General features: G+C 64.9%; 50 protein-coding genes (1 of these 50 running past the window's edge). 27 read left to right on the forward strand and 23 right to left on the reverse strand.

Annotated features, from left to right (window positions below):
• Positions 1-115 precede the first annotated feature (115 nt).
• Entirely contained in the window at positions 116-1,063 is a 948-nt protein-coding gene (locus G5C50_RS02595) for an alpha/beta hydrolase (protein ID WP_240906928.1), read from the reverse strand.
• A 409-nt stretch (positions 1,064-1,472) separates the two neighbouring features.
• Here G5C50_RS02595 and groL (G5C50_RS02600) point away from each other — a divergent pair, with 409 nt between their 5' ends.
• The 7 genes from groL (G5C50_RS02600) to G5C50_RS02630 all read left to right on the forward strand — a co-directional run bounded on the left by groL (G5C50_RS02600) (position 1,473) and on the right by G5C50_RS02630 (position 7,741).
• Positions 1,473-3,152, forward strand: coding sequence for a chaperonin GroEL (gene groL / locus G5C50_RS02600; protein WP_165064512.1), 1,680 nt, complete (start codon positions 1,473-1,475; stop codon positions 3,150-3,152).
• 121 nt (positions 3,153-3,273) lie between these two features.
• Positions 3,274-3,573, forward strand: a complete 300-nt coding sequence (groES, locus tag G5C50_RS02605) for a co-chaperone GroES (protein ID WP_165064515.1) — start codon at positions 3,274-3,276, stop codon at positions 3,571-3,573.
• 53 nt (positions 3,574-3,626) lie between these two features.
• Positions 3,627-5,249 (forward strand): chaperonin GroEL, encoded by a 1,623-nt coding sequence (groL, locus tag G5C50_RS02610; protein ID WP_165064518.1) that lies wholly within the window; start codon positions 3,627-3,629, stop codon positions 5,247-5,249.
• A 211-nt stretch (positions 5,250-5,460) separates the two neighbouring features.
• A complete protein-coding gene (gene dnaJ, locus G5C50_RS02615) occupies positions 5,461-6,615 on the forward strand; it encodes a molecular chaperone DnaJ (RefSeq protein ID WP_240906929.1) in 1,155 nt (384 codons plus the stop codon).
• A gap of 48 nt (positions 6,616-6,663) precedes the next feature.
• Positions 6,664-7,176, forward strand: coding sequence for a nucleotide exchange factor GrpE (gene grpE / locus G5C50_RS02620; RefSeq protein ID WP_165064524.1), 513 nt, complete (start codon positions 6,664-6,666; stop codon positions 7,174-7,176).
• A gap of 26 nt (positions 7,177-7,202) precedes the next feature.
• Positions 7,203-7,520 carry an FmdB family zinc ribbon protein gene (locus G5C50_RS02625; RefSeq protein WP_165064527.1) on the forward strand — a complete coding sequence of 106 codons (318 nt, stop codon included), beginning with the start codon at positions 7,203-7,205 and terminating at the stop codon, positions 7,518-7,520.
• The gene (locus tag G5C50_RS02630) at positions 7,520-7,741 is read left to right on the forward strand and encodes a DNA gyrase inhibitor YacG (RefSeq protein WP_165064529.1); all 222 of its coding nucleotides are present in this window, start codon (positions 7,520-7,522) and stop codon (positions 7,739-7,741) included. Before G5C50_RS02625 ends, G5C50_RS02630 begins: the two co-directional genes overlap by 1 nt.
• 19 nt (positions 7,742-7,760) lie before the next feature.
• Here G5C50_RS02630 and G5C50_RS02635 read toward each other — a convergent pair whose 3' ends face one another.
• On the reverse strand, positions 7,761-8,807 hold the full coding sequence (locus tag G5C50_RS02635) for a DUF1559 domain-containing protein (RefSeq protein WP_315852298.1): 1,047 nt from the start codon (positions 8,805-8,807) through the stop codon (positions 7,761-7,763).
• Between the two features lie 626 nt (positions 8,808-9,433).
• Here G5C50_RS02635 and G5C50_RS02640 point away from each other — a divergent pair.
• Together G5C50_RS02640 and G5C50_RS02645 are read left to right on the forward strand one after the other, a co-directional pair.
• Positions 9,434-10,279: an RNA polymerase sigma factor gene (locus tag G5C50_RS02640; protein WP_165064532.1), complete on the forward strand. Its 846-nt coding sequence runs from the start codon at positions 9,434-9,436 to the stop codon at positions 10,277-10,279.
• Between the two features lie 178 nt (positions 10,280-10,457).
• The gene (locus G5C50_RS02645; RefSeq protein ID WP_206107563.1) at positions 10,458-11,168 is read left to right on the forward strand and encodes a ferritin-like domain-containing protein; all 711 of its coding nucleotides are present in this window, start codon (positions 10,458-10,460) and stop codon (positions 11,166-11,168) included.
• A gap of 308 nt (positions 11,169-11,476) precedes the next feature.
• Here the strand turns inward: G5C50_RS02645 and G5C50_RS02650 are convergent, their stop codons facing one another.
• The 5 genes from G5C50_RS02650 to pdhA form a co-directional block, all read right to left on the reverse strand.
• Positions 11,477-12,229: a class I SAM-dependent methyltransferase gene (locus G5C50_RS02650; protein ID WP_165064535.1), complete on the reverse strand. Its 753-nt coding sequence runs from the start codon at positions 12,227-12,229 to the stop codon at positions 11,477-11,479.
• A gap of 184 nt (positions 12,230-12,413) precedes the next feature.
• Positions 12,414-13,799 (reverse strand): dihydrolipoyl dehydrogenase, encoded by a 1,386-nt coding sequence (gene lpdA / locus G5C50_RS02655; protein WP_165064538.1) that lies wholly within the window; start codon positions 13,797-13,799, stop codon positions 12,414-12,416.
• A 169-nt stretch (positions 13,800-13,968) separates the two neighbouring features.
• Positions 13,969-15,291, reverse strand: a complete 1,323-nt coding sequence (locus G5C50_RS02660) for a dihydrolipoamide acetyltransferase family protein (RefSeq protein WP_165064540.1) — start codon at positions 15,289-15,291, stop codon at positions 13,969-13,971.
• A gap of 82 nt (positions 15,292-15,373) precedes the next feature.
• Positions 15,374-16,351, reverse strand: a complete 978-nt coding sequence (locus G5C50_RS02665) for a pyruvate dehydrogenase complex E1 component subunit beta (RefSeq protein WP_165064543.1) — start codon at positions 16,349-16,351, stop codon at positions 15,374-15,376.
• 2 nt (positions 16,352-16,353) lie between these two features.
• The gene (gene pdhA, locus G5C50_RS02670) at positions 16,354-17,367 is read right to left on the reverse strand and encodes a pyruvate dehydrogenase (acetyl-transferring) E1 component subunit alpha (protein WP_165064546.1); all 1,014 of its coding nucleotides are present in this window, start codon (positions 17,365-17,367) and stop codon (positions 16,354-16,356) included.
• A gap of 425 nt (positions 17,368-17,792) precedes the next feature.
• On the opposite strand from pdhA, the gene G5C50_RS02675 reads away from it, so the two are divergent.
• From G5C50_RS02675 to G5C50_RS02685, 3 genes are read left to right on the forward strand one after another with little or no spacing between them, the layout of a single operon-like run.
• Entirely contained in the window at positions 17,793-18,320 is a 528-nt protein-coding gene (locus G5C50_RS02675; RefSeq protein WP_165064549.1) for an RNA polymerase sigma factor, read from the forward strand.
• Complete coding sequence (locus G5C50_RS02680) at positions 18,317-18,865, forward strand: hypothetical protein (protein WP_165064552.1); 549 nt, start codon at positions 18,317-18,319, stop codon at positions 18,863-18,865. The genes G5C50_RS02675 and G5C50_RS02680 overlap by 4 nt, the downstream gene beginning before the upstream one ends.
• Positions 18,750-20,018, forward strand: a complete 1,269-nt coding sequence (locus tag G5C50_RS02685) for a hypothetical protein (RefSeq protein WP_165064555.1) — start codon at positions 18,750-18,752, stop codon at positions 20,016-20,018. The genes G5C50_RS02680 and G5C50_RS02685 overlap by 116 nt, the downstream gene beginning before the upstream one ends.
• Positions 20,019-20,042: 24 nt before the next feature.
• On the opposite strand, the gene G5C50_RS02690 is transcribed toward G5C50_RS02685, so the two are convergent.
• From G5C50_RS02690 to G5C50_RS02725, 8 genes are all read right to left on the reverse strand, one after another.
• Positions 20,043-21,473, reverse strand: a complete 1,431-nt coding sequence (locus G5C50_RS02690; protein ID WP_240906930.1) for a sulfatase family protein — start codon at positions 21,471-21,473, stop codon at positions 20,043-20,045.
• Between the two features lie 151 nt (positions 21,474-21,624).
• Complete coding sequence (locus G5C50_RS02695; RefSeq protein ID WP_165064561.1) at positions 21,625-23,844, reverse strand: sigma-70 family RNA polymerase sigma factor; 2,220 nt, start codon at positions 23,842-23,844, stop codon at positions 21,625-21,627.
• Between the two features lie 156 nt (positions 23,845-24,000).
• Complete coding sequence (acnA, locus tag G5C50_RS02700; RefSeq protein WP_165065661.1) at positions 24,001-26,715, reverse strand: aconitate hydratase AcnA; 2,715 nt, start codon at positions 26,713-26,715, stop codon at positions 24,001-24,003.
• A 136-nt stretch (positions 26,716-26,851) separates the two neighbouring features.
• Positions 26,852-27,700, reverse strand: a complete 849-nt coding sequence (locus G5C50_RS02705) for a menaquinone biosynthesis family protein (RefSeq protein WP_165064564.1) — start codon at positions 27,698-27,700, stop codon at positions 26,852-26,854.
• A gap of 141 nt (positions 27,701-27,841) precedes the next feature.
• On the reverse strand, positions 27,842-29,335 hold the full coding sequence (locus G5C50_RS02710; protein ID WP_165064567.1) for a hypothetical protein: 1,494 nt from the start codon (positions 29,333-29,335) through the stop codon (positions 27,842-27,844).
• Positions 29,332-31,776: a hypothetical protein gene (locus tag G5C50_RS02715; RefSeq protein WP_165064570.1), complete on the reverse strand. Its 2,445-nt coding sequence runs from the start codon at positions 31,774-31,776 to the stop codon at positions 29,332-29,334. The genes G5C50_RS02710 and G5C50_RS02715 overlap by 4 nt, the downstream gene beginning before the upstream one ends.
• Before the next feature lie 173 nt (positions 31,777-31,949).
• Positions 31,950-32,873 carry an ABC transporter ATP-binding protein gene (locus G5C50_RS02720; protein ID WP_165064573.1) on the reverse strand — a complete coding sequence of 308 codons (924 nt, stop codon included), beginning with the start codon at positions 32,871-32,873 and terminating at the stop codon, positions 31,950-31,952.
• Positions 32,874-33,328: 455 nt separating this feature from the next.
• Positions 33,329-33,871 carry a hypothetical protein gene (locus tag G5C50_RS02725; RefSeq protein ID WP_165064577.1) on the reverse strand — a complete coding sequence of 181 codons (543 nt, stop codon included), beginning with the start codon at positions 33,869-33,871 and terminating at the stop codon, positions 33,329-33,331.
• A 196-nt stretch (positions 33,872-34,067) separates the two neighbouring features.
• Between G5C50_RS02725 and G5C50_RS02730 the strand changes: the two genes are divergently transcribed.
• The 4 genes from G5C50_RS02730 to G5C50_RS02745 all read left to right on the forward strand — a co-directional run bounded on the left by G5C50_RS02730 (position 34,068) and on the right by G5C50_RS02745 (position 38,115).
• The gene (locus G5C50_RS02730; RefSeq protein ID WP_165064580.1) at positions 34,068-34,643 is read left to right on the forward strand and encodes an anthranilate synthase component II; all 576 of its coding nucleotides are present in this window, start codon (positions 34,068-34,070) and stop codon (positions 34,641-34,643) included.
• Positions 34,644-34,677: 34 nt separating this feature from the next.
• Entirely contained in the window at positions 34,678-35,901 is a 1,224-nt protein-coding gene (locus G5C50_RS02735; RefSeq protein WP_165064583.1) for a molybdopterin molybdotransferase MoeA, read from the forward strand.
• Between the two features lie 46 nt (positions 35,902-35,947).
• Positions 35,948-37,669: an apolipoprotein N-acyltransferase gene (lnt, locus tag G5C50_RS02740; protein WP_165064586.1), complete on the forward strand. Its 1,722-nt coding sequence runs from the start codon at positions 35,948-35,950 to the stop codon at positions 37,667-37,669.
• A 179-nt stretch (positions 37,670-37,848) separates the two neighbouring features.
• Entirely contained in the window at positions 37,849-38,115 is a 267-nt protein-coding gene (locus G5C50_RS02745) for a hypothetical protein (protein ID WP_165064589.1), read from the forward strand.
• 34 nt (positions 38,116-38,149) lie between these two features.
• Here G5C50_RS02745 and G5C50_RS02750 read toward each other — a convergent pair whose 3' ends face one another.
• From G5C50_RS02750 to G5C50_RS02770, 5 genes are all read right to left on the reverse strand, one after another.
• Positions 38,150-38,410 (reverse strand): DUF2442 domain-containing protein, encoded by a 261-nt coding sequence (locus G5C50_RS02750; RefSeq protein WP_165064592.1) that lies wholly within the window; start codon positions 38,408-38,410, stop codon positions 38,150-38,152.
• A 15-nt stretch (positions 38,411-38,425) separates the two neighbouring features.
• On the reverse strand, positions 38,426-38,686 hold the full coding sequence (locus G5C50_RS02755) for a DUF4160 domain-containing protein (RefSeq protein ID WP_165064595.1): 261 nt from the start codon (positions 38,684-38,686) through the stop codon (positions 38,426-38,428).
• Between the two features lie 217 nt (positions 38,687-38,903).
• Positions 38,904-39,245 (reverse strand): hypothetical protein, encoded by a 342-nt coding sequence (locus G5C50_RS02760; RefSeq protein ID WP_165064598.1) that lies wholly within the window; start codon positions 39,243-39,245, stop codon positions 38,904-38,906.
• A 165-nt stretch (positions 39,246-39,410) separates the two neighbouring features.
• Positions 39,411-39,935 (reverse strand): hypothetical protein, encoded by a 525-nt coding sequence (locus G5C50_RS02765; protein ID WP_165064600.1) that lies wholly within the window; start codon positions 39,933-39,935, stop codon positions 39,411-39,413.
• 56 nt (positions 39,936-39,991) lie between these two features.
• Positions 39,992-40,636, reverse strand: a complete 645-nt coding sequence (locus tag G5C50_RS02770) for a hypothetical protein (RefSeq protein ID WP_165064603.1) — start codon at positions 40,634-40,636, stop codon at positions 39,992-39,994.
• 550 nt (positions 40,637-41,186) lie between these two features.
• On the opposite strand from G5C50_RS02770, the gene G5C50_RS02775 reads away from it, so the two are divergent.
• From G5C50_RS02775 to G5C50_RS02820, 10 genes are all read left to right on the forward strand, one after another.
• Positions 41,187-42,542 (forward strand): hypothetical protein, encoded by a 1,356-nt coding sequence (locus G5C50_RS02775; RefSeq protein ID WP_165064606.1) that lies wholly within the window; start codon positions 41,187-41,189, stop codon positions 42,540-42,542.
• A gap of 404 nt (positions 42,543-42,946) precedes the next feature.
• Positions 42,947-43,804, forward strand: a complete 858-nt coding sequence (locus G5C50_RS02780) for a coiled-coil domain-containing protein (protein WP_165064609.1) — start codon at positions 42,947-42,949, stop codon at positions 43,802-43,804.
• Positions 43,773-44,066: a hypothetical protein gene (locus G5C50_RS02785; protein ID WP_165064612.1), complete on the forward strand. Its 294-nt coding sequence runs from the start codon at positions 43,773-43,775 to the stop codon at positions 44,064-44,066. The genes G5C50_RS02780 and G5C50_RS02785 overlap by 32 nt, the downstream gene beginning before the upstream one ends.
• Positions 44,067-44,299: 233 nt before the next feature.
• Complete coding sequence (locus G5C50_RS02790; protein ID WP_240906931.1) at positions 44,300-45,064, forward strand: Rad52/Rad22 family DNA repair protein; 765 nt, start codon at positions 44,300-44,302, stop codon at positions 45,062-45,064.
• A 181-nt stretch (positions 45,065-45,245) separates the two neighbouring features.
• Positions 45,246-46,757 (forward strand): glycogen synthase GlgA, encoded by a 1,512-nt coding sequence (gene glgA / locus G5C50_RS02795; RefSeq protein ID WP_165064618.1) that lies wholly within the window; start codon positions 45,246-45,248, stop codon positions 46,755-46,757.
• A gap of 106 nt (positions 46,758-46,863) precedes the next feature.
• A complete protein-coding gene (locus G5C50_RS02800) occupies positions 46,864-49,053 on the forward strand; it encodes an alpha-amylase/alpha-mannosidase (protein ID WP_165064621.1) in 2,190 nt (729 codons plus the stop codon).
• A 23-nt stretch (positions 49,054-49,076) separates the two neighbouring features.
• Positions 49,077-50,147, forward strand: a complete 1,071-nt coding sequence (locus G5C50_RS02805; protein ID WP_165064624.1) for a galactose-1-phosphate uridylyltransferase — start codon at positions 49,077-49,079, stop codon at positions 50,145-50,147.
• A gap of 178 nt (positions 50,148-50,325) precedes the next feature.
• Entirely contained in the window at positions 50,326-52,524 is a 2,199-nt protein-coding gene (locus tag G5C50_RS02810) for an alpha-amylase/4-alpha-glucanotransferase domain-containing protein (protein WP_165064627.1), read from the forward strand.
• Between the two features lie 4 nt (positions 52,525-52,528).
• Positions 52,529-53,464: a DUF58 domain-containing protein gene (locus tag G5C50_RS02815; protein WP_165064629.1), complete on the forward strand. Its 936-nt coding sequence runs from the start codon at positions 52,529-52,531 to the stop codon at positions 53,462-53,464.
• A 5-nt stretch (positions 53,465-53,469) separates the two neighbouring features.
• Positions 53,470-53,952, forward strand: coding sequence for a hypothetical protein (locus tag G5C50_RS02820; RefSeq protein WP_165064632.1), 483 nt, complete (start codon positions 53,470-53,472; stop codon positions 53,950-53,952).
• Positions 53,953-53,966: 14 nt separating this feature from the next.
• On the opposite strand, the gene G5C50_RS02825 is transcribed toward G5C50_RS02820, so the two are convergent.
• From G5C50_RS02825 to queF, 3 genes are read right to left on the reverse strand one after another with little or no spacing between them, the layout of a single operon-like run.
• Positions 53,967-54,962 carry a hypothetical protein gene (locus G5C50_RS02825; RefSeq protein ID WP_165064635.1) on the reverse strand — a complete coding sequence of 332 codons (996 nt, stop codon included), beginning with the start codon at positions 54,960-54,962 and terminating at the stop codon, positions 53,967-53,969.
• 39 nt (positions 54,963-55,001) lie between these two features.
• Positions 55,002-55,793: an SAM hydrolase/SAM-dependent halogenase family protein gene (locus G5C50_RS02830; protein WP_165064638.1), complete on the reverse strand. Its 792-nt coding sequence runs from the start codon at positions 55,791-55,793 to the stop codon at positions 55,002-55,004.
• Between the two features lie 32 nt (positions 55,794-55,825).
• Complete coding sequence (queF, locus tag G5C50_RS02835) at positions 55,826-56,176, reverse strand: preQ(1) synthase (protein WP_165064641.1); 351 nt, start codon at positions 56,174-56,176, stop codon at positions 55,826-55,828.
• A 431-nt stretch (positions 56,177-56,607) separates the two neighbouring features.
• On the opposite strand from queF, the gene G5C50_RS02840 reads away from it, so the two are divergent.
• Positions 56,608-56,963 carry the 5' portion of an STAS domain-containing protein gene (locus G5C50_RS02840; protein ID WP_165064645.1) on the forward strand. The gene runs 4 nt beyond the window's last position, so 356 of the gene's 360 nt are visible here — the first part of the coding sequence; the start codon lies at positions 56,608-56,610; the stop codon falls past the right edge of the window.

The following is a 56,963-nucleotide window of genomic DNA, read 5'->3' on the forward strand; positions in this document are numbered from 1 at the left end:
CTTCGGGCCACCTTCCTCCGCGAGGGGGGAAGCCGGTTGTGGTCCCTACTCCTGACAGAGTGTCGGATCGTCTATCGAGGTCGAGAGGGGACGCACTCGACGGCCGGCTTCTGGATCACTTCTTGTCGAGGAATCCCTGGCCCTTGAGCCAGACCTCGCAGAGCTTCGGCCAGGCCTGGAAAGCCGGCTCGGGGGAGATCTTGTGCTGCTTGGAGCCGGAGCCCAGCCCCAGGCCGTGCTGACCCTTCTCGAAGATGTGCATTTCCAGGGGGACCTTCGCCTTGCGCAGGGCCAGGGCGAAGAGGATGCTGTTCTCCGGGACGACGCCAGTGTCGCCGTTGGTGTGAGCAAGGAAGGTCGGGGGAGTCTCGGCGGTCACCTGCTGCTCATTGGAGTAGTACTTGAGCTTCTCCTCCGACGGGTTTTCGCCCAGGAGATTTCGGTTCGATCCCTTGTGGGTGTAGGGCGTCGCCATGGCGATGACCGGGTAGACGAGGACGAGACGGTCAGGTCGGCAGCTTACGCGCTCGACGGGATCCTCGGCGTCGGGCTTGCCGGCGTCGAAATGCGTGCCGCCCGTGGACGCCAGGTGGCCGCCCGCCGAGAAGCCCAGCAATCCGATCCGTCCCGCATCGATCTTCCACTTGGAGGCCCCCGCCCGCACGACGCGGATCGCTCGGTTGACGTCTTGCATCGGCGCTGGTTCATGGTAGGCCGGCGCGAGGCGGTACTTGAGCACGAAGGCCGCGACGCCGATCGAGTTCAGCCACTCGGCGACCTGCTTCCCCTCGTGGTCGATCGCCAGGCCGCCGTATCCGCCCCCGGGGCAGATCACGAAGGCCGAGCCCGTCGCGACCTCCGGCTTGGGGAGGAAGACAGACAGCGTCGGAACGTCCTTTGGGTCGGTCCCCTTGGCTCCGGGGGCGCCCTGCGGCCAGAGCTTGACGACCTCGGACGCCGCGGCCAGCGGGTCTTCCGGCTGGGCCTGGGCCAGCAGGCTGGGGGCCCCAAGCGTTCCAAACAGGACCACCGCCAGCCAACCGCGCGATGCACCTCGAATCACGGCGTCACCCCTTCTGTCATGACGAAAGGTCTATCAAAGGAGGCCATGCCTACGACACGCGTGGGCACGACACCCAGAAATCGCTCCTCCCCGGCGGGGAGATGTTTCGAACCCTCGCACCCGTCCCGATCCTAGACCATCGATCAGGGCCCCACAACCACCCGCCCTTCGCCGCTCGCCAATTCGGTCGAGCCCTGTCAAATCGGCAGTCGGTGACGATCGCTGAGCCGTGCATGTTTCTTGCAAAGCTTGATGATCGAACAAGTTGCGACTGAATTTAGGTCGCGGTACGGCACTTGCATTTACACGGGGTCGAATAACTCCGGGAGCCGTTTTTGGCACGGCTTCCGCGTCGCGCCGGGCCAGCGCCCACGGCCGGCAGGTACGAGTCGTCGATTGGAGGATGAACGTGGCGAAGATACTGGCATACGATGAAGAGGCTCGCCAGAAGCTGGCCAGCGGCGTCGGCAAGCTGGCGCGTGCGGTCCGCAGCACGCTCGGCCCGCGCGGGCGCAATGCCGTCATCGACAAGGGGTGGGGCGCTCCCACGGTGACCAAGGACGGCGTCTCGGTGGCCGAGGAGATCGAGCTGACCTGCCCTTATGAAAACATGGGCGCGCAGCTCGTGAAGGAAGCGGCCTCGAAGACCTCCGACGCCGCCGGCGACGGCACGACCACCGCCACGGTCCTGGCCGAAGCCATCTACAAGGAGGGCCTGAAGGCCCTGGCCGCCGGCGCCGACCCGATGGCCGTCAAGCGCGGCATCGACAAGGCGGTCGCCGCCATCGTCGAGAACGTCAAGTCGCAGGCGAAGAAGATCAACGGCAAGAAGGAGATCGCCGAGGTCGCCTCCATCGCCGCCAACAACGACAAGTCGATCGGCGAGAAGCTGGCCGACGCGTTCGAGAAGGTCGGCACCGACGGCGTCATCACCGTCGAGGAAGCCAAGGGCTTCGAGACGACCGTCGACGTCGTCGAGGGCATGCAGTTCGACCGCGGCTACCTCAGCCCCCACTTCGTCACCGATCAGGACCGGATGGAAGTCGTCCTCGAAGACGTCTACATCCTGATCCACGAAGAGAAGATCAGCTCGCCGACGAAGCTGATCCCGCTGCTCGAGAAGATCGCCAAGGCCAACAAGCCGCTGCTGATCCTCGCGGAGGACGTCGAGGGCGAGGCGCTGGCGACCCTGGTCGTCAACAAGCTCCGCGGCATCCTGAAGATCGCGGCCGTCAAGGCTCCGGGCTACGGCGACCGCCGCAAGGCCATGCTGGAGGACATCGCGATCCTGACCGGCGGCAAGGCCATCTTCAAGGACCTGGGCATCGACCTCGACGCCGTCCAGCTCACCGACCTGGGCCGGGCTCGCAAGGTGACGATCACCAGCGAAGAGACGACCATCGTTGAAGGCGTGGGCTCGTCCGACGCCATCAAGGGCAGGGCCGACGCCATCCGCCGCGAGATCGGCACGACCGACAGCGAGTACGACCGCGAGAAGCTCCAGGAACGGCTCGCCAAGCTCGCTGGCGGCATCGCCCAGATCAACGTCGGCGCCGCGACCGAGACCGAGATGAAGGAGCGCAAGGCGCTCGTCGAGGACGCCCTCCACGCCACCCGCGCGGCGATCGAGGAAGGCGTCGTCCCCGGCGGCGGCACGGCCCTCATTCGCGCCTCCAAGGCCATCGAAGGCCTCAAGGCTGACGGCGACGAGCAGTTCGGCGTCGACCTGATCCGTCGCGCCGCCGAGCAGCCGGCCCGCTACATCGCCGAGAACGCCGGCATCGACGGCGCGGTGGTCGTCAACCGGGTCAAGAAGTCCAACGATCCCAAGTTCGGCTACAACGCCGAGGACGGAACGTGGGGCGACCTGCTGGACGCCGGCGTCGTCGACCCGGCCAAGGTCACTCGCACGGCCCTTCAGAACGCCTCGTCGGTCGCCGGCCTGCTGCTGACCACCGAGTGCATGATCGCCGAGCCCCCGAAGAAGAAGGAAGCCGGCGGCGGCCATGACCACCACCACGGCGGCGGCATGGACCCGATGGGCGGCATGGGCGGCATGGGCGGCATGGGCGGCATGGGGATGATGTGAGCGACGCCCTCAGGCGTTTCGCTTCGGGCCCGTCGTCATTGGACGGGCCCGTCTCCCTCCCCTCCACGAAGATTCACGAACACCGATTCGATTCAATCGAGCAGACGAGAAGGATACGGAAATGGCCAAGTTGACGATTCGCCCCCTGGAAGACCGCGTCGTGATCCGCCAGATCGAGGCCGAGGCGAAGACGGCCGGCGGGATCGTGCTGCCGGACACCGCCAAGGAGAAGCCCCAGCGCGGCGAGGTCCTCGCCGTGGGCCCCGGCAAGCTGCTGGATTCGGGCGAGCGGAGCCCGATCGGCGTCGCGGTGGGTGACGAGGTCCTCTTCGGCAAGTACTCGGGGACCGAGATCAAGGTCGACGGCGAGGAGGTCAAGATCCTCCGCGAGTCCGACATCCTGGCCAAGGTCGTGAAGTGACGCGGACGCGCCGGACCATCTGAACTCAACCCTCGTTCGAGGAGCCTTTCTCCGTGGCTAAGCAATTGCTTTTCTCCGACGCCGCCCGCCGCAAGCTGCTGGAAGGCGTCGACGTTTTGGCCCAGGCCGTGGGTTCGACCCTCGGCCCCACGGGTCGGAACGTGATCCTCAGCAAGTCCTTCGGCGGTCCGCTCGTCACCAAGGACGGCGTCACCGTCTCGAAGGAGATCGAGCTGAAGGATCCGTTCGAGAACATGGGCGCCAAGCTGGTCAACGTCGTCGCGTCCAAGACGTCCGACGTCGCCGGCGACGGCACCACGACGGCGACCATCCTGGCTCGCGCCCTCTATCGCGAAGGCCTGAAGAACGTCACCGCCGGGGCCAACCCGACGGCCCTCCGTCGCGGCATCGAGAAGGCCGTCGAGGCGGCCGTCGCCGAGCTGCACGACAAGGTCTCGCGCCCGGTGTCGAAGAAGGAGGAGATCGCCCAGGTCGGCGCCGTCTCCGCCAACAACGACGCCGAGGTCGGCAAGATGCTGGCCGACGCCGTTGAGAAGGTCGGCCGCGACGGCGTGATCACCGTCGAGGAAGGCAAGACCGCCTCGACCGTGCTCGACTTCGTCGAGGGCATGCAGTTCGACAAGGGCTACCTCAGCCCCTACTTCGTCACCTCGCCGACCACCATGGAGGTGATCTTCGAGGACGCCCTGATCCTTCTCCACGAGAAGAAGATCAGCAGCCTCCGCGAGATGATCCCCCTGCTGGAGAAGGTCGCTCAGTCCGGCCGTCCCCTGCTGATCGTGGCGGAGGACGTCGAGGGCGAGGCCCTGGCGACCCTCGTCGTCAACAAGCTCCGCGGCATCCTGAACATCGCCGCCGTGAAGGCCCCCGGCTTCGGCGACCGTCGCAAGGCGATGCTCGGCGACATGGCCGTGCTGACCGGCGGCACCGTCATCAGCGAGGACCTCGGGCTGAAGCTGGAAAACCTCCAGCTCAACCAGCTCGGCCAGGCCAAGCAGGTGAAGGTCGACAAGGACAGCACCACGATCATCCAGGGCGCCGGCCAGCGCGAGGAGATCCAGCGCCGGATCGACCAGCTCCGTCGCCAGATCGATGAGACCGACAGCGAGTACGACAAGGAGAAGTTCCAGGAGCGGCTCGCGAAGCTCTCCGGGGGCGTCGCCCTGATCCGCGTCGGCGCTCCGACCGAAGCCGACATGAAGCAGACCAAGGCCCGCATCGAGGACGCCCTCCACGCCACCCGCGCGGCGGCCGAGGAAGGCATCGTCCCCGGCGGCGGCACGGCCCTGCTCCGGACGATCCCGGCCGTTGAGGCCCTGGTCAAGACGCTCGAAGGCGACGAGAAGCTCGGCGCTCAGATCGTCCTCCGCGGCCTGGAAGAGCCCGTCCGCTACATCGCCCAGAACGCCGGCCAGGACGGCGGGGTGATCGCCGACGAGGTCAAGGAAGCCGGCGGCTCCAAGGGCTACAACGCCGACAAGGGCGAAATCGTCGACATGTTCGAGGCCGGCATCATCGACCCGACCAAGGTCACCCGCACGGCCCTTCAGAACGCCGCCTCGATCGCCGGCCTGCTGCTGACGACCGAAGCCCTGATCACCAACATCAAGGAAGACGAGGAGAAGGCCGGCCGAGTCGAAGGCTCGGTCCGCTGATCCTGAGTTTCTCCTGACCTTCGAGCCGGGGCGAGGGCTTCCAGGAGCCTCGCCCCGGCTCCTTTTCAACCCCTTCGCCGCCCCTCGTTCCGGCTGGGACGGTGCGGCCCCTGCATGCTAAGATATTGATACACGACCAGGGACAGCGCGAGGCTCAGGGAGGGCCGTCGCGAGGCGTCCCGGCAAGCTCGACCGCCGAGGCTTCGTGACGATGGCGACCACCAAACGCGACCTATACGAAGTCCTCGAGATCAAACGCGATGCGTCCGGCGACGAGATCAAACGCGCCTACCGCCAGATGGCGCTGAAATTCCACCCCGACCGCAATCCCGGCGACAAGGAAGCCGAGCGGAAATTCCGCGAGGCCGCAGAGGCCTACGACGTCCTCTCCGACGCCCAGAAGCGCCAGCGATACGACCGCTACGGCCACGCCGGTCTCGACGGCTCGGCCTTCCACGACTTCCGATCGGCCGACGACATCATGTCGGCCTTCGGCGACGTCTTCGGCGGCGGTCTGCTCGGCGACCTCTTCGGAGGAGGCGGCGGTCGGCGCGGGCCTCGCCAGGGGCCCGACCTCCTGATGCGGTTGGAAATCAGCCTCAACGAGGCCGCCCGAGGGACGACCCGCACGATCGAGGTCGATCGGCAGGACTTCTGCGGCGAGTGCAAGGGCTCGGGAGCGCGCAAGGGGACCGTGGCGACGACCTGCAACTACTGCGGCGGTCGTGGTCAGGTCGTCCAGACCCGCGGCTTCTTCCAGGTCGCGACCGCCTGCCCCTCGTGCGGCGGCGAGGGAGTCAAGATCACCGACCCCTGCCCCAGCTGCCACGGCTCAGGCCGGGTGCCGCACCGGGCCAAACTTCAGGTCGACGTTCCGGCGGGAGTGGAGACCAACATGCGGCTCCAGCTCCGGCAGCAGGGAGAACTCGGCGATCCCGGCGCGCCTCGCGGCAACCTTCAGATTCAGATTCTCGTCCGCAAGCACGAGTTCTTCGAGCGCCGACGCAACGACCTGATCTGCCAGGTGCCGATCAGCTTCGCCCAGGCGGCTCTCGGGGCTGAGATCGAGGTTCCGACGCTGGACGGGCCCGACCACGTTCAGATCCCCCGAGGATCTCAGAGCGGGGACCAGATCCGGCTCAAGGGACGAGGAATGCCCGACATCAGCGGTCGCGGCAAGGGAGACGAGATTGTCGAGGTGATTCTGGAGACCCCCCGCCACCTGACGCCGCGCCAGGAGGAACTCCTCCGCGAATTCGCCGAGACCGAGCACGAGCAGGTCAGCCCTCGACGCAAGAGCTTCTTCGAAAAGCTCCGTGACTACTTCACCGAAGAGGCCGAACCTGAAGAACGCGAGCAAGCCTGACGGCTCGCCGGGCGTCGCCCGGAAGCCGTCTGCTGGGAGATCCGCAGCATGTCCGACGCCGTGAGAAACCCCGAGTCCGCCCCTGAAGCCCAAACCGCCGACGCCTCGCAAGGCGACTTCGCCGCCCTGGAAAAGGAACGCGACGAGGCTCGCGATCAGCTCTTGCGCAGCCGGGCCGAGTTCGTCAACTACCAGAAGCGCACCAAGCAGCAGGCCGAGGCCGACCGCCTGTACGCGATCGGGAACCTGGGCCGCGACCTGCTCGACGTCCTGGACAACATGCAGCGGGCCACGGACGCCCTCCGCGGCCAGTCGACGGAGGGGATCGCCTCCGGCCTGGACATGGTCCACAAGCAGTTTCTGACCGTGCTGGCCAAGTACGGCGTTGAGCCGATCGAGTCGCTTGGGCAGCCGTTCGACCCCAACTTCCACGAAGCCCTGATGCAGCAGCCGGCCGCCGACGTCCCGGAGGGAACCGTCGTCGCTGAGCTGGGCAAAGGTTACAAGATCCACGACCGCGTGCTGAGGCCCAGCAAGGTCGCCGTCTCGGTCAAGCCCTGACGTCCCGACCGGAGAATCCCCCTTCGATGCCCACCTACGACTACGTCTGCGACGCCTGCGGCCACGAATTCGAGGCGTTCGAATCCATCAAGGCCGACCCCCAGACCCTCTGCCCGGCCTGCGAGAAGCACACGCTGCGCCGGAAGATCGGTCCCGGCGCGGCGATCCTTTTCAAGGGCTCCGGCTTCTATCAGACCGACTACCGGAGCGACTCGTACAAGAAGGCAGCCAAGGCCGATACGACCAGCGGGTCGTCCAGTGGGTCTTCCTCGTCGGGCGGGGACTCTTCCAAGTCGTCGTCGGGCTCGTCGCCCTCGACCGGTTCCGCCGGCGGGGCCGGCTGATGATCAACGGCCGCTGTCCGATCTGCACGAAGTCTTTCCAGGTCGATCGGATCGACGATCTGCCGTCGTTCCCCTTCTGCTCTGATCGCTGCCGGCTCGTCGATCTCGGCCGCTGGATCGACGGGTCGTATTCGATTCCGGACTCTCCCGCGAGACCCGTCACCGGGGACTCTGACGCCGATCCTGCCGATTCCACGTCCGAGGTTGAGGCCGACGATTGAAGCGTCGGCCTCTCGCCCGTCAATAAGCCTCCGCCGCGACGATCTCACCGCCGCTCGAAGTGCTGATCGCACGCCAGACAGGTAGCGCGATACCATCGCGGAAAAATCGCACTCCACCGTCCGCAGTCGCCGCATTGACTCCCTTGGCAGAGTGGTGGCTTCGAGCCGCGTAATTGTCTGGCAGCGCCGTGGTCGAGCCCAGGCAGGGCGGGTTTGGCGGCCCATCCTGGCAATAGTAGGCGCTAAATAGTACGTCGGGAAAAGAACTATTCGGCGCGAGGTAGGTCTCGAAACACGCAGCGTCTCCCCACCAGGAGAAACCGCGAAGGTCCCGCCCTTGACCCACGATGACTTCAGAGACCATCAAGGTCGTGCTGAGGCCGTCGGTGAGCGATGGGAAACCGACCGTCGGCTTGCCTGGACGGCCGAGATCGGTCAGCGGGGAGCCGATATCGACGAACGGGGCTCCTCTGAACTGTACGTCCAGGAAATCGATCTGTAGTTGAATCGAATTCCCGAAATTCACCGCATAGTTTTGGGACGTGCAGGCGTAAGTCGTTCCGTTCATGGCCTCGGATATGGGCGCGTTCCGGCTGTCCGACGGGCAGAGGAAGACGTTCACCCACTGCGAGGTCGTGCTCCGATTGGCCGCCCCAAAGAACCGCAGATCCTGATCGAACGCCTCCGGCCAACCAACGGCGTTGCTGCCCGCGTTGTTCCAGGAGTTGTACAGCGCTTGCCGTTCGATCTGAGGAAGGATCGAGATCAGCCAGGTGCCCCAGCAGCACCCTTTCTTCCCGGGCGGCAAGGTCCCCTGCACGTCAACGTAGCCGTGCATCGCCAAGGCGAGCTGCTTCAAGTTATTCACGCATTGTGAACGCCGGGCCGCCTCGCGAGCGCTCTGCACCGCGGGTAGGAGCAGCGCGAGCAGGATGCCGACGATGGCGATCGAGACCAGCAACTCGATTAGAGTGAAACCAGCCTGCTCGGATCTCCCAGTCATCATTGGCTCCTCCGCATAGTCAAGGCGTTCTGTGCCTTCCACCTGGATCGAAAGACTCTCCAAGGGTCGAAGCGACGTCGAACTTCAGGTGGTTTGAGGAGTCGTCACGGATCTCGATGATACGCGTCGACCGAACATTCAGGTCGGCGGGGATTCTCTCGATCATTGGGCGTTTCGTTCGATCGCTGCCGCCTGGGGGAACCGGAGCCTGCTGGCGGCTAGCGGAGTAGATTCGAACGCGATACGACCCCGGCATGAGCCCCTGCGAGGCCGGGATGGCGAATCCTCCACCACGTATTCGAGCCCCTGTCGACATGGCAGGGCCGCTCGACGTCGCTTCGAACGAGATCGCCCCCGAATCAAGGGCCTGCCCGTCGACGCAGACCTCGCCGGTGATCGGCATCCTGCCTTCCTCATCGGGGTTTGCGCATCCCGCCAAGCCATAGACTCCAAGAACAAAACAGGCGAACGCCTTCGGATTTCTCATGTGAACTCAAATGCGTGTCGTAAATCGAAGATCTTGGATTGGAAGTTGCGTTACAAATTTGATCGAAGTCAAAAATGTTTCCCTTCAACGCATGGTCTTGGATGCAACTTTCATGCCTCGAAAAAGTTGAACCCGAAGACGGCGGCCTACGCACCAACTAGTGAGAGGCGCCATACCGTTCGAGCCATCGCGAGCCATTCCCATGGGCCACTACGACGATGATTCTCGCCTGCTGGCCGACTTCCTTGAGAAATCGGACCCTGAGGCTTTCGCCGCCCTCGTAGCTCGATTCGGCCCGCCAGTCCTTCGGATTTGCCGAACGATCCTTCCCGATCGGCATCTCGCCGAAGATGCGTTTCAATCGACGTTTTTGACCCTCTACCAGAAGGCCGGAAACATCCGAGATCCCTCGGCGCTCAGGGCATGGATCTGTGGGACCGCCTACAAGACCGCGGCCCGAATTCGAGCAGGGGCGATTCGCAGGGCTAAGCTTGAAAAAGGCTGCGATCTCGACCAGACGGAGGGGCAGGCGTCATTCGTCGACGTCTCCGACCATGATCTGTTCTTGGTCGTTCGGAAGGAACTCGACCGCCTCCCAGCCAAGTATCGAGCTCCGATCATTCTCTGCTATCTGGAAGGGTTGACCCACGAACAGGCCGCGGCCGAACTCGGTTGGGCGACCGGGACGGTTAAGGTACGCCTGGTACGGGGCCGCAAGCTTCTACGTGAGCGACTCGACCGCCGCAAAATAGCTTTGGCAGCCGGGTTGATCGGCCTCTGGAGCCGCGAGGCTGGGGCCGCCGATCCCTCTCTGATCACCACGACTCTGAATGCAGCTAAAAGGAGCGCTCGTATCAGCGCGCTTTGCGAGTCGCCTCGCGTCCTGGATCACCGCTCAGTAACCCGACTTGTGCTCGTCCTCGTCTTGGCCTGCGCCGCGGTATCGGCAGCCCGGGCCATGTCTGCTGTCGGAGCGCCGCCTGAAGACGCGGAATCAACCCTCCTGCCGACGAACTTGACCGATCTCCTCAACAGTGATTGCTCATAAAGCTGATCCGCCCTGGGGGCGGCGGCTTACCTGGGCGCTCCCACGGAACCGTGCCGGACGAGATGAGCGACGCGCAACAGGGGTCGCAAACCGCCGTCACGCCGGTTGATCCTCGAATTTATTGATTCCGTTATCAGCGTTAGTTGTTGATTTCATCCCAGCTTCAGGAGCCTACATGATGAACACCGAGGTGAACGCGTCAAGCGATGGGATCGATTCGGCTGCATCACATGGGACGATCACTCGTTCGCTTGGAGATAGGCGCTCGTTCCTCAAGTCAGCGCTCGTCGGCTCGGGTGCTTCTGCCATGGCAGCAGCGGCTTCGCACCCGGCTCACGCAGCCTCCACTCCGAACACTGTGCCGGCGCTCTACCCCGGCTGGAACGCCATGAATTTCAGCAACATTCGCAAGGATGAGAACGCCCACGTGGGATTCCTTGTGAATGCCCTAGGGCCGATGGCGCGGCCGAAGCCGACCTTTCGGAATCTCATTCAACCCACAGCCCGGGCGTTCGCGAACGTCTCGAGGGTTCTGGAGAATGTGGGGGTGGGGGCTTATCTGGGGGCGCTGCCCGCGATCCAGTCGAAGTCGTACATGGCTGCTGCGGCCTCAATCGCGCTCATCGAGGCTCGTCACGCTGGATATTTGAATACTCTTTTGAATATCCGCGTCTCAGAGAATATTCACAGCGACGAGCCCAGCCTTGAGGAGGCCCTGACGCCCGACGAGGTGGTTGAACTGGCGGGATCGTTTTTCGTGAGCCTCAACGGAGGTCCTCCGCTGCTGCCGCTGACTAGTGATATCGACATCCTCAACTTTGCACTGGCTCTCGAATTCCTCGAGGCCGAGTTCTACAACCTGAACGTGCCCAGATTCTTGCACGTCTGACACGGCGTGGAGGTGTTGAGATTCCAGGGCCTGCCGGATCCGAGTCGATGAACGCCCTCGATGCGGCGTTTCGTCCATAATCATCTCTGGCAAGGCCCCGGTTCGAACGGAACGTGGAGCGGAGCATCCAGACTCCGTAGTCCCTGGGAGTGAACGATCGAAGTCGTTCTCGGGGGTGATTTGGGAAATCTACGAAGCTCCGGCCATCGGTTCGCGACGGCCGGAGCGTTCTCGTAGACTTGGCTTGCGTCGCGCCAGACATTTCGTGGCTCATAACGGCTTCGTCGATCGCCGACGCTATTCCGAGATCATCGGCCTCGGCTGGCGTGCAGGGCGGCTCGGACGAGCCGCTTGAGGTGCCGGCGCCCGCGATCAAGACGCGAGGCGATTCGTCTCGGGGCATTGAAGACGACGACGACTCCCTCACTCACCCCAGGAGGGAAATGGGCCCCGTTGTCGCCGACCGGGCTGGTGGGAAGGATGCCGCCCAGTCCCGCGACCTCCCCCATCGGGATCACGGCGCACCCCTTGAGGTGATCGTGGATCGCGCGATCGACGCGGATGTCCAGTTCGTCCGCGGCCGTGCAACGCAGCCCGTAATCGTGGAAGCCGATGCTCAGAGGACGTTCCAGCCTGGAGTTCACGACGGCTCGAATGTCCCGAACCACCCCTCGATAGTGGTGGTCCCCGTCGATGAACACCATGATGCAACGGTTGCTCGGCCTCGGTTGGTCGAAAAACCCGTTCAGCGTCGTCTCGACGTAATGGACGCACGCCGGCGATCGCCCGAGCGCGGTCTCGACAGTCTGCCGAGCCGCATCGAGGTATTCGCGGTCGACGTCTACCACGTAGAACTGCTTGCCCCGCTCAACGGCGAAATGAGCGAGCTGGGCCGTCATGCCCCCGCGGTAACAGCCGACCTCGACCAGAAAGTCGCCTTGATCGGCGTTCATGTCCAGGTAGGACAATAATTGGTTCTGGAAGGCCGGCGAGCAGGCCGACAGGCAACCAATACGCTGAAGTTCCCCGCGGATGGCGGCGATCTTGCCGGAATCCATCATGTCCGACCTTCCTCGGTATCGAATCGCGAAATCCCACCTATCCCACTCATCGTCATCTTCGAATGACGAAGATGAGGACAAGTGAGATCGTTGGGAGAATATCGCTTCTATCGATATCCGTGGATCGGATGGAACCTTCCTCCCTCTCGTTGAGGAAAGGGAGGAAGCTCCGCCGAACGCCGGCTTAGATGTGAACCGACTCGCCGAGCCCCTGGCCGGCGGCTTCCATGATGGATTCGGAGAAGGTCGGGTGCGGGTGCATGGCGTGGAGGATTTCTTCCTCAGTGGCTTCCAGGCGCATGGCCATGACCATCTCGGAGATCATCTCGGTCGCGACGGCCCCAATGATGTGGGCGCCGAGCAATTCGCCGTACTTTTTGCCGAAGATCAGCTTAACGAAGCCCTCGCTCTCGCCGGCGGCCAGAGCGCGGCCGCTGAACGCGAACGGGAACTTGCCGATCCGGATGTCGTGACCCGCGGCGCGGGCGGCTTTCTCGGTGAGACCCACGCTCGCCACGCCCGGCTCGGTGTACGTGCAGCCGGGGATGATCGAGTAGTCGACGTTGTGCTTCGAGTGCCCGGCGATCCGCTCGACGCAGTAGACCGCCTCGTGGTGGGCGACGTGCGCCAGCCAGGGAGGGCCGATCACGTCGCCGACGGCGTAGATGCTGGGGATGTTGGTCACGAACCCGTTGTCGCGGGCCACCTTGATGTGGCCGCGGTCGATCTCAACCTTCACGTCGGGAGCGAACAGGCCCTCGACGTTGCCGGTCACGCCGATGGCGACCAGGGCCACGTCGGCCTCGATGGTCTTCTTGCCCTGGGGGGACTCGATCTCGGCCTTCACGCCGTTGGCGGTCTTCTCCAGCTTCGTGGTCTTCGAGCTGGTGAAGATTTCCAGGCCCTTGGCGGTGAGGCTTTTCTTGAGGGTGTCGGAGACCTCCTCATCCTCGATCGGCAGGACGTGGTCCTGCATCTCGACGACCGTGACCTTGGTCCCGATCGCGTTGTAAAAGTAGCCGAATTCCAGCCCGATGGCGCCCGCGCCGATGATGAGCATCGCCTTGGGCTGCTTCTCCAACGACATCGCCTCCTTGGAGGTGATGATCTTCTTGCCGTCGAATTCGACGCCGGGGAACGGCCGAGGCCGAGCGCCGGTGGCGATCACGATGGCGCCGGCGGTGAAGGTCTCATTGCCGACCTTCACCTTGTTGGGGCCGACGACCTGGGCGACGCCGATCTTCGACTTCACCTTGTACTTGCGGAACAGCCCTTCGATGCCCTTGTTGAGCTGGCCGGCGACGCCTCGGCTGCGGCCGATCATCTCGTCGAATTTCCACTCGCCCTGTCCGTGGAAACCGAACTTCTCGCCGTGGCGCTTCACCAACTCGACGAGGTGGGCGTTGGAGAGGAGAGCCTTGGTGGGGATGCATCCCCAGTTGAGGCAAACGCCGCCGAGCTTGTCGCGCTCGACGCAGAGGACGTTCTTGCCGAGTTGGGCGGCGCGGATCGCGCCGGCGTACCCGGCGGGGCCGCCGCCGATCACCACGATGTCGTAGTCGTAGGCCATGGTCGTGTGGGGTCTGTTCCGAGGTAGGATTGGGAATCGAGCATCGCCTTGCGACGCCCTGATACCCTCATTATGGGGGGCGATGGCAAGCGGCGGAAGCGCGACGGCCCCGACGCCGACCTGCGCGGAGACGCGAGATCGGGTCGGGGCCTGTAAGAAAGGGGCGGGATCAGAGGAGCATCCGCGCCGGTTCTTCGAGCAGGTTCTTGAGCGTCCGCATGTAGTCGGCCGCGGTGGCGCCGTCGACGGCGCGGTGGTCGGCGGTGAGCGTCAGGCTCATCACGTTGCCGACGACGATCGCGTCTCCATCGACGACCGGACGCTTCTCAGCGGCCGAGACGGCGAGGATGGCGACCTCAGGGAGGTTGATGATGGCGTCGAACTGCTTGACGCCGTACATGCCCAGGTTGCTGATCGTGAACGTCCCCCCGGCCAAGTGATCGCCGGTGAGCGTTCCTCCGCGGGCGGCGGCGGCGAGGGCCTCGCTCCCCTTGCGGATTTCGATCAGGCCCAGCTCGTCGGCCCGGTGCAGGACGGGGACGATGAGCCCCTCCTCAAGAGCCACGGCGATGCCGATGTTGACTTCGCCGCGAAGGACGATGGCGTCGGGCTCGAACGTGGCGTTGAGCGCGGGGTGACGGCGAAGGGCGACCGCGACGGCCTTGGTCACGAAGTCGCCGACCGAGAGCTTGACCTTCTCCGCGGCGAGTTCCTTGTTCAGGGTCTCGCGGAGGGCCAGCAGCTTGTCGACGCGGACGTCGACCGTCACGTGGATCTCGGGGGCGGTCTGCTTGGACTGCAGCATCCGCTGAGCGATCGTCTTCCGCATCCGCGAGTTCGGAATCCGCTTCTCCTGGAGCGGCCCGGTGGAGATCCGAGCGGCGGGAGCGGCCGGTGCCTTGGCGGCGGCGGGAGCGGCCGGCGCGGCGGGACGCGCCGTCGGGGCCGGGGCCGGAGCGGCGCCCTTGCCGGCGAGGAAGTCCTCAACGTCCTTGCGGACGATGCGACCGCCGGGGCCGGTTCCCCGGACGCGGGCGATGTCGACGCGGGCTTCGGCGGCGACCTTGCGAGCCAGCGGGCTGGAACGGACGCGACCGCCAGCGGCCGTCGTCACAAGCTCCTCAGCCTCGTCGGATTCGGCGGCCGGCTTCGAATCGGCGGCCTTCTTGCCGTTGTCGGACTCGGCGGGGGCGGCCTTCTTCGCGGCTCCTCCCGCCGATCCCATCTTGGCGGCGATATCCTTGGGGTCCTCGCCCTTCTTGGCGAGGACCATGACGCGGTCGCCCAGCGCGACCTCGTCGCCCGCCTTGTGGTCGATGATCGCGATGACGCCGTCCTCGTAGGACTTCATGGGCATCGTGGCCTTGTCGGTCTCGATGTCCGCGAGGACGTCGCCCTCCTTGATCGTGTCGCCCACCTTCACGAGCCACTGAGCAATGACCCCGCTCTCCATGGTGGGGCTGAGCTTGGGCATGGTCACTTCGATCGGCACGAGTCTACTCCTCGGGGCCGATGCGACGGCCCCCCGCCCTTGGGTGGAGAGGCGGTATGTTCGTGTGTCTCTCTCAGTCAGGTCAGCGGTAGGTCACTTCGTCGACGGCGGCCAGGATCCGCGGCACGGAGGGCAGCATCGAGGCTTCGAGCTGCTTGTTGTACGGGATCGGGGCGTCCGAGGAGGCGACGCGGAGAATCGGGGCGTCGAGTTCGTCGAAGACCTCGCGGTAGATCCGGTCGGAAATCCCGGCGCCAAGGCCGCAGTACGGCCAATCTTCTTCCACGATCACGGCGCGGTGAGTCTTCTTGACGGACTGGACGAGGGTCTCGAGGTCGAGCGGGCGGATGCTCCGCAGGTCGATCACCTCCGCGCTGACGCCCTTCGCGGCCAGTTCCTCGGCGGCGGCGAGCGTCGCCTTGAGGGACCGCGAGTAGGTGATCAGCGTCACGTCGTCGCCCGGCCGCTTGATGTCGGCCTTGCCGAAGGGGACGAGGTGTTCGCCGTCGGGGATCTCCCCCTTCTCGGGATAGAGAACCTCGTGCTCGATGAAGACGACCGGGTCGTCGGACCGGATCGCCGTCTTGAGCAGGCCCTTGGCGTCCGCCGGGGTGGCGGGCAGGATGACGGTCAGGCCGGGGATCTGGGCGTACCAGGCCTCCAGCCGGTGCGAGTGGGTGGCGCCGAGGCAGCCGGCCATGCCGGAGCTTCCCCGGAAGACCATCGGCACCGAGAACTGGCCGCCGCTCATGTAGCGCATGTTGGCGGCGTTGTTGACGATCTGGTCGATCGCCACGATGCTGAAGCTGAAGGTCATGAACTCGATGATCGGCCGCAGGCCGACCATCGCCGCGCCGATCCCGATGCCGGCGAACCCTTCTTCAGAAATCGGCGTGTCGATCACCCGACGGGGGCCGAACTTCTTGAGCATCCCCTGACTGACCTTGTAGGCGCCGTCGTACTCGGCGACCTCCTCACCCATGAGGAAGACGCGGTCGTCCCGCTCCATCTCCTCGGTCATCGCCTGGTTGAGGGCCTCTCGGAACGAAAAAACCGCCATGATCACTCCTGAGGGGAGAAGGGGCCTGCCGTGATGTCTTCGTAGACCGCTTCGAGGGGCGGGTTCTCGCTCTTCTCGGCGAACTCAATCGCCTCCTCGATCTCGGCCTTGACCTCCTCACGCATCGTTTCGACGGCCTCGTCGTCGATCCAGCCGCGCTTCTTGAGGATGCTCGCGTAGACCTCGATGGGGTCTTTCTTGATGTAGCTGTCCAGCTCGTCGCGCATCCGGTACTTGCCGGGGTCGCTGATCGAGTGGCCCTTGTAGCGGTAGGTCTGGGCCTCGATGAAGCTGGGACCTTCGCCGGCCCGAGCGTGCTCGACGCATTCCAGCGTCGTCTTCGCCATCAGCTCGATGTCGTTGCCGTTGATCTGGTGCCCGGGGATGCCGTAGGGGGTGGCGCACCGGATGGTGAGATCCTGGTGGGCGCTGGAGCGGGTCAGCGAGGTGCCCATCGCGTAGAGGTTGTTCTCGACGATGTAGATGACGGGCAGCTTCCAGAGGGCGGCCATGTTGAGGGCCTCGTGGACGCCCCCCTGGTTGATGGCGCCGTCGCCCAGGTAGCAGAGGGCGACCCGATCCTCGCCGCGGTACTTGCTGGCGAAGGCGAAGCCGGCGGCCAGCGGGATGTGGCTGCCGACGATGGCGTGGCCCCCCATCATGCCCTTCTCCACGTCGAAGAAGTGCATCGAGCCCCCCTTCCCCTTGGAGCAGCCCGTCGCCTTGCCGAGCAGCTCGGCCATGCCGGCTCGGGCGGTCATCCCCAGGGCCAGGGCGTGGCCGTGGTCGCGGTAGGCGGTGATGACCCAGTCGTCCGGGCGGAGCACGCCGATCGAGCCGACCGCGACCGGTTCCTGGCCGCTGTACTGGTGGAAGAACCCGCCGATCTTGTTGCCCTTCTGGTAGAGCATCTCCGCCCGCTCCTCGAAGCGGCGGATCAGCATCATCTGGCGGAGCCAGTCCAGAGCCTTGGACTCGTCGACGATCGGTTTCGCTTCCGTTTGCACTGAGGCCATATCAACCTGACTCCTGAGTGAACGGCGGTCGGAGCGGGTGCCGGGGCGCGCCGGCGACGGCGTGTTTTTTCGCGGGTGGTTACGTCGAGCCATGTCGAGACGACGAAGGCGGGGACGTCGGGCGGGTCGCCCCAGCAGGGCGAAACTTCCTTAATCTTATCGGCCGAGAACGGACGCGGCTAGATACGGAGGGGCGCCGCGGCCCGGCCGGACTCCTGGTCCACCGACCGCCGATCGTTTCTGATCGCCTCATCTTATACAAAAAACCCAGGGCCTGACCAGGAAGCTTGGCAAGAATCGAGTCCTCCGACGGCCCATTCGGAAAGGTTCAAGGATTTTTGCGCAAATCCTCGCGTCGACAGGGTCTCTTCCATCGACCGCGTCGTTTACTGGACTCGCCGGCCGCCTTCGTCTCTGGAGCGTCCATGGATGGGTTGCCCGATCGGCTGGCTGATGGGGACGCCGGCGCCTTCGTCGAGCTTTACGACAAACTCGCCGATCGATTGCATCATTATCTCACAGCTCGACTTGGGACACGAGCAGACGCCGACGACGTCCTCCAGGAAACCTTCGTCCGGCTGGCTCGCGACCGTAAACGCCTTGGAGAGGTGGAAAACTTGACCGCCTTCGCCTTCGTCGTCGCCCGCAACGAGGCCAACCGCTGGCTCGACGGTCGTCGCCGACACGGTGAGACGATCGCCGCCTCGGCTGCTGCGCTTTTTCATGAGGCCCACGCCGACGATCGCGACGCCCGCGAGGCGGCCGAGGACGTCGTCCAGGCAATGGCGTGCCTCGGGCCCGAGGATCGTGAGATCGTCGAGATGAGAACCTATGCCGGCCTGACCTTCCGTGAGATCGGCGAAGTTTTGGGACGACCCCTGGGAACAGTCGCCGCGAGGTACAGGGCGGCGCTCGACCGGATGCGGGGCTGGTTGGTGAGGGAGCGACCATGAGCGATGAGGTCGAAAACACGCTGGCGAACCTGACGCCCCGAGGGGCTCCGCCCGAGCTTCGCGCCCGGATCTTGGCTGCCGTGGGCGATGAACTGGCCGCGACCGAGGAGCCGCCGAAGTCGTACCGCCGGTTCCCGATCGGCCTGGCGACGGCCGCCGCGCTGCTCCTCAGCGTGACGGCCGACCGGCTCGCCACGTGGGTCGACGAGGAACGCGTCGAGCGTGCGTTCGGGCCTCGACCGGTCTCGCCCGCGGTGCTGGAGTTAGTCCAGGACATCGCCAAGGTCGCCGGACCCGAAACAGGCCGTTTGGCCCTTGAGCGCCTTTCGGCCCCACCTCCACCTCCCACCGACGCCGAGTTGATTCGTCAGGCCGCGGAGGTCGCGCGGATGATCCAAGAACTGGCCCACGATTCCCCGGAGAACGCCCGTGAAACCGCGACTCAAAAGATACCTCAAGCGGACCGCGATCGGGATCGGCGTCGCGCTGGTCGCGTTCTTCTTGTGGAGCGCCTGCTACACACTGATCACAGGCCGTCGGCTTGAGGCCCGGCTGGATGCACTCCGTAAGGCCGGCGTGCCGCTCTCGATCGCCGACTACGCCGGCAAGCCGATCCCCCCCGAGTCCAACGCCGACGTGCCGCTGCGGCGCGTGGCCTCGGACCTGGCGTCCGTTCAGAAGGAACTGGCCGCGATCTTCCCCAAGGATCATTCGGCGAGGGGGCCCCTGACGCCGGACGAACGCTCGAAGTTGGAGGCCCTGTTCGCGAGCTATCCTCGGGTGATCCCCGGCCTGCTGGAAGCGGCCGATCGGCCGGGCTACGACCCCGGCCTCGATGTCTCGGGGCCGACGACGACTTTTCTCAATCAGGTTATGACGAAATCGATCGCTGAGGAGCGGGCCGCGATGCGTGTTCTGGAGAGCTGGTCGACCTTGCTCGTCGCCCAGGGCCGTCGCGATGAGGCGCTCGCCGTCCAGACGTCGGCCCTTGCCCTGTGCCGTCACTGGGCGCGGCAGCCGACGATGATCGCCTATCTGACATCGATCGCGTGCGTAAGGACCGCCGCCTGGAGCGCCTCGCGAATCCTGCTGGATGGGCCGGTCACGGAAGAGAGCCGTAAAGCGCTCGACGCGGAACTGGCCCGCCTCAATCAATTGGACGACGCCCGCCAGGCGCTGGAGAACGAGCGGGCTTATTCGCTCTCCTCGGCAACGGAGATGTCGAACAACATCTTCTGGATCCGCGGCTGGATTCGCAACAACATGATGATGATGTTCATCGATTTTTACGAGGAACAGATCCAAAGGTTAACCACGCCTTACCCCGACCTCCCCCAGGTTCCGGCCGTTGGTGGATATCGTTCCTCATGGAGTCCCTTCAAGGTTCTTGTCACGCTTCTTGAACCCTCCATGAATGCGCTTCGAAAGTCCGCCGAGCAACAGCGGGCGGCCGTTCGGTCGCTTCGGGTGCTGAACGCCCTCCAGGCGCGAGGCGTCGTCGACGATCCTCCCAACCTGGCCGCCCTGGGGCTTCCCCCCGAAGCGTTGATCGATCCCATCACCGGAAAGGCGTTGATCGTCAAGAAGAAGCCGGGCGGCTGGCTCGTGTACTCGGTCGGCGCGAACGGGGTCGACGACGGCGGTAAGCTCGACAAGGGCGAGGACGTTGGGTTTGGACCGCCTGAACCCGCCCATTGACGGCTGAACCATGGAATCGACGCGTCAGCGAACCGGCAGTGGTAGGAAGTCCCAGTCGAGAATCATCTTCTCCGTGAGAGCCGCCTTGAGCTTGTTCTCGGCTTCAGCGACTTCGGGCTTGCCTGCGAGATTGTTCATCTCGTCGGGGTCGCTCTGGAGGTCGTACAACTCGTAGGTCGGCCGAGGGTTCGTGAAGTAGGCCCGCTCGAACTTGGGCGCGAGCTTTCCCTCGCGATGGGCTTGCAGGATGGCTTGCCAGGCAGGGCCCTTCTGGCTGTCGACGGGGCCGTAGGGCTGATGGGGCGTGCAGTTGTAGATGAGCTTGTAACGATCGGACCGAACACAGCGGGCCAGGTCGAAGGTCGCCGCCGAAACGTCGGGTTTCATGCCGCCGTCGCCGCCGTGGGGGCCGCGCTCGGCGAAGATATGGGCTCGCTTCTCATAGGGCTCGCCGCGCAGGAGCTTCAAGTAACTGCGACCGCTCATCGACTTCGGCGGCGCGACGCCGACGGCTTCGAGCAGGGTCGGAGCGAAGTCCTCGCCAGAAACCAGGTCGCCGGTCGCGGTCCCCGGTGCCACGACGCCGGGCCAGCGGACGAGGAGCGGGACGCGGATGCCTCGGTCGTGAAGCGCCCCTTTGCCGAGAGGGAAGGCCATGCCGTTATCGCCCATGAAGACGACGAGCGTGTCATCGGCGAGCCCTCGGGCCTGGAGGACGTCGAGCACGCTCTGCACGTCGTCGTCCAAATGTTCGACCTCGCCCGCGTACTTCGCCAGGTCTTCGCGGACGCCGGGGAGGTCGGGCATGTCGCCCGGGACCTCCACCTTGGCCGGGTCGACGGCTCCTTGTTTGCCAACCGTGTTCCACGGGTGGTGCGGGTCGTTGTAGCCGAGCCAGAAGAACCAGGGCTTCTCCTTGGGGGCGGCGTCGAGGAAGGCCGTGAGGTGGTCTCCGTAGGTCTTCCACCGCGCGGGGCCCCCTTTCTCCATGTAGTCGACGCGGTTCTTGAAGTCGCGAAGGTTGTATCGCTCGATGACGTCGTTCGTGACGGGAGCGCCCCGATCCCCCTGGGCCGGCGGCCCGTCGAGGTGGTACGTCCGACCGCCGACGCCCGTGAAATACCCCGCCTCCTTGCGAAGCAGGTCGGGCAAGCCGACGACGTCCGCCGGCAGCGGCGAGGTGAACCGGACCATCCGGACCGACACCGGCGATCGCCCCGTCATCAGCGACGCCCGCGACGGGACGCATTGCGGGCAGGTGACGAACATCGAGTCGAACCGCATCCCCTGCCCCGCCAGCCGGTCGAGGTTCGGCGTTCGGACCGACTTCGACCCATACGCTCCGAGGTAGGGGTAACTCTGGTCGTCGGAGAGGAGGAACAGAATGTTCGGCTTCCCCTTCGCCGCCTCGCCGCGGGCGGATCCGATCGCCGCCGCCGCGAGTGCTGCAAGCATCAGGATTTGACTCGCCGTTCTCCCTCGTTTGATCATCGCTGCGCCGCTCCCTGCACGAACCCTCGAACGCCCGGCGACGTCCCGACGGCGTCGCCCCTGGCGCGGGCTATGCTATCGCGGCCGCGGCGACGCCTCAACGGGCGGCCACTCCTCAATCCTTCGCCTTCGCTTCGGCCTCGGCGACAAGGTCTTCGAGGAGTTTCGGATTGACGCCCGTAGCATAAATGGACCTCCCTCGAATGATCCCTTCCTGATCGATGATGAAGAGCCTGATTAGAGAATCCTCAATGTGGAAGCGTTCGGCGATCTTTCGTCCTTCGCCGACGATGTTCGGCCAGTTCATCGACTGGACCTGGGCAACCTTCTTCGCTTCCTCGACATTCTCGTCGTCGCAGACCCCCAGAACGTCGAACGGCCTCCCTTTCATCTTCTCGGCCAGCTTGACCAGGTCGGGAATCCCACGAACGGCGTTGGGATCCCAGAAAGCGAGGGCGACGACCCGGCCGCGATGGTCGGAGAGATTGATCGGACGCCCGTCCATGTCCACGCCTGATACGTCGGGGGCGAGTTTCCCGATCGACAGATTTCGCCAGTCGTCAAGCAGGTCGGCCGCCTTCTCGCCAAGCGTGGGAACCGGCCTGGCTAGCCGACGCTCGATGGCCTGGATACCCTTCTCCTCAAGCCGTCCGTTGATCGTGATCGCCGGACGTTCGCGCAGTTGCCGCTCGAGTTCTCGATGCCAGGACGTGACATAAGGGATGTCGCCGTACTCCGCTGCAACCTCTCCAAGGAGTCGTTCGCTTTCGCCTCGCAGCGCTGCGGGTTCAAGCATCCGTAGGTGTACGTCGTATCCGCGCCGTTCTGGAGTGAGATCGAAGTTGAGGGCCGTGCTGGTCCCCTGAGCGTCGAAGTTGTGGGCGAGGCCCGAGCGTCGGGGCTCCGGATGAGTTCGAAGGTATTCCGCATGTTCGGCCTTGGCGTGGAGATAGCGGGCCATGCCGAATCGGATCAGCCCGCGGGCTTCCCGGTTCTCTGCAACGGCGTAGACGCCTTCCATGAAAACGTCGCGCGGACGTGCGACGGCTTGATACATGTCCAAGCCCGAACGCGCGACCTCGGGGTCATTGGCATAATCTCTGACAAGAAGATAGGCGGCTCGGTTGAAGGCCTGGCCGAAGTCGCCGACTGAGGCCGAATTCCTGTGATTCACCACCCACAGCAGGCCGTCGCGACCTCCCGGATCCCCGGGATGAGCAGCAACCAGGTTGATCAGTCGATCGGCAAATGCCGCGACGGCTTCCGGCTGTCCGGCCTGCTGAAGCCGTTGCTTGGCCTCTTCCTTACTCAGGCCCTTGAGCATCTCCCGACTCAGGCCCTTGAGCATCTCCCTTCGTTGATCCATGTTGGAGAGCCATTCTCTGATAAGCCGTTGAATTTCGTCGGCGAGCGATGGTGCTTTGGCCTTTTCGGCCTCGGAGGCCGGCACCTGGGAGATCGCGGGACCGTTTGACGGGCCCTGACTAGTGGCCAGGGCCATAAGCCCCACGGTCAGGCCTCCACTGATGAGGGTGCCCGTGAGTAAGACGGCGACTTTTCTCAGGGCGATGGATGCTTGTTCGATCGCGGCCAGGGCGAGGATCGCGGGCGGAATCACCGCCGTCGACGGCCCGGCGAAAGCCAATGTTGATTCCATCAGCCCGCGCGGAACGGCGGCGGAAGCCGTTGGCGAGCCGATCCAGGCGGCGACGGCTGTCGGTGCCAGGCCGCGGCGGATCAGGCGGGGGCGGAGGATGTCGCGGGCGCGGGAGAGGCGGCTGCGGATCGTTCCCACGGGGACGCCCAACGCCTCGGCGGCCTGTTCGTGGGAGAGTCCGTCCAGGTGACAGAGCGCGGCGGCCTCGCGATACTTGCGGGGCAGCAGCGCAACTTCGCGGTCGACGATCCGCTGGATTTCCTCGCGAATGACGACTGAGGCCGGATTGTCGGGCGTTCGATCGGTCGATGAGATCGTCGGGGCCTGACGTGCCGCAAGCCTCCGCGCCCGGCTGGCGACTTTCCGGGCGACGCCAAAGAGCCAGCGGCCCAGGGAATCCTCGGCGCGCACGCTCGCCGCTTTCCGGGCGAGCACCAGGAATACGGCCTGGAAGGCATCCTCGGCCGCGTGCTCGTTGCGCAGGATGCGGCGGCAGACGCCGAGGACCATCGGCCCGTGGCGGTCGATCAAGGTGGCGAAGGCGGCTTCGGCGATCTCCTTTTCACGGGTGGCGACCATGCGGAGCAGGTCTGCGTCGGATCGCGGGCCGATTGCGCCTTCGTTGAAAAGGACTCCCAGCGCCCGGCGATCGACCTTGCTCTTCGACGAGTCGCCCATGACCGCCTCCCGGATTGAAGACCGAGCGGGCCGCCCGACGGCCTCCGCTCCATCTTGTTCATGCCGCGAGCCCAGGATCCAATCCCCCAATTCGAAAAAGAAACGCCCCCGCGCGGGCGGGGGCGTTGTGGGTTGTCTGTTCGTGAAGGCTGGTCGTCAGGCTTCGGACGTGCCCGTCAGGAGCTGACGGAGGACGTATTGAAGGATCCCGCCGTTCTCGTAGTAGTGGACTTCCTGGGGCGTGTCGATTCGGACGCGGGCCGGGAAGCGGACGACGGTTCCGTCGGCCTTCTCGGCGGCGACGGTCACGGTCCTGGCGGTGGCGACGCGATCGGCGAGCTTGCCGTCGGCCCCCTCGATCCGGTAGACCTCCTCGCCGTTCAGGCCCAGCGATTCGGCGTTCTGGCCGGGCTCGAACTGGAGCGGGACGATCCCCATGCCGACGAGGTTCGAGCGGTGGATTCGCTCATAGCTCTCGGCGATCACGGCGGAGATGCCCAGCAGCTTCGGCCCCTTGGCCGCCCAGTCGCGCGAGGAGCCTGAGCCGTATTCCTTGCCGGCGAGGATGATCAGCGGCGTCCCCTCGGCCTGGTACTTCTCCGAGGCGTCGAAGATGCTCATGACCTCGCCGTCCGGGAGGTGCCGCGTCCAGCCGCCTTCGGTGCCGGGAGCCAGCTTGTTCCGCAGGCGGATGTTGGCGAACGTCCCGCGGACCATGACCTCGTGGTTCCCCCGGCGCGAGCCGTAGGAGTTGAAGTCGACCGGCTTGACTCCGTGGCCGATCAGGTAGCGGCCGGCCGGCGAGTCGGCCTTGATCGAACCGGCGGGCGAGATGTGGTCGGTCGTGATGCTGTCGCCCAGTACGGCCAGCACGCGAGCCCCTTCGATCGGCTTCGGCGGGGTCGGCTGGAGCTTCATGCCCTCGAAGTACGGCGGGTTCTTCACGTAGGTCGACGAATCTTCCCAGGCGAAGGAGTCGCCTTCGGGAGTGGGGAGCTGTCGCCAGGCCGGGTCGCCCTGGTAGACCTCGCTGTACTCCTTGTGGAACTGCTCGGACTTCACCGAGGTCCGCACGGCGTCGTCGACTTCCTTCTGGGTCGGCCAGACGTCCTTGAGGAAGACGGCCTTGCCGGTCTTGTCGTGGCCGAGCGGCTCCGACGCCAGGTCCACGTCCATCGTGCCGGCCAGGGCGTAGGCGACGACCAGCGGCGGCGAGGCCAGGTAGTTGGCCCGAACGTCCGCGTTGATGCGGCCCTCGAAGTTGCGGTTGCCGCTCAGCACGGCCACGGCGACGAGGTCCTTCTTCTGGATCGTCTCCGAGATCTCGTGCGGCAGCGGTCCCGAGTTGCCGATGCACGTCGTGCAACCGTAGCCGACGGTATTGAACCGAAGCTGGTCCAGGTACGTGTCCAGCCCCGCGCTCTTCAGGTACTCGGTGACGACCTTCGACCCGGGGGCGAGGCTCGCCTTGACCCACGGCTTGACGTCGAGCCCATGCTCGACGGCCTTCTTGGCGACGAGGCCGGCGGCCAGCATGACCGAGGGGTTCGACGTGTTGGTGCAGCTCGTGATGGCGGCGATCACGACCGAGCCGTGCTTGAGGTCCGAATCCGAGGCCGAGTCGACCTGGGCCTGATCGGCGGGCTTGGCCTTGGACGGACGCGCGGCGAGGAGTTCCTTGAGGGACGTCTCGAAGGCCGTCTTGGATTCCTTGAGAAGGACGCGGTCCTGAGGACGACGCGGGCCGGCAAGGCTGGGCTCGACGGTCGAGAGGTCGAGCGACAGGGTGTCGCTGAAGACGGCTTCAGGCGTGTTCTCGTCGTGGAACATCCCCTGGGCCTTGTAGTATTCCTCGACGAGGCGGATCGTCGCCTCGGGCCGATTCGAGAGGCGGAGGTAGCGGAGCGTCTCGGCGTCGACGGGGAAGATGCCGCAGGTCGCGCCGTATTCGGGGGCCATGTTGGCGATCGTCGCACGGTCGGCCAGCGGCAACTGGGCCAGGCCGGGGCCGTAGAACTCGACGAACTTGCCGACGACGCCCTTCTTGCGGAGCATCTGGGTGACGGTGAGGACCAGGTCGGTCGCCGTGGCGCCTTCGGGGAGCTTGCCCGAAAGCTTGAAGCCGACGACCTGCGGAACCAGCATGGAGACCGGCTGGCCGAGCATCGCCGCCTCGGCCTCGATGCCGCCGACGCCCCAGCCCAGGACGCCCAGGCCGTTGATCATCGTCGTGTGCGAGTCGGTGCCGACGAGGGTGTCGGGGTAGGCGAGCGAGCCTTCGGCCGCCTTGTCGTCGACGAAGACCACCCGGGCGAGGTATTCCAGGTTCACCTGGTGGACGATCCCCGTATCCGGCGGGACGACCTTGAAGTTGTCGAAGGCGTTCTGGCCCCACCGCAGGAAGGCGTAGCGCTCGCGGTTGCGCTCGAACTCCAGCTCGGCGTTGACCAGCAGCGCTCGAGGCGTCCCGGCCTCGTCGACCTGGACGGAGTGGTCGATGACCAGCTCAACGGGTTGGAGCGGGTTGATCTTCTTGGGGTCGCCGCCGAGCGCCTTGACGGCGTCGCGCATGGCGGCCAGGTCGACCACCGCGGGGACGCCCGTGAAGTCCTGAAGCAGCACGCGGCTGGGCCGGAAGGCGATCTCGCGGTCGGGCTCCGCCTTCGGATCCCACTGCGCCAGGCCGCGAACGTCGTCGGCCGTCACGGTCGATCCGTCCTCGAACCGCAGGAGGTTCTCCAGCAAGACCTTTAGCGAGAAAGGCAGCTTCGAGACGTCGAGGCCGTGATCGGCCAGGGCGCCGAGACGGAAGTATTGGTAGGTCCGACCATCGACCGACAGCGGCGTTAGGGCGCCGTACGACTTGGGCATCGCCCGTCCCTTCGAATGCATTCAGGAGGCTCCGGTCTGATCCAGGACGGAGCCTCGCGTCCAATCGGCACTGAGGCGAGAGATCCGAAGCCCGCCGGGCGCGACAAGTCGCCCGGCTGAGGCGTCGACCTCGGGATCATCCCACGAATTGTATGGGAAGCGGGCCCGGGACCAAACCCATTTCCGCTCCCTCGTCCAGGAAGAGTTTGACGGCCTTGCGACCTTCCGGACCGTAGTCGACCGTCCGCTGGTTCACGTACATGCCGACGAACTCGTCGGCGAGGGCCGGGTCGAGGTCTCGCGCGTAGGTCAGGGCGTACTCAAGGGCCTCCTGGCGATGGTCCAGGGCGTACTGGATGCTCTCCTTGAGGAGCCGGGCGATCTTGTCGATCATCTCAGCCCCAAGGTCCTTCCGGACGACGTTGCCGCCCAGCGGGAGCGGGAGTCCGCCCGTCTTTTCGTTCCACCAGACGCCGAGGTCGAGGACCTGATGCAGGCCCTTGTCCTGGTAGTAGAGCTGGCCTTCGTGAATGATGACGCCGGCTTCGACCTCGCCCGACTGCACGGCGGGAAGCACGGCGTCGAAGGCCATCTGCACCACCGGCGTCTCCTTGCCGAGGGCCAGTTGAAGGGCCAGGAAGGCGGAGGTCATCTTGCCGGGGACGGCGATCGTCTTCCCCTTGAGATCCTCGACGGTCATCGGGGTGCGGGTGACGATCTTGGGGCCGTAGCCCTCGCCCATGCTCGCGCCCGAGGCCAGCAGGGCGTACTTCTCGGCAACGTAGGCAAAGGCGTGGATGCTGATCGCGGAGACTTCCAGCTCGCCGCGGAGAGCCCGACCATTGAGCGTCTGGATGTCTTCAAGCTGGTGGACGAACCGGAGACCTTCGGTGTCGATCCGGTCGTGGGTCAGGGCGTAGAACATGAAGGCGTCGTCGGAGTCGGGGCTGTGGCCGACCCGGATGATCGTCTCTCCGGTGCTCATATCTGCGAGGCCTTTCTCGGACGGGGACGCCGATCGGTCGGCGCCCAGGAAAACACGCCGGCCCCGGGAGTCCCGCGAAGGACTCCGGAGCCGGGTGGGAGATCGGTCAGGGTTTCAACCAGGTCGGTGCGCGTCGATCGCTCACTGTCCAGCCTTGGGCGTGGGGGCAGGAGCGGTCGAGGCGGGGGCGGCGGGAGCTCGCCCCGTGGCGGGAGGAGGCGTCGACGAGGGGCCGCCCGCCGTCGCGCCGGCGACGCCCAGCATTTCGATGGCGTCGAACGGGTCGACCGTCGTATCGGCTTCGGCCGCGGCCAGCAGGTCCTTGAACGGCAGGGTGTCGGGGACCGGCTCGCCAAGCTGACGGAGCACGCGAACGTACCGCTTGACGACCAGGCCGGTGTCCTTCTTGTTCAGGTCGTCGTTGCGATAGATCGGGAAGCCCTTGAGGTTGTCGTTCCAGATCGTCAGGCCGTCCTTGAACTTGGAGGCGGCAAGCTGGAAGTCGCCCGTCTTGTAGGCCTTGGTTCCCTCGTAGAAGAGCTGGCGGGCGGTCACGCCCTCCTGCGTCATCTCAGCCTGGGAACGCTCCTTCCAGTACCGGTAGTTCATCTGGCTCGCCCAGCGATCGGTCCAGTACTTGGCGTTCTCGTTCAACTGGGCGTAGCGATCCGGCAGCGTGGCGTCGTCGAGGCGGACGTCGTCGTGCTCGTATACGCCGTTGCGCTCGATGACGTTGTGCGACTGGAAGACGTGCGAGCCGAACTGGACCCACTCCTTCAGGGCCTTGGCCCATTCGCTCCGCGCGACCTCGCCGAACGTGGCTTCGATGCCCGCGACGCTCATCTTCTCAAGCCCGGCCGCATAGTGCGTCTGGGCGTGGGAGGGCATCGACCGGAAGGCGATGTCGTCGGCGCGTCCCTTGCGCTGAGGGGTCGGGTCGATGTACTGGACGTTTTCGGCCGTGCCGCCGGAAAGTCGCGCGCCGCCCTCGTCGACGAGCTTCACGGCGCGGCTGAACCAGCCGTAGCCGAGCTTGAAGTTGTCGTTCCCGACCAGTTCCTGGCCGGACTCGGGGTCGCGGTAGGTCTTGAAGCCCTCGTCCTCGTCGTCGCGGAAGAGGCGGCGGAGGATGATCGACTCGTCGGAGAAGCCCAGCTTGTGGTAGTAGAACCAGGCCGTGTCCCAGATCAGGTCGGGAGATCGCTGATTGTTGCGCACCCCTTCCTGAACGAACTTGATCCCCTGCTTGATCCACTCGTACTTGTCTTCAGGAGCGTCCCACTCCACGGAGACGTTGTAGGCGAGGTTCCAGCCCTGGAACGTCCAGATCGAGAGGAAGTGGGGCTGAAGCTTGGTGATCAGGTCGACCGTGGCCTTCAAGCGGTCCCAGTCGTGGTTCTTCTTGTAGTCTTCGGCCTGAATCCACAGGTAGTTGGCGACGATCCCGCGGAAACCACCGAGCAGGAACAGCTTCATCATGAAGCTGCCGCTGTCGATCTGGCCGATGGCGGCCTCGCCCAGGTCTTTCTCCACCTTGATCTGGTTGAGCTGCTTGGTCGCGGGGACCAGCGTGCCCAGGAGGGCGACGATGATCAACCCGTAGATCATCTTCTTGGTCTGATTGTTCGGCCTCATGCGGCCACCTCGCGATTCTTAAGGATGAAGTATCCGGCGATGGAGAACGGCAAGGCGTAAGCGAGGGCCAGGAGTGTGTTGGCCAGCATCGTCCGCCAGTCGACGGCGAAGCCGTCGGCGACCATGTTGGTCACGTCCAGGACCTGGAAGTTCGGGACGACGTAGACCAGCATCGACATGACGGGCATCACCAGCGAGTCGAGCGTCTTGGCGACCACGACGCCGGCCGTCGGGGCCAGTTCGGTCATCTGATTGTCGTGGGTGACCAGACGGATCAGCGACTCGAACGGACCGCCGCCCAGGACGGCCTGGCGGGTGAAGTCGATGAGGAACCCGAAGGCGAGCTGGCCGGCGATGAAGAAGGCGATCGTCGTCAGCAGCGCCACGGGCCAGCTCAGGAAGGTCCCCGCGAAGACGCCGATGGCGGTGAGCACCATCGCCTGGAGCCAGATCCCGAACAGGCCCTTCATGTAGTTGAGGCCGAAGTTCCCCTTGCTGGAGAGCAGGTAGAGGTCGCTCTCCGCCATACCCAGGTACTGAGTCGGGCTGATGCAGCGGATCTCGATCTTGAGCGAGCCGAGCGAACCGACGAGCAACTGGGCCGGGATGGTCCGGCGGTTGGTGTAGTATTCCTTGACCGGGAAGACGTCGGCGAACTTGGCGCCGGTCGCTTCGTTGGTCACGTCGATCTCCGCGAACACCGGCTTACCGACCTCGCCCTTGGTCGTTCGGTAGATGTTGAAGGTCATCTCCAACGTGACCGGTTCGGCGTGAAGCTCCTTGGCCTCGTCGGGCTTGCCGGCGGCTTCGAGTTCGTCGGCCTTCGTGGAGAGCGACTCGAATTCCGCCTTGGCGCGATCGTAGTCGGCCTTGTGGCGGGCGATGGCGGAGTCGAGACGAGTGACGGCGGCCGGATCGGCGCCGGCCTGGCCCTTGTCACGTTCGGCTGCGGCGATCTGAGCTTGCAGCTCGAGCATCCGATTTTCGAGGCCTTCGATCTTGCCGGACGGCAGGAAGGAATCGACGTCGATCCGACGATCGAGGAGGACCGGCCGGGTCGGCGGCGAGAACGGGTCGGGGACGACTCCGTAGCGCCAGATCGCCGTGGCGGGCGTCGCCCCTTCGATGTGGCTGCGGGGCTCCTTCATCGACTGTTCCTGGCCGACGTCGATCCCCATCGCGTGGGGGTTGCCCTTCGAGTCCAGGAAGGAGAGAGAGCCTCTCACCGGCACGCGGGCCGCCATGCGGGACGCGAGCTGTTCGGCCTGCTCGAAGTACTGGTTGGCGTCGCGTTCGCGGCCCTCGGACTGAGCCTTCTCAGCCAGGGCGGCGGTGCGAGTGATCTGGCCCTGCACGGTTCGCCAGAGGTAGGCGAGGCTCACCCCGCCGAAGATCGCGACCAGGACGGTCACGAGCGCCATGTAGCCCAGCATCCGGCCCCAGATGATTTCCAGCCGTCGAACCGGCTTGGTGACGACCGTGTAGATCGTCTGCTGCTGGATGTCGGTGGGGAGGCTGATGGGGGTGAGGATCGTCACCATCGCCGTCAGCAGCAGCGAGCACAGCAGCGTCAGCGTGCCGACGTACAGCCGGCCCATCTCAGCGGCTCGCGGCGGCTGGAGGAACCAGTGGGTGAACGCCAGGACCATGCCGAAGACGATCACCACGACCCACGGGGCCCACATCTTGCGGTTGGCTTCGTACAGGGTCACGCGGCCGATCGAGTAGAGCCGGCGGGCGCGGATGGCGGCGAATTCACCCAGCAACAGCGCCAGGACTCGCAGCAGGACGACGAAACCCATGTAGGTCACGCCGAGACGGACGCCGTAGGCGAACCCGTCCTGCCAGGTCGTCACCGGGAAGCCCAGGATTTGCTGGAACAGGCCGTAGTGGTTCCAGGCGAGACCGACGGTCATTCCCACGAACGCCGCCAGGAAGATCCCGACCAGCACGAAGTAGTCGATCGTTTTGCCGACTCGACCGATCGCCTTCCAGACGGCGGTGAACACCCAGGCGGCCATGAAGATGATCGCCGCCATGCCCAGGGCCCATGTCAGCGTCACCGGGCCGACGGCGACGGCCTTGATCCACTTCTGGTCCTGCATGACCTGCACGAAGACCGTCAGCGGGACCAGGATCACCCCGATCAGGCCGAGGTAGTCGAACCACTTGCCGTCGCCGACCTGACGGTCCTTGAAGGCCGTGACGATCCAGTATCCCAGCCAGCCGATCAGGGCGATCAGCCCCATGGCCTTGGCCCACGTGAGGAGGCCGCCGAGGATGCCGGGGATGCTGATCGTGGTGTCGCCGGCGAGGAAGAACCAGATCAGGGCGTTGCGCAGCGCGGGGGCGATCGCCGGCGGCGTCGGCAACGGTGCGGAGGCGGCTGCGTCTGTCGCCGCCTGGGCCCAGAGCAAGGGCCAACTCAGAAACGCGGGCATCGGTGGGATGACTCCTCGGTGCCGGACGGTCGACGCCCGGGGCCCGGTTTCGTCGCCGGGCTCTGCGATGACGGATATGGAAGGATCAGGAGTTCATGTGTTCACGAAGGAGACGGCCCGACGCGCGTCCAGACCGGTCGGCGGCCTGGACGCGACGACTGGGGACGACGAGGTCACGAGGACTTGGCGGTCGTCTCGGCCGGTTCCTGAGGAGCGGCGGTCGCCACCTTGCGGCGGCCCGGGTGCAGCTCGCTCTCGCGGACGATTCGCAGGAACAGCTCCTCCAGCGTCGTCGTCGGGTGGTCGACGGTGATCTGCTCTGCGCCGTGTCGGGCGATGACGTCGCGGATCTCGTTGATCGCCGCGTCAGGCAGGTTGCGGGCGCGGATCTGGGTGACGTCCTGCACCGTGAGGAGGTCGGTGACCTTCCCCAACTCCTTCAGTTCGCCGCGGTGAAGGATGGCGATCCGGTCGCAGATGTCCTGCATGTCGGCCAGCAAGTGGCCCGAGAGGACGACCGTCTTGCCCTGTTCACGAAGGTCGCGGATCAACTCCTTGATCTCGGCGGTGCCGATCGGGTCCAGGCCCGAGGTCGGTTCGTCGAGAAGGATCAGTTCCGGGTTGTTGATCAGCGCCTGGGCCAGACCGATGCGGCGCTGCATGCCCTTGGAATATTCGCGAAGCTGGCGGTGCTTGGCCGCGCTGAGGCCGACCATGTCGATGAGCTGGCCGACTCGCTTGTTCCGCTCCGAGGCCGGCATCTTGAACAGCCGGCCGTAGAACTGAAGGGTCTCTTCAGCGTTCAGGAACTTGTAAAGGTACGTCTCTTCGGGGAGATACCCGATCCGCTCGTTCTTGGAGACGTTGGAGGTGGGCTCGTTGAAGATGCGGGCCTCGCCCTCGGTGGGAAAGAGGAGGCCGAGAAGCAGCTTGATCGTCGTGGTCTTCCCTGAGCCGTTAGGGCCCAGGAGTCCGAAGATCTCCCCGCGCTGAACCTGGAGGTCGAGGGCCTTGAGGGCCTGGACCTTGGGGCGTCCCCAGAAGTCGCGATAAACCTTGGTCAGATTCCGCGTCTCGATGATGACTTCGGAACTCATGGAAGAAGGAGCCTCAACTGAAGTGGAACTCGGGAGGGGCGGGCCGACGCCTCTGGGGGGTCGGCCGGTCCGAGGCCGGGTATGGGACGATTTTCAAAAATACTCGACGGATGAGGGCGAAAGTCCCAGTGCGGCGGACGTGCTCGCGCGCGAAGAACGAGCGGCGGCTATGATCGTCCCTCCGCCCGAAACGGCGACGACGCCGGCCTTTGCGGCTGACGCATCGCCGACCTCGGCGCCCCGGCGCGTGATCGCTTGGGGGTGCTACGCGTCCGGAAGGGAAAAGGTTCGCGCCGATTCACGAAGACGAACCCGAGGCGACGCGGGCCCCACGCCCTCCCAGACCGCTCGATCCTATAAAACAGCCTATCCCCTTGGCAAGCGTCCACAAGGGGTTGGAAAGCCGCCCCGCTTCCGGTTGCGCCGGCGCGGGCGGGGCGGCTCATGCCGTCGACTCAGGGAGTCAGACCGGTTCCACCCGAGGCCGGCAGGGGCGGAGCGTCGACCCGGCCGCGCAACGTCGGGACCGTGGTCGTCGGTCGGGAGCCGTCCATCGACGTGTAAGGCTGAACAGGCGTAATAGCCGAGTCGAGCGGCACGCCGCCGGCAGGATGGTCTCCCCCGGCCCCAGCAAAGGGAAGGTAGCGCTGGCCGCGGTCGACGTACGGATTATAGTACGTTCCAGGGAACATCTGTTCCGGGGGAACGGTGAAATAACGCGGGAAGTAGTAGTCGGCCGTCCGGTTGGCACCGAGCGGAAGGTAGACTCCCGGGGAATACCATCCGGCGTTGTTGGGGTCGCCGTTCGGGAACCCCCAGCCGTCGCCGGGGCCGTCGGGGAGGACCCAGCCGGCCGACCGGTGGCCGCCGCCGTGTCCGTGGCCGACGACGCCGTGATGATGATGGCCTTGCTGGTAGGCGCAGCCCTCGCAGGCGACGCTCTGCCCCACGCCGCCGACGGCGAGCGCCAACCCCAACGTGATGATCGCGGCGGTCATCCTCGAACCTCCTTGTCGGATTCCCTGTCTGCGCGCAAACCCCCGCCTCCGGGCGAGAGGCCAACGCGACTCTATCACGCGAAGAGCGGCGCGGATGGGAATCCGAGTGGGTTCTCTTCCCGGCTCCCCTTGCGATCGCTACGATCATCTCGTCGCCTGCGACCGAGAGGGTTTGCGCCGCGGAAGGTTACGTTCCATGATCTTGCTGATCGACAATTACGACTCCTTCACCTACAACCTCGTCCAGCGCCTGGGAGAGATCGACCCGGGAGTCGACCTGGAAGTGGTTCGCAACGACCAGATCACGGTGGAAGACGTCGAGGCCAAGGCTCCTTCCCATCTGATTATCTCTCCCGGCCCGTGCACCCCTCGCGAGGCCGGCGTCTCGAACGACATGATCCGGGCGTTCGCTCCTCGGATCCCGGTCCTGGGCGTCTGCCTCGGTCATCAGTGCATGGGCCACACGTTTGGGGCCAAGGTCGTCCGCGCGGATCGGATCATGCATGGTAAGACCTCCATGATCCACCATGACGGCAAGGGCCTTTACCGGGGCCTCTCGAACCCCTTCCAGGCCACGCGCTACCACAGCCTGGTGATCCAACCGGGGACGCTTCCCGACGAGTTGGAAGTCGTCGCTCAGACGGAAGAGGGGGAGATCATGGGAGTTCGTCACAAGACGTACCCCATGGAAGGGGTTCAATATCATCCCGAGAGTTTCCTGACGCTCGAAGGGATCAAGCTTCTGCGCAACTTTCTGGAGATGAAGCCCTGAGCCGGCCTGGAGCCGCTCGCGGCGAGGCGTCGCCATGTTGAAAGTCTCTGAGGCCCTCGCCCGCGTGCTGGAGGCTGCTTCGCCTTTGCCGGTGGTGGAACGACCACTGGAAGACTGCCTCGGCCGTTGGCTCGCCGACGACGTCTGGGCCGACGCCGACCAACCGCCCTTCGACAAGGCGCTCGTCGACGGCTTCGCCGTTCGCAGCGATGATTTACGGGTTCTTCCCTGTCGGCTGACCCTGGGCGAGACGATCCTGGCTGGTCAGTCGCCGACGCGTCCCCTAGCTCACGGCGAGGCTGCGGCGATCACGACGGGCGCCCCCCTCCCCTCCAACGCCGACGTCGTGGTGATGCACGAGCGGACGACCTTCGACAACGCCAGCGTCGAGATCCACAAGCAACCTATTCAGCCCGGGATGAATCGCCTTCCTCGCGGTCGGGTCTACCGCGCCGGCGATCGACTTCTGGCCGGCGGGGTCGAACTTACGCCTCCGCGCATGGGCCTGCTGGCGGCGGCCGGAGCGGCGAGAGTCCGGGTCATCGACCAGGCCCGGGTCGCCGTCGTTCCCACGGGCGACGAACTGGTCGATTTTCGCGAGGCGCCCGGTCCGAACCAGATCCGCAACTCGAACTCGGTGATGCTCTCCGCCCTCCTGGCTCAGAAGGACGCGCGCGTCGAGGTCTCGCCGATTCTGCCGGACGACCTTGAGGCGCTTCGCGAAGGTTTGCGGAAGGCCCTCGAATCCGACGTCGTGCTGGTCATCGGCGGAGTCTCGGCCGGACGTAAGGACCTGGTTCCGGGTGTCTTGCAGGAACTCGGCGTCCGAGAGGTCTTCCACAAGGTCAGAATCAAGCCGGGGAAGCCTCTGTGGTTCGGCGTGGGGCCTGCTCGCCAGGAGCGACCGCCGGCCCTGGTCTTCGGTCTGCCGGGCAACCCGATGAGCGGGTTGGTGAACTTCCTGGTTTTCGTCGCTCCCGTCCTCAACGTTCTTCACGGAAGGCCCGCGCGAGGGCCCGGAATCATTCCCGTGCGGTCGGCCGGGGCGATCGATCATCGGAGCGATCTGGAAACCTATGTCCCGGCCAGGCTCGTCGGTCAGCATCACGCGCCGAGTATTCCCACCGCCGAACGCCTGGAATGGGGGGGCTCGGCCGACATGGCGACGATCGTCGGCGCCGACGGCTTTCTGGTTCTTCCCGATTCTGAGACCTCGATAGCCCCGGGTGAAATTGTCGGTTTTCTTCCATTGAGGTAAGGTGCGTCTTCCACTCCGCACGTGAACCGACCGGAAGGACGCACAGATGGAACCCGGGACCGCCGTCACCGAGAGCCGCGAATCCGACGGCCGCCTCAGTCTGAGCGAACGAGTTTCGCGGCATCCGATCGCAGCCGGGATCATCTCCGGCCTGGCTCTCTGGGCCGCCTTCCCGCCGATGGAGTTCTCGGCGCTGGCCTGGGTCGCCCTGGTCCCGCTGTTTCGGCTGGCCGTCGAACCCGGAGCCCGCTGGCGGGTTTACCTTGGGGCGTGGGCGGGCGGTCTGGTCTTCTGGGGGGCCAGCCTGCAATGGATCCGTCTGACCGATCCCTCCGCCTGGACGGCCTGGGTGGTGATGGCGGCCATCCTCTCGGTCTGGTGGCCGGCTTTCCTCGGGTTGACGCGTTACGCCGTCTTCGGCCTGAAAATCCCTCTGCTCGTCGCCGCGCCGATTTTCTGGGTCGGGCTGGAACATTCCCGCATCTACATTCTCTCCGGCTTCCCCTGGTACTACTTGGCGCATAGCCAGTATCAAGCGATCCCCGTGATCCAGATCGCCGACATCACCGGGGCGCTCGGCGTCAGTTTCCTGATCGCGACCGTGAACGCCCTGCTCGTGGATCTCCTGAGGCTTCCTCTGTTCTATCGCTCGGAAGGACGCTCGCGGCTGAGGCCGAAGCAACGGCTGCGACTGGCGATCGTCGGCCTGGGGATTCTCGGGACGCTCATCTACGGGGCTTATCGACTCTCGCGGCCGGAGTTCCTCGACGGTCCCCGGCTGGCGATGATCCAGACGAACTTCGAGCAGCATTACAAGTCCGGGGCCGACTGGCAGGGGATCCTGAACAAGGTTGAGTCCCTCGTCATTAAAGCGGCCGGTTACGACCCGAAGCCCGATCTGATCGTCTGGCCTGAGACCTCCTATCCCTGGGGGACCATCTCGATCGATCCGGCCACGCCGTCGGACGTTTTCGCGGGCCATATGCGACAGATTTCGGACGGGCTGACCCCCGATCAATGGCGCGAGAATGAGCGGGAGTCCGGCAAATACCTTCACGGCTTCACGGACGCGCTGAAGATCCCGATGATGATCGGCGGCCTTCGCTACGAGCACCGGCCCGAGGGACTTCGCAAATACAACGCGGCGGTGCTTCTCACGCCGGGGTCGCCCGCGGTGCAGGTTTATCGCAAGATCCAGCTCGTGCCGTTCGGCGAGTACATCCCCCTGATCGACCTTCTTCCCTGGCTGACCGTCTTCACTCCCTACCGCGACGGCTATCTGCCGACGCTCACCTTCGGCCGCGAGGCCAATTCGCTCGACCTGGGGCCTTACAAGGTCGCGGTCGGGATCTGCTTCGAGGACACCGTCCCCCACCTCATCCGGCGCTTCTTCAATGAAACCCCCGACGGCCGGCAGCCCGACGTGCTGATCGATATGTCCAACGACGGCTGGTTTCGAGGATCCGCCGAGCTGGACATGCACCTGGCCGTGAGCGTCTTCCGATGCATCGAAAACCGTGTTCCGCTCGCCCGCGCGGTGAACACCGGATTGTCGGCCCTCATCGACGGCGACGGCCGAATCCTTCAGGTGCTCTCTCGCGACACCGAGGGCGTTCTCCAGGTCCGCGCCCCGCTCGATCCCCGGACCAGCCTCTACTCGATGTGGGGCGACTGGCTCGGGCTTTCCTGCCTGGCGGTCTGCATCGGAATCTGGCCGACGGGGATGATCTACAAGAGGCTCCGGTCATCCCTCATCGGGCGGCCGTGAGAGTTCATCCTGGGATCGGTCGTCCCAATCATCGCTCTGGCAGTCGGAGTGAGGGAGGCGGAATCGAACCGACCCTAAGGGCTAATGGCGGGCCCGCCCGACTCGGCTTCCAAACCCTATAATCGCCTACGATAAGCGAATTACGTGGGTTAGCGACCTTTTGCCATTGGAGTGCCGCCATGCGTCGGAACGCCCTGCTCGCCCTCGCCGTCTTCGTTCTGGTTGCCGGGTTCGCCACCTTCCTCCCTGCTCAGGCGCCGAAGCTAGCGGTCACTCCCACTTGGGAATACCGGGTGATCTCACTCAACGAAGTCATCTACTCGCATAAGGATGCAAGCGACGTGTGCATCGCGCTCGAAGCGAAGTTTAACCTGCTCGGGAAGGAAGGCTTCGACATCTACGAGAACATGGACAACTACATCGTCTTCAAGCGGCAGAAACGTTGATTCGGGGCGGTCATGAAAGCGCCAGGAGCGTCCGTCAGGCCGCCGATTCGGAGTTGGTCTCGGTCTTCAATTCGAGGAGGGCCTCGGGGGCGAAGTCCGCGCCGTTGGGCCAGACGACCGTGCCGCAGGTCGGGTCCAGCGTCGCTTGGGCGAAGTACGCGGGATCTCGAAGGGGTTCGAAGATTGGGCCTACGAGCAACGGGCGGACGTCGACCCGCTTCGTTGCTCCATCGCTGAAGGTCAGCCGCAGGGAATGGGGGCCACAGACCTGAGCTTCACGAATGCGAAGGATCATGTCCAACTCCTGGGCTCAGTCAAGTCCCTCGATTGTCGGCAAGGGTTGACCCGTGCGAGCCAACTCCCAATTCCGCGTCAGTTCGTCGCGGTGGGCCGCGACCCACTCGCGAACGAGGGCCCGAGCCCGCCGAGGCAGCCTCCCGTCCAGAACCTCCGCCGTCTCGATCGCCACGACCGCCTCGTCATCCCCGTAGATCGCGTGAAAGTGAGGCGGCGCGTGGTCACGATAGTACATGTAGATCGCGATGCCATAGAATACGGAGATCCGGGGCATGGGCGACTCCATCAGACATCGACTGCCCAGATCCGACACTTCCCGATTCTAAATCGAGAGGCCATAATCCGGATAGTCGACGGCCGGGACATCTCAAACGTTCCATGTCACCATATTCCAAATTGCCTAATCTTCCAAAACATTTAGCAGCGACCCCTTTTCGCCGGCCCTTTTCGCCGGCCCCTTTTCGCCGGCCCTTTTCGCCGGCCCAAAACATTTAGCAGCGACCCCTTTTCGCCGGCCCCTTTTCGCCGGCCCGGACGGCCGCGGCCACCCCTTCGACGAGCCCGAGAAAGACCGCCAGGCGGATGCGACGTCGAGCCTGGCAGTAGGCGGAGTCGCTGAACTCCTGACCGCCGAGCCGCTCGACATGCCGGCACGAGGCGTTCCTCAGCAAGACCTGCAGGAGGAACAGGGAGATCGTCTCCACGGGCCCGAGCTTGCGAGCCCTCCAACGATATCCCGCCTTCTCGCAAGCCGCCTCGATCGTCCTCGGCGAGATCGCGGCGGCGGCGTCTTGGCGCAGGCGGCCGAGGATGGTGAAGATGCGAGTCGGCATGGGGGGGCTCCGTGCGGCGTCTCGGTGCGTCCTCGAGAAACCGCCAGGATGCCCTCGGGCCCCCTCAGCCTTCAAGACGCGACAAGTCGTTCACGCCGAAGGTTTTGTGCACTATCTTCGTGGCATTCAGCAGTGCCCCCTTTTCCGCTCCCCTTTTCCGCTCCTCTAGCACGGAAAAGGACCGAAGACAGATGCGACGTTCGAATAGCCCTCGTATTCACGTTTGGCGTTCAACGCATCGGCCTGAGAATTGTAACGATAGGGATTTGATTGAGTGCCATTTTTGTAATTAATGGTGATGCAGTACTGCTGTGTAAATTCGGGCGACGGTTGTTCACCAGCGGACCTCATCGCATTAGCCAGCGAGACCACCAGCTTCGCCAGACCTCCACCGGGGGCGTCCTGCTTGAGCACTATGTTGCCCTCAAACATCACTCCGATCGGTTCGCCCGATCCGCCGCCGTGGCAGGGGAGAGGTTGATGTGGGTTGTTTATTTGCAAGGACTCAATCAAGCCTTTGGGGATGGGATGCTGTGGGCACGTTGTGTGATTAGTCAGGGGGCCGAAGTAGATCACGTCCGGGACGGCCGCATCGTACCGAATGAAACCGTACAGGGTCCGGCCCGCCAACTCTGCCTGCTTGGCGAAGTCGTCCACGGAAAGGGTCTTCAGGTCGTGGTCGGTGTGCATGGGAATATCCAGTCAGAGGGGAGCGGGGCGTTCTCGACTTGGGTCAGTTTCGGGCTTCAAAAGGTTGGGTTGGGGATGATTTGGCCCGCACGAAAGTAGTCGATCGTCCATGAGTATTTGGAGGTATCATAAGTGCCAACAATAGCAATGCACTGTTGGTATGTATGCGGGCCATCGTACCGAAATGCTCCGGTATGCTTGTAGGTGTACGTTATGTAATATCCTGGCTGAGTAACTACGCTGAGGGGACGAACCGAGGCCACGACCGACGGCTGTTCGCCTGTGTCTAAGGCCGCACTAGAAACCACCTGAGAACAGCAGCAACCCTCTTGTTTTCCGGAACTTCTAGGGTCCGAAATGGGGTTTTCGGATAGCTTGTTAGCCAGCGAGACTACCAGCTTCGCCAGCCCCCCGCCGGGGGCGTCCTGCTTGAGCACGATCCGGGCGTAGAACATCACTCCCACCGGCTCGCCCGATCCGCTGCCGTGGCACGGGGTTCCTTCACCGCTGACCTGCAAGGTCTCGATGGAGCCTTTCGGGACAGGGTGTTGCGGGCAGGTGATGGGGCTGATGCCGTAGTAGATCACGTCCGAGGCCGTCGCATCATACCGTATCCAACCGACCAGACTCCGTCCCGCCAACTCTGCCTGCTTGGCGAAGTCGTCCACGGAGAGTGTCTTCATATCGTGGATGGCGTGCATGGGCCTTCTCCGTCACTTCCAACACCTAAACCGTGTTTATTTTCATCACCTCCGCTGAAATTTCTTATACTTTGGAATCACCAAAGGCGTCAAGGGGTTTATTAAAAAAACTCAATCATCGGCCAATCGACCCGACCAATCGACCAGGCATTGGCCAGGCACCTAAAGGGCTCGGAAAGGGGCTCGGAAAGGGGACGTTCCTGAATGCCACGAAAATAGTGCACAAAGCCTTCGCCGTGAACGACTTGTCGCGTCTTGAGGGGGGTCGGAAAGGGGTCATTCCGGGGGTCGGAAAAGGGTCTTCCTATATCTCAAGGCCAACTAAGTGGGCTGGGCGATGCTTGGTCGTGACCACGAACCGGCGAGGTCCGTTGCGCGACCGTCGCCGATCGCATGCCCACGACAAGTGCGGGCCTGGCACCCGGCACAATTGGACTATTCGGCAGGCCGGCTGATGGAAAAGTCTCGATAATTGGAATCGCCTCGCTCGTCGTGCGGATCGTCCCCGGTAGGTGACCTTCCCGCCGCGACCTTCGAGGAGATTCTCATCATGCCCGCCACCGAGGCCCAGATCCGCGCCAACCGCGAGAACGCGCAGAAGTCCACCGGGCCGAAGACCGAGGCCGGCAAGGCGCGGGCCCGGATGAACGCGCTCAAACATGGGCTGCGGTCGAAGTCGCCGAGCGTCTTGCCCCATGAGGATCCGGCGGAGCTGGAAGCCCGCATCAACCTCTGGGTCGCGGATTGGGGGCCGAGGAACGCGATCGAGAGGGCGCTCGTGGAGCGCGCGGCGAAGGCGTCGTGGGCGCTGGAACGCGCGGAGCGGTATGAAGCCGCGTTGATATCCAGGCGCGTGCGAAGGGCGATGTCAGGGTCGCGGGCGGAGGGGGTCGACGCGCTGGGGCGGAGGCTGCTCCTGACGGTCGGCGAGCCGGCGGGGATCGTCGCGGAGCTGGAGGGGTCGCCGGAGGGCGTCCGCTGGCTGCTCGGCCGCTGGGGCGAGGCCGTCGCGCTGCTCGACTCGGGCGAGGCGTGGGGCGACCCCGACAATCACCGGTTCGTGCGCCTCCTGGGCAAGCGGCCGATGGATGCGGTCGACGACCCGGCCTTGAACGCGATCTTCCTGGCCTGGGAAGTGCTCGACGAAGGCGGCGGCGGCGAGTTCTGGGAGCGCGTCCACGCGTTCTCGATGCGCCGCGACCCGTCCTCCGGCGGGGCCTTCGAGAGGGATCGGCGCTGGCGCGAACTCGCCCCCCGGCCGGCCGACGAGGATGAGGCCCGGGCCCGGCTGCGGGCGGTCGTGGAGGGGGAGGTTTCGCGGTTGAACGACATCCTGGCCGAGCTGGAGGAGGCCGAGGGCGACGACGACCTGGAGCGGGCCGAGGCGGCCTCGTTCCTGGCCAACGAGGCGGGCGAGCGGCTGCGGCGATACCAGTCGGCGCGGTCGCGCGAGATGTTCCGGGCGATCCAGATCCTGACGAAGATGCGAAAGGACGCGGCGAAGCTCGATCGGGACCAAAACGGCCTTTCTCCCTCGCGGGGGAAGGTGGCCGCGCAGCGACCGGACGAGGGGAGATCGGCGGCGGATTCGGAGCCGACGGCCGGGGACGCGCCCGACGCCGGTCGTCCCCCTCATCTGACGCCCTCGGCGTCTGTCTTCCCCCGCGAGGGGGGAAGACCGTTTTCGGCACCGCTCGCCCCGAAGTCCGACGACCCTCACCCGGTCCTCCGAGCCGCCCTCTTCGGGGTGGAGAGGAGGCGAGATGATCTCGCCGCCGCGAAAAACGCGACGAACGAAGCCGACGGCCCGGTGACGGAAATGCTTCTGAATCAACAGCTTATCGATGGCGGGGCTGGCCATGCTTCGCGGCGATCGAAGCCAAAGCGGAGCCGACCCGCGCTGTGAGAGGGGGCCGTCGCATGAATCCCGCCCCTGCGATCAACGCGAGTCGACGGAGACGACCGACTCGATTTCCGGTTCGACCAGGATCAAATGATGCTCCCCTATTCCGCGCCGTTTGCCTTTCCTCCCGTCGTGGGGTAGATTTTGGTCAAGTTGCGCCGGCGGGCGAGAAAGTCGATTTCTCGTGCGGCTTTCTCACGTTGCGACGTGAGCGGGCCTTGTCGTTCCGGGCGACGCGGCGTTACATTCGAATTGAGGGAGCCCGCCCCACGGCCCGGCGTCGTCGGGGAATCCCGCCATATCTCCAGGGATTACCACGGACCAGCCCGATCCCGTCCTCGACGCACGGCGGATACGTCGCGCGGGTGGTCGGCCGGCCGTCTTACTTTGAATGGTAGGATGGGACCATGACTACCGTCGGAAAGATACTCGTCCTCCTGATCATGGCCTTCTCGCTGATGCTAGCGGCCATTTCTTCGGTGGTCTTCACGACTTCCAAGAACTGGAAGGCCGCTGCGGACGCGGAGAAGAAGAAGGTTACGGAGCTGACCAGCAAGATCAATGACGCGAACAGCCAGGTCGCGGCCGCGAAGAAGGATCTTGAGGGCGAGACTGCCAAATACGAGACTCTCGCCAAGCAGCTCAACGACAAGATCGCGGCGGTCGAGGCCCAGAACCTCACGGCCCAGCAGCAGATCACCACGGCGGCTGGCCAAGTCGCGACGGCTCAGCAGAACGCCAAAACGGCGCTCGACGAGGCTGAAGCCAATCGCAAGGAGACCACGCAGCTTCGCGAGATGAAGTCGGAAGTCGAGAAGCAGGCGAACGAGTTCAAGCTCCACGTCGCCGAGCTGAACGACAAGATCCGCGAGATGGAGCGGGCGCTTGAGGCCGCGACCAAGAACAACACCGACCTCAAGGAGCGGGTGGCGAAGTATTCGACCCTACTCCGGACCAACGGTCTTCCCGACGACATCACCCAGGTTTCCGGTCTGGAAAGCCCTCCGCCGGTCGTCGGCGAGATCAAGCGAGTCGACGCGACCAACCGAAAGCTGGAGGCGACGATCGGCTCCAACGACGGCCTGGTCCCTGGCCACGAACTGAACCTCATGCGTATGTCGCCTCGGCCCGAGTATCTCGGCAAGGCGAAGGTCATCTCCGTCGACCCGAACCAGTCGGTTCTCCAGGTCATCGGCAACACCTACCTAGGCAAGAAGCTGCAGGAGGGCGACATTGTCTCGTCTACGATCCCGCCCCGGCTCTAATGCGTCGAGCGCCTCACGCGCGACGGCGACCCCCCGGGCTCGCGGCGTCCTCGTCCAGGCCCCGAAGAGCGACATCTACGTCGCCCTCCTGGGGATTGGCCTCGCCGCCGTCATCATCGCCTGCCTCCTCTTGGCTCTGGTGATGATGCGGTACGAGTGGAGGGTCTCCGCCGCCTTCGCCGCCCCGACCCCCACCGCGATCGCCGCGGACCCCGTCCAACTGGCCGCGCTCCCCACCGTCACGTCCGGATCTCTGGGCTGACGAACTGCGAGCATGCCACCTGATAAGCTTCGCCCGTCTGTGCCGACTTTACCGGTCGTCGGAGACGGGCGAATTTTTTCGTTTGCTCCATTGACTGTACGTATGTCCAGTATACAATGGTCCTGTGGGAAACGACGAAGGAGCCGAGAGGGATCGTCGCTCGCGAGGCCCGCTCAGTGGACAAGGGCGCTCAGCCGTCATCCCCTTCCCGAACCCGGAAAGCAGGATCAACCATGTCCCAGCACATCGACCTCTTCGCGGCGCTCGCCGCTCCGTTCGCGAACGACGAGGTGCGGACCCGGAGCCAAGCGGGCCGCGAGTTCCAGTACGTGACGGCTCGCACGGTGATGAATCGTCTCGACGAGGTCCTCGGCCCCGCGAACTGGTGGGACGAGTACACCCCGATGGAGAACGCCATCATCTGCAAGCTGACGCTTCGGCTTCCGGATGGAACGACCCTGACCAAGAGCGACGCCGGTGGTTTCACGACCACGGCCGACACCAGCGACTACGAGAAGAGCGGCTTCTCCGACGCCTTCAAGAGGGCCGCCGTCAAGTTCGGCGTGGCCCGCTACCTGTACGGCGACGGCGTTCCGCAGTCGATTCGCGAGGCTCTGATCCGCTCTCGTCGCGAGCAGCGTGAGCAGCAGCAGGCCGCCGTCGCCAACCTCGTCGCCGCCCCGGTCGTCGATGGCGGCGAACCTCACGTCGCCGAGGCGCCCCATCCCTCTCGACAGACTGCCGAGCCGGTCGTCGTGGTGGGCACGCCCCCCAAGACGGGCAAGGCTCTTTTCGCCTGGATCAAGGAGCGGGACGAGAAACTCGGCGTCGACCTCCTTCGGCTCGTCAGCGACTGGGGAAAGGACAACCACTTTCCCGCCCGGATGGTCCAGTGGAGCGACGAGCAGGTCGACCAGGGTCATTCCGAAGCTCTTCGGATCTTGAGCAACATCAAGTCCGACGGCCCGGCGCTGGCGGGGGCTGGACGTCGCCGCTGACCTTGGCTAAGACTTCAGGACCTCGTATGCTCGGTCGATGAATGGTTGTGACGACTCCGCGCCTGCTCTACAGTAGAGCGATCGACCCGATCGCCGCTGAAGGCGGCTCCGGCCTCATCCTCCCGCCCCGCCGTCGCGGTCGACGCGGGGCAGGCCGAGCATTTCCGAGGAACGGCCCGTCGTGAATATCGTTTTCGTCGCCTCGGAGGGCGTCCCGTTCGCCAAAACGGGGGGCCTGGCCGACGTCGCCGGCGCCTTGCCCCGGGCCGTGGCGGAACTCGGACACAAGGCCTCCCTCTTCATCCCCTGCTACCGAAAGGTGTGGGAGGCCGGACAGGACATCGTCGGAACGGGAATCACCCTCAAGGTCCCGGTGGGTTCCACGACGTTGCTCGGGCATGTCCACGAGAGTCGCCTTCCGGACTCGGACGTCCCCGTTTATCTCATCGATCACCCTCACTACTTCGATCGTGAAGGTCTGTACGGACATCCGGGCCACGATTTCGAGGACAACTGCGAGCGGTTCGTCTTCTTTCAACGGGCCGTGCTTGAGGCGGTGGTCGCGTTAGGGCTCAAGCCGGACGTGATCCACTGCAACGACTGGCAGACCGGCCTGATCCCCGTCTACCTGCAGACGCTCTACAAGAACCGATCCGGCCTGGTGGACGTCGGCACGCTTCTAACGATCCACAATCTGGCCTATCAGGGGCTCTTCTGGCACTGGGATATGCCGATCACGGGACTGGATTGGGGGCTATTCAGCCACCATGCTCTGGAGTTCCACGGCAAGTTGAGCTTCATGAAGGCCGGCCTGGTTTTCGCCGACCTGCTGACCACGGTGAGCCCGACCTACGCCCGCGAAATCCAGACTCAGCAGCAAGGTGCAGGGCTCGATGGGCTGCTTCGCGAGCGTTCGGCTGATCTCCGCGGCATCGTCAATGGCATCGACGAGAAGATCTGGTGCCCGATGCACGAAACGATGCTCGCCGCCCGCTACGACGTGAACTCCGTCGTCGAGGGCAAGACCGCATGCAAGGCGTGGCTACAGGCTCATGCCGGTCTCCCTGTTCGTCCAGAGGTGCCGCTGTTCGCTCAGATCGGCCGACTCGTCGACCAAAAAGGCTGGGATTTGCTGGCCCAGGTTGCCGAAGGGTTCCTCAATCAGGACGTCCAACTCGTCGTACTCGGGACGGGCGATCCCCGATATCACGATCTCCTTCGATCGCTCCACGAGCGGCATCCCGGAAAAGTCTGGGCTTACCTGGGCTTCTCGGACGTCCTCGCCCATCAGATCGAGGCGGGGGCGGACGTCTTCCTCATGCCCAGTCTGTTCGAGCCCTGCGGACTGAACCAGCTTTACAGCCTCGCCCACGGCACGGTCCCTGTGGTGCACGCCACGGGGGGGCTCGTTGACACGGTGGTCGACCTCACGCCGAAGACGCTGGCCGAAGGCCGCGCGACGGGTTTCGCCTTTCGCGAATCAACCCCAGCCGCCCTGTGGCGTACTCTCGATCGCGTTCTGAACACCTGGCGCGATCAGGAAGTCTGGCGAAACCTCGTCCGCGCGGGGATGTCTGAAGACTGGACGTGGCACCGCAGCGCAGGCAAATACGTGGAACTGTATCAGGAAGTCCAACGACGGCGTCGGCCGCACCTTGCCCAGAGTCTCACGCCTCATCCCGTCCTTTCTTGAGCCGGCCAGATCGCTTCAAGTCCTTCGACTGGCATTCCGAGCCTAAATGGGTACCCCCGGCGCAGGCCAGGGACGGACCGGGGTGCCATGCGCGAGGGAATGCGGAATGTCGCAGGTCGCTCTGGCCTTGATGTGGCATCAGCATCAGCCGTACTACCCGGACGATGCCACGGGTGAAAACCCAATGCCCTGGGTCCGGCTGCACGCAGTCAAGGACTATCTCGGGATGGCCCTCCATCTGGAGGAAGTCCCTGAATTTCGCTGCACGATCAACCTCGTTCCGAGCTTGCTCCAGCAGCTTGAGGCCTACGTCGACGGCGCCACCGACCGCCATTTGAGCGTCTCCCGGATGCCCGTGGATGGTCTTGAGCGGGACGACCTCTACTACCTGCTCGACAATTTCTTCATGGCGTTCGAGGATGCCATGATTCGGCCACACGCGCGCTATCACGAGCTGTACATGATGCGCTCGTCGTGGTGCCTGAGCGGCGAGCAAGCCCGGACGCGGTTCCGCCCGCGAGATCTCCGCGACCTTCAGGTCTGGTCCAACCTTGCCTGGTTCCACCCGCTTCTTTTCGAGAAGGATGCCGAGTTAGCCGCCTTCCGCGACCGCGGGCGCGACTACTCCGAGGAGGACAAACACTGGCTGCTCGATCGCCAACGCGAGTTGATCGGCCAGGTCGTCCCGTTGCACCGGAAACTCGCCGAGCGCGGGCAGGTCGAACTCACGACGACGCCCTACTACCACCCGATCCTCCCCCTGCTCCTCGACAAGAAGCTGGCGCGTGAGGCGATGCCCGACGTTCCGCTGCCTGCCTACCGCGAGGGCTACCCCGAAGACGCCGAGGTCCACGTCCGCAGGGCCGTGGAGAGCCATGAACGACGGTTCGGAGCACCGCCGAAGGGAATGTGGCCCAGCGAGGGCTCAGTCTGTCAGGCGTTGATTCCCCTGCTCGCTCGTCATGGGATCGAATGGATCGCGACCGATGAAGAGATCCTCGGATGTTCGACCGGGGGGCTCGTCGGCCGCGACGGCCGGGGCCATGTCCGTCGGCCGGACCTGCTCTACCGGGGCTGGAACGTTCGCGAAGGGGATTCCCAACTCGGGATCGTTTTTCGCGACCACTCGATGTCGGATCAGGTCGGATTCCACTATCAGCGCAGCCCCGGGCCGGCCGCCGCGGGGGACTTCCTCGCCAAGCTGCACGCCATAGGCGACGCCTGCCAGGGCAACGCTTCGACGGTGGTCCCGGTCGTGCTGGACGGCGAGAACTGCTGGGAGTATTTCCCGGACGGCGGCGTCTCGTTCCTCCGGTCGCTCTACCATGCCGCGGTCCGCGACCCGAGGATCAAGCCGGTCACTGTCGGCGAGCATCTCCGCGAACATCCGCCCGGCGACACCTTGCATCGACTCTTCGCCGGAAGCTGGATCAGCCACAACTTCGCCATCTGGGTCGGCCACTCCGAGGACAACGCCGGCTGGGACGCCCTTCACGAGACCCGCTCGTTTCTCGTTCGCGAGCAGGAGTCCGGTCGCCACGACGCGACTCAACTGGCCCGGGCGTGGGAGGAGATCTACATCGCCGAGGGCTCCGACTGGTTCTGGTGGTATGGCGACGACCACTCGTGCGCCCAGGACGCCCTCTTCGACCACCTCTTCCGCAAGCACCTCCGGAACGTCTACGCCTTCCTCGGCTGCGACCCGCCGGGCTCGCTGTTCACTCCAATCTCTCGGGCCGGCAGCCCGAGGCCGGTCAACGACCAGCCCCGAAGCTTCCTGAACGTCAAGATCGACGGTCGCGCGACCTACTTCGAGTGGATCGACGGGGTGAGATACGTTTGCGGCAACGACCGCGGCACGATGACGCTCGTCACCAAGGGGCTGATGCACGTCGTCTGGTTCGGGTTTGACGCCGAGCGGCTCCTGGTGCGCGTCGACACCGAAGGGGGCCCAGCCTGGGAACGCCTGGCTGAAATCGACCGTCTGCGCATCGGCTTCGTCGACCCCTCGGAACGTGAGGTCGTCATCGTTCAGCCTTCGATGGAGCGTCCCGTCGGCTACCTGAACCACGCGGGAAGGCCCTCGATCAACGGCACGACGGTCGCGGCGGCTTCGGGCGTCATCTTCGAGATGGCCGTTCCCTTCGACCGCCTGGAGCTGAAGCCGGGCGATCCGATCCGGTTCTACGTCGAACTGCTGAAGGGCGAGTCCAGCCTGGACCGCGCCCCGCGCGAGGGGGTCTTCGAACTGACCACCCCGTCGCCGGATTTCGAGAGGATCCTGTGGCAAGTCTAACCTGAGCGAAGGAGGAGGGACCGATGCCCGAGCTTCGGAAGGACCCGATCGTCGGCCGCTGGGTCATCATCGCGCACGAGCGGGCTCGCAGGCCGTACGATTTCAAGGCGGCGGGGGCGACGCATCCCCGGTCCCAGGTTTGCCCCTTCTGCGAGGGGCAAGAGGGGATGACACCGCCGGAAATCCTCGCCTACCGCGATCCCGGGAGCCGTCCCAACGGCCCTGGCTGGCGCGTTCGCGTCGTCCCCAACCGCTTCCCCGCTCTCCAGATCGAGGGGGAACTGGAGAAGCGCGGCGATGGAATCTACGACCGGATGGCGGGGATCGGCGCGCACGAGGTCATCATCGAGAGCCCTCGGCATCACGTCTCGACCTCTGATCTGGCGCCGAACGAGGTTCGCGAGGTCCTCTGGGTCTATCGCGACCGTCTGGTCGACCTGAAGCGCGACGGCCGGCTCGTTCATGGGATGCTCTTCAAGAACGTCGGCGAGAACGCCGGGGCGAGCCTGGAGCACACCCACAGCCAGCTCATCGCCACGCCAATCGTGCCGATCTCGGTCTGGGAGGAGATGACAGGGGCTCTCGAGTTCTACAACTACCGCGGCCGGTGCATCTACTGCGACATGGTCCAGCAAGAGACGGCCGTCGAGAAAAGGGTCGTGCTGGACACCCCGTACTTCACCGCGTTTTGCCCCTACGCCAGCCGTTTCCCGTTCGAGACCTGGATCGTCCCGAAGGTGCACGAGAGCCATTTCGAGAACATCCCGGGCCCAGCCGTCGACGACCTCTCTCGCGTGTTGCACGAGGTCCTCGTCAAGCTGGAACTGGCCCTCGACTCGCCGGCTTACAACTACATCGTTCACACCGCTCCCTTTGACCATGCCGGGCTGCCGCATTATCATTGGCATATCGAGGTGATCCCCCGATTGACCAAGGTCGCCGGCTTCGAGTGGGGGACGGGGTTTTACATCAACCCGGTCCCTCCCGAGCAAGCGGCGGCCTTCCTGCGCGAAGTCGAGGCGGCGACGCTCCGCCCGGGCACCAGCGTGCGGAGTGAGTCGACCGAGGGAAGGCCTCAGCCCGTTAGGTCGTAGGTCTACTGGCTGCCAGTGGATCGACGCTGATCCGTGGCTCCCCGAGACGCGCGATGGACCTCTCCGCCGGCCGTGTCGCCCAGCCCCTTCGACACCTTCCCGGGCGCCCCTCCATTCGCAAGGCCTTGTCCGGCAACCCTTCTGCGACCGACAAAGCTTCACTCCCCGAGGCACCCGCATGTCGAATCTGCGCCTGATCCTCGCGCTGCACAATCACCAGCCCGTGGGGAACTTCGAAGCGGTTTTTGAGTCTGCCTACCGCGATAGCTACCTCCCCTTCCTGGAGGTTCTGGAACGCTATCCTGAGATCGCCTTCTGCCTTCATACCTCCGGCCCGCTGCTGGAATGGCTCGTCGATCAGAAGCCCGACTACGTCGCGAGGGTGAAGGCGATGGTCGAGGCCGGCCGCGTCGAAATCCTCGGCGGCGGCTATTTCGAGCCGATCATGACGATGATCCCCCAAGTCGACCGCGTGGGGCAGATCCGGACTTACTCCTCATATCTTGAGGAGGTCTTCGGCGCGAAGGTCCGGGGGATGTGGACGCCGGAGCGCGTCTGGGAACAGCACATGGTGTCGGCGGTCGCCGAGGCGGGGATCGAGTACACCGTCCTGGATGACTTCCACTTCGAGCGGGCCGGCGTCGCAGGGGACGACCTCTTCGGTTTCTACCTGACCGAAGACGAGGGCCGGCTGCTGAAGATCTTCCCGGGCTCGGAGACTCTCCGATACACGATCCCGTTTCAGGAGCCGCACGCGACGTATGAGTTCCTCCGCGGCGTCGCGTCTCGGAAGCCGGGCGCGACGGTCGTCTTCGCCGATGACGGCGAGAAATTCGGCTCATGGCCCGAGACGTATAACCACGTTTACACTCGCGGCTGGATGACCCGGTTCTGCGACATGATCGTCGGCAACCGGGATTGGCTGTCGTCCACCACTCTGGGGAGGACCGTCGACGCGACGCTGCCGCTCGGGAAGGTGTACATCTCGGACGCCTCCTATCGCGAGATGACCGAGTGGGCGCTCCAACCTGACCAGAAGGCCGCCTACGACCAGGCCGCTCGGATGGTCCGCCAGCACGATCGCGCGACCGATCTGAAGCCCTTCCTCCGCGCAGGGGGCTTCTGGCGGAACTTCAAGGCCCGCTATCCCGAAAGCGACGAGATGTACGCGCGAATGCTCGGCCTGTCGCGGCGGCTCGCCGAGGTCGCCGCGCGTCCCGACGTGGACCCCGACTACATCGAGGCCGCTCGTCGCGAGTTGTATCGCGGTCAGTGCAACTGCCCCTACTGGCACGGTGCGTTCGGCGGGCTCTATCTCCCGCACCTCCGAGGCGCGATCTACCAGGCCCTCATCGCCTGTCACGACGCGCTCGACGAGGCCGAGGGGAAGACCGGCCCGAGGGTCTCGCTGGAAGTCGGCGACTTCAATCTGGACGCCCGCCAGGAAGCCCGGATCGAGAACGACCGCCTCATCGCCTTCATCCGCCCCGCGCAGGGGGGGCACATCTACGAGCTGGACGTCCGCAAGGCGGGCGTCAATGTGCTGGGGACGCTCGAACGGCGGCCGGAAGCCTACCATCAGACGATTCTCGACGTCATCCGCGCCCGAGGGTCGGCCGAGCACGACGCCGACCGGGCGGGCGTCGAGGACAAGGTGGTACTCAAGCAGGACGACCTCGACGACCTACTGATCTACGACGATCATCCCCGTAAGGCTCTCGTCGACCATTTCTACCCTCTCGACGCGACGCTCGACGACCTCGCCGCCTGCCGAGCCCTCGAACGCGGCGACTTTGTGGCAGGAGCTTACCTGGCCCGTGTTCGCCGCGAGGACGGGAAGGTTGCCCTGGTCATGGAACGACCGGGACTCGCTGACGGCAGGCCGATCAAGGTCAGGAAGACCATCGAAGCCGTCGCCGGATCTCCGACGCTCGACGTTAAGTACGAGATCGAGGAGATCCCCGCCGACGCCTGCCTGCATTTCGCGGTTGAGATGAACCTCGCCGGCATGGCCGGCCGCGCCGACGACCGCTATTATTCGACCCCATCGGGAGAACGCCTGGGGACGCTTGATTCTCGCGTCGACCGCCCTCACATGGAGGGGCTCAGCCTGACCGACGAATGGCTCGACCTGGCCGTCGGCCTGAGCTGGTCGCGACCGGGGGGCGTCTGGTGTTTCCCCATCGAAACGGTCAGTCAGAGCGAAGGGGGATTCGAGGGAGTCTACCAATCGTCGGCCGTCATTCCGCATTGGCACGTCGTCGGCGACGAGTCCGGCCGATGGGAGGTGACGATCCGCCTGTCGTTCGACGCGTTCCGACCGACCGCCCCTCCTGTCGTCGAACCCCAGCGCCGGGCGAGCTTCGCCGAGGTTTGAGCCGATGATCTGGCCGTTCCGCCGTCGCGCAGCGCTCGAACCCGTCGAGCCTCGAACGATCGACGCCGCGGCGATCGTCCGTCGGGCGCGACGCCTGCGCTTCCGGGTCCGTCCCGAAAGCGTCCTGCAACTCGCCGGTGCCTATCACGGGGCGAGGCCCGGGGAGGGACTGACCTTCGCTGAGATTCGAGCCTACGAGCCGGGCGACGACGTCCGCCACCTCGATTGGAACGTTACGGCGAGACAGGGGCGGCCGTTCGTCAGGCGGTACGTCGAGGAGCGTTCCTTCGTCCTCTGGCTCGTGGTTGACGCCTCGGCCAGCATGCGGTTCGGACGGGAGGCCCAGACCAAGGCCGACCGTGCCGCGCAGGCCGCCGCGCTCCTGGCCACGGCCGCCGTCCATAACGGTGATCGCGTCGGCCTGCTGATCGTCAGCGACCGGATCGAGACGGAGATCCCCGCCGGCGGTGGAGGCCGCCACCTCTCGCGGGTCGTCCGCGCTCTGGTGGCCACGCCGACGACCTCGCGGAAGACCCGGCTGGCGGTCGCACTTCCTCATCTCCGCCGGGCCTCTCGGCGTGCGATGATCGTCGTCCTGAGCGATTTCCCCGCCGACGAAAGTCTTGGGCTCTGGCGACAGGCCAGCCGAAGACACGATGTGGTTGCGATCCGGATCGTCGACCCGTTGGAGCGAAATCTCCCCGATCTCGGCCTGCTCGGGTTGGGCGACGCCGAGCGAGACGGCCGCCTCACCGTCGACGCTCATCGGCACCGTCGTCGCCTTGATTATGCGGCCCGTGCCGAGGATCGCCGCCAGGCCTTCGTTCGCTGGTGCACGTCCGCCGACGTCGACGGCCACGAGATGTCGACCGACACCGAGCCCCTCCAGACTTTGATGCGGGTCTTCGAGCGTCGCGCCGCGCGCCGGGCGCGGCGGTGAGCGGCGTGAGCGTGCAAAATCCGGCCGAGGTCGTCCTCACCGAGGCGTTGTCGCCTCCTCGCCCGAATCCTGGCCCCGAACCGTGGCGCGACGACTTCCCGACATGGATGCTTTTGATCGCGCTCGTGGTCGCGGCCGGCCTGTTCCTCGCGTGGCGACTCCGAAGGCGACGAGGGCCGGCGCTTGAGAAACCGTCGACGACTCCCGTCGACGATTCGTCGGAGGCTCGCCTCCTGGCGCTCGGTGAGAGCGTCCGGGCGATTCTCGCTCGGCGGTTGGGTCCTGGCCTCCGCGCTCGAACGACTGAGGAGATCCTCAACGACCCGCAGGTCATCGAACTGCTTGGATCCGATCGCGTCCAGTTGGCGTCGATCCTCGGCGCCGGCGATCGAGTCAAGTTCGGGAGTCGTGGGACGGCGGAAGGCTTCGAGGAGAGACTCGACGAGTGGAGGTCGTGGGCAGGAACCCTGGACGCCAGGCTTCGATAGTCCTGACGCCGCTCTTAGGAGCCGTCGTGGACGTCGTCGCGATCGAAGCTGACGGCGACGTTCGCCTTCTCGCTCCGTTCGGGATCGGTCGCGATGCGGAACCTCCAGGTCATCCCCGTGGTGAGCCGGTCGCTTGGCATCGGCTCGCTGACCAGCGACACATCCACAACGCCTCCGGGCTCGATCGACCGGAACGACTGTTCGTCGATCGTCCATTCCGCTCGAGAGCCCGTGGTATACATGGCGATGGGGGGGCCCTGAGGGGCTTCGATCGCGAATGAGGCCGTGTTCCACAGATCTTGCGAGGTCAGGGGGGTGAGCGTTTGTTCGGTGCTCAGGTTCTTGATCCGAAGCGTGAGCACCAGGCAGTTGCGGGCGTTGACGATGCGAGCGGCCTTCCCTTGCTGCTTGCGCGAGACCTGCACGTCTTTCCAAAGGATCGTCAGCGGGGTGATTTCGAGATCGCCGACGACGATCGGCTTGCGAAGCGGCGTCGTTTTAGCTTCGGCCGGGACGACGGGAGCCTCGACGGCGGCCGGAGGATCGACGTCGACGACCCGACGGCGCGAGGGCGTCTCACGTTGCGAGGTCGCCGCATCGGGGGGTCGAGCGGTGCGACCCGTCCACAGCACCCAGATCAACGCCAGCGTCACGGCGCTGGCATAGCTCTTCAGGAGGACGTTCCCCAGGTCCGATCGGGAGCGCGGATGGGAGTCGGAGGAGACCTCGTCAGAGGAAGACGCGACCCGGACGTCGAAGTCCAGGCCGTCGCTGGGGTGGGTGACGCCTGGCTTGCGTTTGGCGTCCTCTTGGAGATCCACGGAACTGGATCCGCCGAGCATGGGGTCAGGCTCAGGCTTTTCCAGCGACGACGAGAGCATGGCGTTGATCTCGTCGCTGGTCCGCGAGTCCGGCGGGATGGGCTTCCGCGGCCGCGTCGGTCGCGCCGGCTCCGGATCGTCGGATCTTGTGCGAGCGTCGTCGTCGGATCGGGGAGGGGCCGTGTTCATGATCGGCTCCAGGAGACCGAGCACGTCGGGAGGGTCAGTTCAAAACTTCGGCCGTAGCCAGACGGTCGTACCGGGGCCTGCGGAGAGCAACCGGCCGGCGTCGCCGTTGACGACGGCCACTTCCACCCAACCGCTGCTTCCGAGCAGGGCGATCAGCGAGCCCGGAACGCTCTCGCCGTACGTTCTGGTGACGCCTTCAATCCTTCGACCACCGACCTCGACGATCCAACCGCCCGCATCGCGGTCGGCGAGCTGATCATCCTTGATGTTCGTGATCAGGTTCCCGAAGGCGTCGCGGAAGATGACCTCGCCGATACAACCATGTTCGGTCGGCGTGGGCTCGAAATTGCGTAGCATGATGTATTTCGAGGTTTCGGCCCCCAACTCGGACGGGGGCCCCCCCTTCAGAAGATGAGCGGCGGCCGGCGCCAGGACGTCTCGGCCGTGGAACGTGGGGGAGATCACGCGACGGGCGAGCCGGTGATTCGTGATCTCCCAGACGGCTTCCACGCCGTTCGCCCGGGCCACTCCCGTGATCAGTCCATTGTCGGGGAGGACGAACCACTGCCCCGCGGCCTTGACCGCCAGGAGTCGCCTGGGAGTTCCCACGCCCGGGTCGACCACGGCGAGATGCACCGTTCCTTCAGGGAAGGCGGTGACGATCCCCTCCAGAACGAACGCGCCTTCCAGCACATTCTGCGGGGTGATCGAATGGCAGACGTCGACCATCGCCACGCCTGGCGCCAGGCCGAGGAGGATCCCCTTCATCGCCCCGACGTAAGGACCCTCGAGACCGAAGTCGGTCGTGAGGGTGACGATTCCCGGGTTCATGCCGCCTCCGTCGATAAGCCCTCGGTCGAGGATCAAACCTGAACGGCTTCGTATCGCGCCGTGATCTTCGAGGTCATTCCGCCCCGAGGGTTGAACAGGCCGATCACGGTCATCCGTCGCGGCTGGCAAGAGGCGACCAGCTCATCGAGGATTGTATTGATCGAGTGCTCGTAGAAGATCCCCCGGTTGCGGAAGTCGAAGAAATACAGCTTAAGACTCTTCAACTCCAGGCAGGTTTTCGCCGGCACGTAGGTGATGACGATCGTGCCGAAGTCCGGCTGGCCTGTTTTCGGGCAGACCGCCGTGAATTCCGGATAGTTGATCTCGATCTCGTACTCGCGATCCGGGAACTGGTTCGCGAAGCTCTCCACCGCGCCTGACATATCGATCGGATCTCCGCCGGGGCGTCGTTCGGGGTCGGTTTCGTCGGAAGGCCGCGCTTTGCGACCTGTCTCCTACCATTCTAGGCGACTCAGCGGTCTGTGCGTAGACTTCGACCTCACGGAACGTGAGGATCACCGTTGGATTTTTATCACGACGAGCGCCTCAGGCGACGTGGTATGATAGGTCACAATGGCGGGGCCACGGGGCTTCCGGGAAGCCGTCGCGCGTCTGCGAGGCTTTTCGTCGTCAGCCCCCTTGATTCGCCAGCTGTTTGTGCTAAATGTGTTTGTAACGCAGGTTTCTGGCCTCCGTGGGCTCGTCTACGCCCCTCGCGCCGTCCCGGGGCCTCGCGTGCGGGACCGGCCTTGTTCACTCCTCAGCAAATCCGAAAAGACCTGGTCAGGTTCCGTCCCCGACAGGAGTTCCCCAGATGTCGCAAGGCCCTCGCCGTCTCCTCCGCCTGGAATCCGTCGACAAGGTGACCGTCGTCAGCTTCGTCGACAACAAGATCGTCACGGAAGAGCAGATCCAGGAGGTTGGCGAGCAGCTCTACAGCCTCGTCGAGGACGAAGGCCACAAGAGCCTGCTGCTGAACTTTGGCAACGTGCAGTATCTCTCCAGCGCCGCACTGGGCAAGCTGATCAACCTCAAAAAGAAGGTTTCGGCCGTCAAGGGAAAGCTCAAGCTCTGCTGCATCCACCCGGATCTGCTTGAGGTCTTCCGGATCACCCGCCTGGATCAGGTCTTCGAGATCTACCCCGAGGAGCAGACGGCCCTCGACAAGTT

The organism is Paludisphaera rhizosphaerae (genome assembly GCF_011065895.1).
Lineage (GTDB): Bacteria > Planctomycetota > Planctomycetia > Isosphaerales > Isosphaeraceae > Paludisphaera > Paludisphaera rhizosphaerae.

Excerpts from the sequence above, each read along its gene's own strand:
- G5C50_RS02665 (WP_165064543.1), bottom strand. The coding sequence starts at position 16,351 with ATGGCGGTTTTTTCGTTCCGAGAGGCCCTCAACCAGGCGATGACCGAG.
- grpE (WP_165064524.1), top strand. The coding sequence starts at position 6,664 with ATGTCCGACGCCGTGAGAAACCCCGAGTCCGCCCCTGAAGCCCAAACC.
- G5C50_RS02805 (WP_165064624.1), top strand. The coding sequence starts at position 49,077 with ATGCCCGAGCTTCGGAAGGACCCGATCGTCGGCCGCTGGGTCATCATC.
- G5C50_RS02760 (WP_165064598.1), bottom strand. The coding sequence starts at position 39,245 with ATGCCGACTCGCATCTTCACCATCCTCGGCCGCCTGCGCCAAGACGCC.
- G5C50_RS02735 (WP_165064583.1), top strand. The coding sequence starts at position 34,678 with ATGTTGAAAGTCTCTGAGGCCCTCGCCCGCGTGCTGGAGGCTGCTTCG.
- G5C50_RS02830 (WP_165064638.1), bottom strand. The coding sequence starts at position 55,793 with ATGAACCCGGGAATCGTCACCCTCACGACCGACTTCGGTCTCGAGGGT.
- groES (WP_165064515.1), top strand. The coding sequence starts at position 3,274 with ATGGCCAAGTTGACGATTCGCCCCCTGGAAGACCGCGTCGTGATCCGC.
- acnA (WP_165065661.1), bottom strand. The coding sequence starts at position 26,715 with ATGCCCAAGTCGTACGGCGCCCTAACGCCGCTGTCGGTCGATGGTCGG.
- G5C50_RS02775 (WP_165064606.1), top strand. The coding sequence starts at position 41,187 with ATGCCCGCCACCGAGGCCCAGATCCGCGCCAACCGCGAGAACGCGCAG.
- lnt (WP_165064586.1), top strand. The coding sequence starts at position 35,948 with ATGGAACCCGGGACCGCCGTCACCGAGAGCCGCGAATCCGACGGCCGC.
- G5C50_RS02680 (WP_165064552.1), top strand. The coding sequence starts at position 18,317 with ATGAGCGATGAGGTCGAAAACACGCTGGCGAACCTGACGCCCCGAGGG.
- G5C50_RS02625 (WP_165064527.1), top strand. The coding sequence starts at position 7,203 with ATGCCCACCTACGACTACGTCTGCGACGCCTGCGGCCACGAATTCGAG.
- G5C50_RS02730 (WP_165064580.1), top strand. The coding sequence starts at position 34,068 with ATGATCTTGCTGATCGACAATTACGACTCCTTCACCTACAACCTCGTC.
- G5C50_RS02630 (WP_165064529.1), top strand. The coding sequence starts at position 7,520 with ATGATCAACGGCCGCTGTCCGATCTGCACGAAGTCTTTCCAGGTCGAT.
- G5C50_RS02800 (WP_165064621.1), top strand. The coding sequence starts at position 46,864 with ATGTCGCAGGTCGCTCTGGCCTTGATGTGGCATCAGCATCAGCCGTAC.
- G5C50_RS02825 (WP_165064635.1), bottom strand. The coding sequence starts at position 54,962 with ATGAACACGGCCCCTCCCCGATCCGACGACGACGCTCGCACAAGATCC.
- G5C50_RS02720 (WP_165064573.1), bottom strand. The coding sequence starts at position 32,873 with ATGAGTTCCGAAGTCATCATCGAGACGCGGAATCTGACCAAGGTTTAT.
- G5C50_RS02645 (WP_206107563.1), top strand. The coding sequence starts at position 10,458 with ATGAACACCGAGGTGAACGCGTCAAGCGATGGGATCGATTCGGCTGCA.
- G5C50_RS02770 (WP_165064603.1), bottom strand. The coding sequence starts at position 40,636 with ATGCACGCCATCCACGATATGAAGACACTCTCCGTGGACGACTTCGCC.
- G5C50_RS02790 (WP_240906931.1), top strand. The coding sequence starts at position 44,300 with ATGTCCCAGCACATCGACCTCTTCGCGGCGCTCGCCGCTCCGTTCGCG.
- G5C50_RS02815 (WP_165064629.1), top strand. The coding sequence starts at position 52,529 with ATGATCTGGCCGTTCCGCCGTCGCGCAGCGCTCGAACCCGTCGAGCCT.
- G5C50_RS02640 (WP_165064532.1), top strand. The coding sequence starts at position 9,434 with ATGGGCCACTACGACGATGATTCTCGCCTGCTGGCCGACTTCCTTGAG.
- queF (WP_165064641.1), bottom strand. The coding sequence starts at position 56,176 with ATGTCAGGCGCGGTGGAGAGCTTCGCGAACCAGTTCCCGGATCGCGAG.
- G5C50_RS02755 (WP_165064595.1), bottom strand. The coding sequence starts at position 38,686 with ATGCCCCGGATCTCCGTATTCTATGGCATCGCGATCTACATGTACTAT.
- dnaJ (WP_240906929.1), top strand. The coding sequence starts at position 5,461 with ATGGCGACCACCAAACGCGACCTATACGAAGTCCTCGAGATCAAACGC.
- G5C50_RS02690 (WP_240906930.1), bottom strand. The coding sequence starts at position 21,473 with ATGCTTGCAGCACTCGCGGCGGCGGCGATCGGATCCGCCCGCGGCGAG.
- G5C50_RS02715 (WP_165064570.1), bottom strand. The coding sequence starts at position 31,776 with ATGCCCGCGTTTCTGAGTTGGCCCTTGCTCTGGGCCCAGGCGGCGACA.
- pdhA (WP_165064546.1), bottom strand. The coding sequence starts at position 17,367 with ATGGCCTCAGTGCAAACGGAAGCGAAACCGATCGTCGACGAGTCCAAG.
- lpdA (WP_165064538.1), bottom strand. The coding sequence starts at position 13,799 with ATGGCCTACGACTACGACATCGTGGTGATCGGCGGCGGCCCCGCCGGG.
- G5C50_RS02650 (WP_165064535.1), bottom strand. The coding sequence starts at position 12,229 with ATGATGGATTCCGGCAAGATCGCCGCCATCCGCGGGGAACTTCAGCGT.
- G5C50_RS02765 (WP_165064600.1), bottom strand. The coding sequence starts at position 39,935 with ATGCACACCGACCACGACCTGAAGACCCTTTCCGTGGACGACTTCGCC.
- G5C50_RS02695 (WP_165064561.1), bottom strand. The coding sequence starts at position 23,844 with ATGGGCGACTCGTCGAAGAGCAAGGTCGATCGCCGGGCGCTGGGAGTC.
- G5C50_RS02725 (WP_165064577.1), bottom strand. The coding sequence starts at position 33,871 with ATGACCGCCGCGATCATCACGTTGGGGTTGGCGCTCGCCGTCGGCGGC.
- G5C50_RS02780 (WP_165064609.1), top strand. The coding sequence starts at position 42,947 with ATGACTACCGTCGGAAAGATACTCGTCCTCCTGATCATGGCCTTCTCG.
- G5C50_RS02810 (WP_165064627.1), top strand. The coding sequence starts at position 50,326 with ATGTCGAATCTGCGCCTGATCCTCGCGCTGCACAATCACCAGCCCGTG.
- G5C50_RS02710 (WP_165064567.1), bottom strand. The coding sequence starts at position 29,335 with ATGAGGCCGAACAATCAGACCAAGAAGATGATCTACGGGTTGATCATC.
- G5C50_RS02675 (WP_165064549.1), top strand. The coding sequence starts at position 17,793 with ATGGATGGGTTGCCCGATCGGCTGGCTGATGGGGACGCCGGCGCCTTC.
- G5C50_RS02705 (WP_165064564.1), bottom strand. The coding sequence starts at position 27,700 with ATGAGCACCGGAGAGACGATCATCCGGGTCGGCCACAGCCCCGACTCC.
- G5C50_RS02745 (WP_165064589.1), top strand. The coding sequence starts at position 37,849 with ATGCGTCGGAACGCCCTGCTCGCCCTCGCCGTCTTCGTTCTGGTTGCC.
- G5C50_RS02750 (WP_165064592.1), bottom strand. The coding sequence starts at position 38,410 with ATGATCCTTCGCATTCGTGAAGCTCAGGTCTGTGGCCCCCATTCCCTG.